We start from the raw sequence: 56,703 nt of genomic DNA, 5'->3' as shown, positions 1-56,703 counted from the left end.
AACTCGTCCGTCTCAATCCTGCTCTCATCGTTGCGCAGAATACGCTTGCTGCGCGGGCCGTGCAGCAAGCGACCAAGTCGATTCCTGTTGTCGTGCCAGTCATGGGCGACCCGGTCGAAGACGGACTCGTCGCCAGCATCGCCCGGCCAGGAGGCAACATCACCGGACTGACCTTCATCGGCCCGCAGCTTGTTCCCAAGCGGCTTGCGCAATTGAAGGAAGCATTGCCGATGGCGTCTCGGATAGCAGCGATCTGGCACCCGGCTGCATACGGCAAGACGACAACCCAAGGCATGATCAGCGGTGCAGAGTCAGCATCGAAAACCGTGGGCGTTCATTTGCAACTCATTGCCGTCCAGGATCCCGACGGGCTCGGCGAGGCGTTTTCCACGCTCGCGGGCGCGCGTGCCGATGCAGTCTTCCTGTTTCCCAGCCCGATGTTCTTCATTGCGCGCAAGCGCATCGCCGACCTCGCCGCAGAACATCGGCTGCCGCTATTTGCCATCGGCAAGGAGTTTGTTCAACTCGGTGCGCTCCTGTCCTACGGAGCGGACATCATCGACTTGAACCGGCTATCCACTGATTACGTCGATAAAATCCTCAAGGGCGCCAAGCCCGGCGATCTGCCGGTCGAGCAACCAACCAAGTATGAACTGTTCATCAATCTCAAGACTGCAAAGACACTCGGGATCGAAGTTCCTGCTGCATTGCTGGCCCACGCGGACGGGGTGATAGAATGATCGACTGATGCAAGTCGATGCATTCAAGGCAGTTGTCTGCTGCTGAATTTCCTTTGCGCTTGATCGTCACGCCGCCCCGGCTAAGCAAGCCGTCGCCGCTCGATCGAACAATCAATTCAGTTCGGCTGGTAAACGTCCGCTATTGGCCGCATTGCAGTTGAACTGCTGGGACCGGTGCGAGCAGGGAAACCCTTCATTTCGCAGGTGACGCGAGCGGCTTACCCTTTTCCACCACATAGGTCGCGATCACCCTTGCGCCGGCTGCCCCAGACTTCGCGTCGTGAAGCGTGTTTGGCGGCACCACGTAGGAATCACCCGCCTTCAGTTGCCGGGGCTGTTCACCCTCGATCAGCAGTTCAAAGCCACCCTCGAGCAAATAGCCCGACTCGGGACCGGGATGGGTATGGCGGCCAATTCCGACATTTGGCGCAATCTCCGCAATGCCGATGACAGTCTCATACGTAGTCCCCGGTACGTCGAAGCGTTGCAGCGGAGTACGTTTGATTTGCTGCGTCTGGTTCGTTGCGGCTGGTGCGCTTTGTTGCGCAGCAACTGGTCCCGACAAGGCCAGAGCGGCAAGCGCGGCGCAAACTGAGGATGCTATTCTGAGCATTTTCGCCTCCCTGAACAATCAGGATGAACATTCGAGGCTATCCAGCTCATTGTCTTGGACACGCGCGAACTCGCACTATGCCCAGGACGAAGTCCGGGTGACGCCGGGGTATGGACAAAACGCTCGCCGAGAGACAGACTTGTTGCGCCTCTCGGGTCCGGAATTTTCCGATGAAGACTGAGGAACGAAGCTTTGCTTCCTTGCGCTTTTCGACGGGAGAGCTTCCCGCGTCGAAGCGCCTGCCGGCATTGCGCGAGTTGTTCCATAGATCCATCCAGCTCCAGGTCGACGCCGAGCCAGGCCAGACCGTCGAAATGGAGATGCATCTTGCGCCGGGCCTGCGTCGCGCGAGAATGCTGACTTCATTCACCGCTCGCATTGTCCGCCCGGCATCGATGCTCGCCGATGGCGAGGACACGGTCTGCCTGATGATGAAGACGAACGGTCACATGGCACTGACGCAAGGACACCAGGAAGGTGTACCGGAGTCCGGTGATGGCGTCCTTCTCGTCTATCGCGAGCCTGCTCGCTTGCAATTCGTGGACGCAACATATGTATCTGTGCGCGTGCCATTCACTGCGATCTCGACTCTTTCTCCCGACGCCGCAGCGGCGGCCGGACGCCGCATTCCATGCGATACCGAGGCGTTATCGTTGCTGCGAAACTACGTGATGAATCTGCCCGACCGGATCAAGGACCCGCAACTTGGTCGCCTATCGGCCACTCACGTCTACGACCTGATCGCACTCGCTATCGGCGCGACGAACGACGGGCGGGAAATCGCCAAGCAACGAGGAGTTCGCGCCGCGCGACTCGAGGCCATCAAGGCCGACTTTATTCAGAACGTCACGATGGGCATCGAGCGGATCGCCAAGCGGCAGGGAATATCGTCGCGCTACGTTCAAATGTTGTTCGAGGAGAGCGGAACGACGTTTTCGGAGTTTGTGCTCGAACGTCGCCTTGATGTTGCTCGTAGAATGTTGACCAGCCCACGATACAAAACATGGTCGGTGACCGCGATCGCCTTGGAGGCGGGCTTCGCTGACATTTCGCATTTCAATCGAAGCTTCAAGCGACGTTATCTCATGACGCCATCGGACATGCGTGCGCACGACAACAGCAGCGGATTGCCCGATTAGCGCGAGCAAGTGGCGCTTTGGAGCACGATAAGCAGTTTACTCTGCGCGTTGCTTTCGGCGTCGGCGTCCGCCGGGGAACCGCGTTCCGCGGCGGCGCCGGAGCCCGCGAGCAGAACCAACGCATAGATGTATCGGCAGCTGTCGAGACGCTTGGACGAAGCATGCAAGTCAGATCGGATTGGTCTTTGCCCGAATGGCCATCGACCGCTTCAGGACCTGCTGGGCGTCGGCGTAGCGTCCCTGGTCCTTGTAGAGACCAGCGAGATTCTGCAGGACAAAGGCGAGGTCCGGATGGTCAGGACCAAGCGACTTCTCCATGGCCGCGACCGACCGCTTGTACAGGCGCTCGGCTTCGGCGTTACGCCCCTGGCGTCCGTACAGCGCAGCCAGATTGTTCTGTGCCTGCGCGATGTCGGGATGATCGGGGCCGAACGCCTTCTCGGTCACGACAATCGATCGCTTCAGCAGCCGCTCGGCATCGGCATAGCGACGTCGATTGATATAAGCGTCGGCCAAATTGTTCATCAGGACCGTGGCCTCGGGATCGTCGGGACCGAGCGCCTTCTGCAGCACGGCGAGGCCTCGCTTGAACAGCGGTATGGCCTGATCGTACCGGCCCTGATTGCTGTAGACCGCGCCGAGATTGCTCAACGCCAGCACGATCGACGCATCATTGGGGCCGACCGTCTTTTCGTTAATGGCGATCGAGCGCTTGAGGAGCGGCTCCGCTTCCGCGTAACGCTCTTCCGCGCGATAGAGATCGCCGAGATTGTTCAGTACCATTGCGACTTCGGAATGATCCGGACCGAGCGTCTTCTCGCGGATGGCCAGCGCGCGCTTGTACAAGGGTTCGGCAACGGCGTATTGGCCGAGATTGTAATGGATCGTGCCGAGGTCGTTCAGCGGCATTGCGACGTGGGCATCATCAGGGCCGAACTCCTTCTCGCGAAGGGCCAGCGACTTCTGGGCCAGAGGCAGCGCTTCCTTGTACTTCCCGGCCCGATAAAGCTGCTTCATCTGCCGGGTCAGCGTGCCCGCCTCGTCCTCTTCGGCATGGGACGGCGCGCCGAACGACAGGCTCAAGGCCAGCGCAGTGATTGCAGCGCAGATCGATGTTTTCAGGGTCCTCATCGCGCCTTCCCTCGTCGCGGCCAGCGGGATTTACGCGCCATTGGTGCTCCCGTTGGCCGGACAGGTTCAATGCAGCCGCGGCTTTCCGACGCGACCGACCGCGCCAGCGCGGCTATATGCCATTGGCAGGCGTCAGCAATTCGTCATTGCCCGAGCTGCTGCAGCACGGCAGACCACAACGCGAGCGGCTCCCGGAGCGCGCCCGGCTCCGACGGCTTCTGGCGAACGGCCGTGTGCACCATGACGAGCTTTGAGGCCGGATCGACCAGGATGACCTGACCGCGGATGCCGAGCAGGGCAAATCGGCGCTGCTCATCCGGAAGGAGCCACACCTGATAGCCGTAGCCGAAATAGCGCGTGGCCACGCGCGGAGCGAGATGGCCATCCGCCGGCCGCACGGTCGTGGCATCGAGCAGCCACTGCCGAGGGATCAATTGACGGCCGTCCCAGGCGCCGTCATGGGCGAGCAACCGGGCGAGGCGCGCATAATCGCGCAAGGTTGCGTTGAAGCAGCAATAGGCGATCTCCTGCCCGCTGCCGTCGATCACCCAGGAGGCATCCGTCTCGGTGCCGATGGGGTCCCAGATCCGGTCGTGGAGATAATCGGCCACCGGCGTGCCCGTGGCGGCGCGCAGGACCAGGCCCAGGATCTCGGTTTCAATGCTGGCATAGTGGAATTTGGTGCCTGGCGGCGCGGTCCGGGTGTTGAACTGCGCGACGACAGTGGCAGGATCTTTCGGCGGGCCGCTGAACAGGGCGCGCCCAAGCCGGGCGATGTCGTCGTTCCCGTCATAGACTTCCGAGAATTCGACGCCCGACGACATGTTCAACAAGGCGCGGATGGATGTGTTGCCATATTCCGTGCCTGCAAGGCCGCTGACATAGGTCGCGACGACGTCGTCGATCGACTTGATCCGTCCCTCCGAGACCGCGATCCCGACCAGCATGGCGACCAGCGTCTTCGCCATGGATTGCGAGACGAAGCGGTGGTGGTCGGTCCGCGCATATTGATAGTGCTCGTAGAGGATGGTGTCGTCCCTCGCGATCAGGAGGCCCGTGACCGGGTTGCGCTTGAGGTAGTCCGCGATGCCCAGCTTTTCGGTGCCGAAACTGTAGGTGACCTGCGGCTCCGGCGCGCGCTTGAATTGCCAAGGCACCGTCGCGCGACCGACCCGCCGCGAGGGATAGATCTCGCCGAAATGGCTGTAGCTCCCGACCAGCTTGTTGAGCTCCGGCGCGCCTCCCCGCGTGCCGACCGGATAGCCTTCAGCCGCGCCGTAAAGCTCGGCATCGGGGCCGCTATCGGAAAAGACGGGCCCCGGCGCGGCGGGCGGGCTTCGGACATCCTGCGCGCAGGCCAGCGGTGCCCAGAGCGCGGAGGCGAACATGACCGGCAGGAAGAGGCGGCGGCACCCGCGCCGCCCAAACAGCGCGCCCCATTTCATCGCACTTGCCTCCTCGCACGTTCGTGGGTGGACGGTTCACGAGAACAACATCGCAGGCCGGTGACGCGCGGCATGCTATCATTGCGGACGGGCCGTGTCAGCCTGCGGTGGCAACCCGCCTTGCTCTCGCCTTGCAGATAAGTCACCATTCCTCCCGCGCCCCGCCAACAAGACCAACAGCGCGAAGGAAACGCATGAGCAGGCCGTCACGCTTCGACTATGGCTGGGTCATTGTCGCCGCAGGTGCGCTGATGACCTGCGTCGGATTCGGCACGATGTTTTCGCTGGCGGTGTTCTTGCAGCCGATCTCGGAGGCGATGGGCTGGTCGCGCGCCGGCGTGTCGGCGGCCGCGACGCTGGATTTCCTCTGCATGGGATTGGCCGCATTCCTATGGGGCACGCTGTCGGACCGGTTCGGCACCCGCATCGTGGTGCTCTCGGGAAGCGTTCTGCTGGGATTGGGTCTGGTCACCGCGAGCCAGGCCGCAAGCCTGTGGCAATTCCAGCTTTGCTTCGGGGTTCTGATCGGCATCGCCGTGGGCAGCTTCTACGCACCAACGATGGCGCTCGCGAGCGCCTGGATCGAGAAGAACCGCAGCCTTGCCGTGGCGCTGGTCTCCGCGGGCATGGGCGTGTCGCCGGTGACGATCGCGCCAACCGCCAGCTGGCTGATCAGCGCCTATGGCTGGCGCCCCGCGATGCTGATGATCGGCATCGCTTCGTGGGCGCTCCTGATCCCCGCCTGCTTCCTGGTGCGTCCGGCGCCGGCAGCCGCGGGCTCCGCGACGACGGACGCGGCGCCGGAGGTCGAGATGGGTGCGGCGCAGGCGCTGCGCACGCCGCAATTCGTCGCGCTCGCAGCGGCGCATTTCGCCTGCTGCGCGGCGCATTCCGGCCCGATCTTCCACATGGTGTCCTATGCGATGGTGTGCGGCATCGCTCCGCTCACGGCGGTGACGGTCTATGGCGTCGCCGGCGTCTCGGGCCTCGGCGGGCGCCTGCTGCTGGGCGCGCTGGCCGATCGCATCGGCGCGAAACCGGTCCTCGTCGCCGGGCTGTTCGTGCAGGCGATGTGCATCGCGACCTATCTGGCGGTGGCGCAGCTCGGCGAGTTCTACGCGTTGTCGGTCGTGTTCGGCCTCGCCTATGGCGGGGTCATGCCGCTCTATGCGGTGCTGGTGCGCGAGTTCTTCGGCGCGCGCATCATGGGCACGGTGTTCGGCGCCGTGTCGGCCTTCGCCAGCCTCGGCATGGCGCTCGGGCCGTGGGCCGGCGGGATCGTGTTCGACACTTTCCAGCAATACACCTGGCTGCACGCCGGCTCCTTCGCGATCGGGCTTGCGGCGGTCGCGGTCGCACTGAGCTTCCCGACCCGACGGCGATCGCTCGATCTTGGCCGCGTGACGGCGTGACGGCGATTGCCGGATCTAACGTTCCAGCCGAACGCCTTGTGATCGGGCCGTTCCTGCATCGAGAGAGGCCAAATGAGGCGACGGACGTTTCTCGGCTTTCTGGCGAGTACGGCGATATCGGCGCGCGAGGCATCGGCGCAAAGGCGCGTTCCGGTCGTGGGATTCGTCGGATTTGCCACGCCGGAGATCGACAATGCGGTGCTCGTTCCGTTCCGGAAGGCGCTGGCCGAGCTGGGTTACGTGGAGGGCCGCACCATCGCCATCGAGGCCCACTCGACCTCCGGCGATGTGTCGCGGGGCCTTGCATTGATCGACGACCTCGTGGCCAGACAAGTGGACGTCCTGCTGTCGCCTGGCCCCGCCGCAGCACGCGCGATCGTCAGGAAAACCAACATTCCGGTCGTCGCCGTGGCGCTGCCTGCGGTGCAAAGCGACCCTGAATTGTTTCAGAGTCTTGCCCGGCCGGGCGGCAGTCTCACCGGCTTCGCGGCGTTCGGCGAGGAGATGTCGGCCAAGCGCATCGAGATGATCCGGGAGATCCTGCCTTCGCTGAAGCGGATCGGCGTGTTGAACAATGCGACGGACCCGACCTTCAGCGCCTGGGGCGCGCAGACCATCGAGGAAGCGCGACGCGCCGGGCTGGAGCCGGTGCGCCTCGGACTGACGAGCGCATCGCCGGCCGCGGTTGCCGAGCAATTCAACGTGCTTGCGGCCGCCGGCGGCAACGCCGTGATCGTCATTCGCGACTACATGACGGCCGCGATGCAGGACGCAATCTGCCGGATCGGCATCGACATGAAGATTGCCGTCATCGGTCAGCAGAGGGAATTCGCGCATGCCGGGGCGCTGATCAGCTATGGCGCCGACATCGGCGACCTGTTTCGCCGTGCTGCGGGCTATGTCGACCTGATCCTGAAGGGGCAAAAGCCGGCAAACATGCCCATCCAGCTGCCGACCAAATTCGAGCTGGCCGTCAATCTCAAGACCGCGCGTGCGCTCGGCGTGACGATCCCGTCCACCATTCTCGTGCTGACCGACGAGGTGATCGAGTGATCGGGTCGTTCCGAGCGCATTCGTAGTCCCGTTACAGCGGCCGGAGGCCAGGGAAGACGCCGCGATCGATCGCGGCGAGCGATATCGCCAGGGCGCTCATCAGGACGAGCCCTAGCAGAGTGAGCAGCGTCTGCGCCGCCAGGCCGCTCCAGCCCATGCTGAGGACGGCATGAACCGCAAAGGACAGCAGGACGCTGGCGCAGTAGACCGCCAGCGAATATTCGCCGCATCGTATCAGCGGCAGCAACCATCTCGCTTTCAGGATGTCGGCATTGCTCGGAAGCAGGCGCCAGCACAGCAGCGCCAGCGCGGCGAAATGCAACAGGCGCAGGACGTCGAGATTGGTCTTGTCGACCGGATAGATCAGCCGCGACAGCCATCCCGGCACGTAGTCTTCGATGGCGTGGATCTGCCAGCCCAGGGTGATGACGAAGGAGAACAGCACATAGGCCGCCGCCAGAACGGCAAGCGGCCGGGACTCGAGGATGGCCAATTGCCAGTCGCCGCGGTTTGCGCCCCACCAGATGCCGATCACGAACAGCAGTTGCCAGTTCAGCGGATTGAAATAGAGCTGTCCCCTGGGATAGGCCGGGATGTACCAGTCGAACAGATGGGCGAGAACATAGAGAGCGACGGATCCGGTCAGGGCCAGCGGCCAGGCGCCTATCGTCAACGGCACGACGACGATGAGCGCGAAATGCAGGATGACCATCAACAGCAGAGGATCGAGATTGACGGGTGAATACCGCAACGATGCCACCTGAAGCAGTGTTTCGGCGGGCCGTTGCAGCAGGATGGCCAGGTTGGCGTGGTCGAACACGCCGTGCTGCCAGGCCGCGATGTACGACACTTCCGCCAGCAGCAGCACGACCGTCAGAATCTGCGCGATGTAGATCTCGAACGAACGGCGCAGCATGCGCAAGCCCGCGACCGCAAAGCCGGACCGGCGCAACAGGTCGCCATAGACGATGCCGGACGCCAGGCCCGACAGGAAGACGAGAATCTCCGCCGCATCGCTGAAGCCGAAGTTCTTGGGCGTGAACCTGTTGAGATAGGTTTCCGGGATGTGATTGACGTAGATCCACCAGAGCGACAGGCCGCGAAAGAGGTCGATCCGAAGATCGCGCTTCGTCATCGCCGGCGGTGTGGTCGCAATCGATGTCACGCCTGCGCGCTGCCTCTCCCGATCCGAGCCTGCCGTCGGCCCCGCACCATGGTCGCGCCATCATGTTGCCCCCGACTTTGGCAGCCTTGTTGAGGCACATCAAAGACCCCGGGCAAGGCGAGAGAGGTGGGCCGAGGGAGCGGTGCGTTCCTGCATATCGAGGAAGCGATCGGTCACGCCACCAGCGCGGCGTCCTCGCCGCCGTCGATGCCGCGCTGGGCGGCCAGCAGGCTGACGATCTCCGCATGCGGGCGGGCCTTGCTGAACAGGAAGCCCTGGCCCTCATGGCAGCCTTCGGTGCGCAGACAGCTGAGCTCGGCTTCGGTCTCGACGCCCTCGGCGGTGATGGTGACTCCCAAGCCCTTGCCGAGGCTGACGATCGAGCGGATGATCGCCTGGGCCTCGCGGTTGGCGCCGAGATCGCGCACGAAGGACTGGTCGATCTTGATCTTGTCGAACGGAAAGCTGCGCAAATAGCTGAGGCTGGAATAGCCGGTGCCGAAATCGTCCATCGAGATGCGCACCCCGAGCGCGCGCAGCGCATGCAGGGTCGCCAGCACCTGCGCGCTCTTCTCCAGCAGCAGCGTCTCGGTGATCTCGAGCTCGAGCCGGCGCGGCGGCAGGCCGGAATGCTTCAGGGCGTCCGTCACCATCGAGAGCAGATTGCCGCTGCGGAATTGGAGCGGCGACAGGTTGACGGCGACGCGGACGTCGTCCGGCCAGGCCGCGGCATCGAGGCAGGCCCGGCGCAGCATCAGCCCGCCGAGCGGGTTGATCAGGCCGGTGTCCTCGGCGACCGGAATGAACTCGGCCGGCGACACCATGCCGCGCTCGGCATGCGGCCAGCGCACCAGCGCCTCGAAGCCGGTGATGCGGCCGCTATGGAGGTCGATCAGCGGCTGGTAGTAAGGGCGCAGCACGTCGTTCTGGATCGCGTCGCGCAGCTCGACCTCGATCTTGCGTCGGCTCTGCGCCTTCGCATCGAGCGCAGCCTCGAAGAAGGCGAAGCTGCCGCGTGCATCCAGCTTGGCGCGCGACAGCGCCATGTCGGCGCTCTTGAGCAGCTTTTCGGAATCGTCGCCGTCGCTAGGGGTCATCGCGATGCCGATCGAGGCGCCGATCACCACGGAATGGCCGTCGAGCAGATAGGGATCGGCAATGGCCGCCAGGAGCCGCTTGGCCAGCATCACGGCGTCCTCGGGACGCGCCAGCCCGCTTTGCACGATCGCGAATTCGTCGGAATTGAGCCGCGCCAGCGCGTCCTCTTCCCGCAAGGTGGAGCGCAGCCGCTTGGCGACGCCGCGCAGGAGCTTGTCGCCGACCGCGTGCCCCAGCGTGTCGTTGACCGCCTTGAAATTGTCGAGCCCCAGCATCAGCAGCGCGACCTTCTCGGCGCTGCGCCGCGTGTGCAGCAGCATCTCGTCCACCTGCTGCCGCAGCAGGCTGCGATTGGGCAGGCCGGTCAGGGTGTCGTGCTGGGCCATGAAGGCGAGCCGCGCCTCGGCGCGCTTGCGCTCGGTGATGTCCATCAGCGCGAGCAGCACGGCGGGCCGCTCGGCATAGGTCAGCTCGCGGGAATAGATCGCCAGGTCGATCAGCGCACCGTCGGCCTTGACGTGCTTCCAGGTGCGGCCGGCCTGCTCCTCGCCGGTTGCACCGACGGTCCAGGGCGGCTCGCTGTCGAAGGCCTGCAGGGAGCGGATCTTCAATCGCTCGAACTCGGCCCGGCTGTAGCCATAATGCGCGACCGCGGCATCGTTGACGCCGAGGATGCATTCGTCGTCCAGTGCGCAGACGATCATGGGCACGGGATTGCCGTCGAACAGCAGGCGGAACGAGGCCTCGCGCTGCTTGAGCTCGGTGATGTCGACGCGCAGGCCGACGACGCCGCCGTCGTCGGTCAAGCGCTCGTCGATCAGGATGACGCGGCCGTCCGACAGCTTCTGCTCGTGGCGCGCGCCGGGCTGATAGAGCTTTTGCAGGCGCTCGGCGATCCAGGCGTCCTCGTTGCCGACGGCCTCGGGATAGTCGCCGCGGGCGACGCCGATGCGCAGCGTGTCCTCGAGGCGTGCGCCTTCCTCGAACAGATCGGCAGTCTTGCTGTAGATCTCGGCGTATTTCTTGTTCCAGAGGACGTAGCGGCCTTCGGCATCGAGAAACACGATGCCCTGCGGCAGGATGTCGATCGCCTGGCGCAGGCGCTCATGCGACTTGCGCGCCTCCGCGATCGCAGCTTCCGCCTCGGCGCGGCTGCGCAGGACTTCATCGCGTTCGGAAAGATCGCCCGAGGCGCGCGCGAAACGCGGCTTGCGCGCCTTCCGGCCGGCACCGGCAAGCACGCTGTGCTTTCGCTTTCTTGCTTTTCGAGACCCCAAACTCAACTTCACTCGTCCCAGTCGCGGCCAGCGGCCGCAAGTCGTTGGTCGGGAAGTCTTGAGGCAAGTGTCTGAAAAAAAAGTAATCTTGCCCGGCCGCGGTCCGCGCGCGGCGGCGCTCGCTGCCCGTTTGGGCGGCGCTGCGAGCGCCATCAGGCTGCGTACGGAGCTGCAATCAATGAGCGATCTGGCGCAAAATTGCGCGCGCGCCTGAATCGGTTCCGAAATCGTGCGCAATAAGCATGCGGGCCGCGGAATTTCCCCGCGCCGCGCACGAATTTTGGTCAATGCAGGATACGGTTATTGCAGCGTTAAGAAACGGCGGGCCGAGAGGCGATTTGGGCGAGCCATGACGAGCCGGCGGCGCGCTGCTCGCCTCGTTCTTAACCCTGGTGCGGCCTTGGGCTATAAGAGCGTCTGCAATGAGTCGCCGCGGCATCACCCTCCTTCTGCTGTCGTTCGTCTGCCTGGGCGCCGGTGCCGCGCTGGCCCAGGACAAGGGCAGCATCACCCCGAAGCCGCTGCCGCCGCTCGCCAATCCCAACGACCCCGGTCTCGCCGCCAAGGAACTGTTCGCGCGAAAGCTGCTGCCGTCGAAGGGGCCGGCCCATGTCATCGGCTCCTACACCAAGGGCTGCCTCGGCGGCGCGGAGCAGATGCCTGTCAACGGCGATCATTGGCAGGTGATGCGGCTGTCGCGGAATCGCAGCTACGGTCATCCCGACATGATCGCGCTGATCAAGCGGCTCGCCACGAAAGCGCACAGGGACGCCGGCTGGCCCGGCCTCCTGGTCGGCGACATCGCCCAGCCGCGCGGCGGGCCGGCGCTGTCGGGCCATGCCAGCCACCAGATCGGTCTCGATGCCGACATCTGGCTGACGCCGATGCCGGACCGCCGGCTCTCGCGCGAGGAGCGCGAGGAGATGTCGGCGGTGATGATGGTACGCCAGGACCGGCTCGACATCGACCCCAAGGTGTTCACACCAGGCCACGTGCTGGTGCTGCGCGACGCGGCGCGGGAGCCCGCCGTGCAGCGCATCTTCGTCAACGCCGCGATCAAGAAGGCGCTGTGCCGCGAGGCCAAGGGCGATCGCGCATGGCTGTCGAAGATCCGACCCTGGTGGGGCCACGATTACCACTTCCACATTCGCATGCGCTGCCCGGCGGGGGCCGGCGACTGCGAGGGCCAGCCGTCACAGGCCGAGGACGAAGGCTGCAAGCCCGCCGATCTGGCCTACTGGTTCTCCGACGCGGTGCTGCACCCCAAGCCGCCGCCCGAGCCGCCCAAGCCGAAGCCGCCGATGACGCTGGCGCAGATGCCGGCAGCCTGCAAGGCGGTGCTGCATGCAGGCGACGCGAAGCCGTAAGGTTCGCTGCCTCGGAAGCCAGCGCCGTCGTCCCGGGGCGCGAAGCGAGCCCGGGATGACGAACTCGGCCACCCTTTGACCTGCGACCGCAGCCTGCTATGTTTGCACTGCGATATCCCCGCTGGCCGTAAGCCACCGTGGCGCCGTGGAACAGCGCGTCCGCCCGTCGCATCTGACCAACCCAACGCCAGATTTTGCGCGTGCACCTTGTGCGCGCGAGCCCGCACGGAGCGCATCCCAATGTTTCGTCTCTCAGGACTTTTCACCGCCTTCGTCATTCTCGCAAGCACGGCCCTCGCGCCCGCCGCGGCCGAGGACAAGACCATCACGGTGTTCGCCGCGGCCTCGATGAAGAACGCGCTGGACGAGATCGATGCCGCCTACACCGCCAGGACCGGCGTCAAGTTCAGCGTCAGCTATGCCGCAAGCTCGGTGCTGGCCAAGCAGATCGAGCAGGGCGCGCCGGCCGACGTGTTCGTCTCGGCCGACACCGACTGGATGGATTACGCGATCTCCAAGAAGACCATCAACGAATCGACCCGGGTCAATCTGCTCGGCAACAGCATCGTGCTGATCGCGCCGAAAGACGCCAAGATCGACAACGTCCACATCGCGCAAGGCTTCGACCTCGCCAAGCTCGCCGGCGACGGCAGGATCGCGGCTGGCGACGTCAAGTCCGTGCCAGCAGGCAAATATGCCAAGGCCGCGCTCGAGAAGCTCGGCGCCTGGCAGGCCGCGGAGCCGAAATTCGCCATGGCCGAGAGCGTGCGCGCGGCGCTGACGCTGGTCGCCCGCGGCGAGGCCGTGCTCGGCATCGTCTATTCCACCGACGCCAAGGTCGAGCCGGGCGTGAAGATCGTCGGCACCTTCCCGGCGGATTCGCATCCTGCGATCATCTATCCGGTCGCGGCGACCACAACCGCCAAGCCGGAGGCGAACGACTATCTCGCCTTCCTGCGCTCGACGGCGGCCAAGACCATTCTGGAAAAATACGGCTTCAAGTTCCTGATCAGTCCCACGACCTGATAGCCTCGAGCTGATGTCCGACATCTCTCCTGCCGAATGGACGGCGATCCTGCTCTCGCTCAGGGTCGCCATCATCGCAACGCTGGTGGCGACGCCATTCGGCATCGCGCTGGCGTGGCTGCTGGCGCGGCGTGACTTCTGGGGCAAGTCCCTGCTCGACGCCCTCGTTCACCTGCCGCTGGTTCTGCCGCCCGTCGTCACGGGCTATCTGCTGCTGCTCACGTTCGGCCGCCGCGGCCTCGTCGGCGGCTTCCTCGCCGACCATCTCGGCATTGTCTTTTCCTTTCGCTGGACCGGCGCGGCGCTGGCCTGCGGTGTGATGTCGTTTCCGCTGCTGGTCCGGCCGATACGGCTGTCGATCGAGGCGATCGACCGCCGGCTCGAGCAGGCCGCCGAGACGCTCGGCGCAGCGCCGTGGAAGGTGTTCTTCACGGTGACGCTGCCGCTGGCGCTGCCCGGCGTGCTCGCCGGCATGGTGCTCGGCTTTGCCAAGGCGATCGGCGAGTTCGGCGCCACCATCACCTTCGTCTCCAACATTCCAGGAGAGACCCAGACGATTTCGTCCGCGATCTATTCGCTGATCCAGACCCCGGACGGCGACGCCGCGGCAGGCCGGCTCGTGATCGTCTCGATCGCGCTCGCGATCGGCGCGCTGATCGCGGCCGAATGGTTCGCCCGCCGCGCCACGCAGCGGCTGCACGGGAATTGACCATGCTGCGCGTCGACGTCGAAAAACAGCTCGGCGAATTCTCGCTGTCCGCATCCTTCAGCAGCGAGGGGCGCGTCATCGGCCTGTTCGGCGCCTCGGGCGCCGGCAAGAGCTCGCTGGTCAACATGATCGCCGGCCTGCTGCGGCCCGATCGCGGCACCATCGCGATCGACGGCGAGACCGTCGACGACACCGCGGCCGGCATTCACGTGCCCACTTACCGCCGCCGCATCGGCTACGTGTTCCAGGATGCGCGGCTCTTTCCGCATCTCAGCGTGGCGCAGAACCTCGATTACGGGCGGCGGATGAACGGACTTGCGCCCGATCCGGCGCAGCACAAGCGCATCATCGATTTGCTCGACATCGGCGCGCTGGTTGATCGCCGCCCCGGGAAACTGTCCGGCGGCGAGCGCCAGCGCGTCGCGCTCGGCCGCGCGCTGCTGTCGAAGCCGCGCCTGCTGCTGCTCGACGAGCCGCTCGGCGCGCTCGACGAGGGCCGCAAGCTCGAGATCCTGCCCTACCTGGTGCGGCTGCGCGACGAGGCCAACGTGCCGATGGTCTATGTCAGCCACGACGTCGCCGAGCTGCGCCAGCTCGCGACGCAGATCGTGATGCTGAAGCAGGGGCGGGTGACGAGTCTCGGCGGGGTGAAGGTGCTGACGTGAGGGCAGGCTCTCTCTTAGTCATTGCGAGGAGCCCTTGCGACGAAGCAATCCAGACTGTCCCTGCTGCGGCAGCCTGGATTTCTTCGCTTCGCTCGCAATGACGAGGAGACACCTAAACTCCCGCCACCGACGTCCACATATCCGCGAGCTTCTTCCGCAGCGCCTGGGTGCGTGTCAGCGGCGGCGGGGTCTCGTCGTCTTCCGGAAGGCGCAGGCCGACGACGTTGACGCGGCCGCCGGAGATGCTGCGTGCGACCAGGACGATCTCGTCCAGCGGCAGCTCGGCGCCCTCTTTCGGCGCGTGGTCGAGATGGACGTCGAAATAGTCGGCCAGGGTCAGCTTGCTCGCTTCCTCGCTCACCCTCACGCCGTAGATCTCGGCGAGCTCGGCGAGCGTGTGCTCGCCGGAGACCATGAAGTCGCCGAGCAGATGCGGATCGGGCGCCGTGCTCGGCTGCATGTCGACGAAGAAGCGGTCGAGCGACTCGGCCTTTTCCGGCGGGGCCAGCAGATAGATGTAATCGCCCGGCGCAATCGGATCGGCTTCCGCCGGCGTCAGGATGTTCTCGTTGCGGATGACGAGCGTCGGCTTGGACCAGGACGGGATCAGGCCGCGGCGGAAATACAGGCTCTTGGGCCGCACCGGATAGCCGACCAGCTGCTGCTCGAGCTGGCCGGGCAGATCGAGCTCGACGCGGCGCGGGCCGCGCTCGGCGCGCGGCAGCGCCACGTGCAGCTTGCGCGCGGCCGGCGCCAGGGTCCAGCCCTGCAGCAGCAGCGAAATGATGACGACGACGAAGGCCACGTCGAAATAGAGGTAGGCCTTGGACAGGCCGACCAGCATCGGGATCGAGGCCAGGAAGATCGCGACCGCGCCGCGCAGGCCGGTCCAGGCGATGAAGATCTTCTCGCGCCAGTTGAAGCGGAACGGCGCGAGGCACACGAACACCGCGATCGGCCGCGCGATCAGCATCAGGACCAGCGCGACGGCGATCGCCGGCACTATGCTGGCACCGAGCCGGCTCGGCGACACCAGGAGGCCGAGCAGCACGAACATCACGATCTGCGCCAGCCAGGTCGCGGCGTCCAGGAAGGCCACCACCGAATTATGCGCACGCGTCGGCCGATTGCCGATGATGATGCCGGCGAGATAGACGGCGAGGAAGCCGGAGGCGTGCATGATCTGCGAGCCGCCGAAGATGACGAGCGCACCCGTGGTGACGAACGGCGCATGCAGGCCCTGCGGCAGCGCGACCTGGTTGAGCGCGAGGACGACCAGCCGGCCGCCGATGATTCCGACGACGGCACCCAGCACCGCCTCCTGGATGAACTCCATCAGCACATGGCCGGGCGAGCTCGATCCCAGCGAGATGTATTCGACCAGCATCAGGGTGAGGAAGATCGCGAACGGGTCGTTCGTGCCGGACTCCGCCTCCAGCGTCGCGCCGACACGCGGACGCAGGCGCAGGCCCTGGGTGTGCACCAGCAGGAACACCGCGGCGGCGTCGGTCGAGGCCACCACGGCGCCGACCAGCAGGGATTCCGACCAGTTGAGATCGAGCGCGTATTTGGCGAACGGCGCCGTGATCAGCGCCGTCAGCAGCACGCCGATCGTGGCGAGCACCACGGAGGGCGCGAGCACGGTGCGGATGCTGGCGAAGCGGGTCCTGAGGCCGCCGTCGAACAGGATCAGGGCAAGAGCGACCGAGCCGACCAGATAGGTGGTGCGGACGTCGTCGAACTGGAGCTGGCCGGGGCCGGAATCGCCGGCGAGCATGCCGATGACAAGAAAGACGAGCAGCAGCGGCGCGCCGAAGCGCAGCGCCAGCAGGCTGGAGAGGATGCCGGCCATGACGAGGACGGCGCCGAGCAATATGGCGAGACTGACGGAGTCGAGGGAGGCCATCCACCTTCCGGGTAAAAAATCGCTGGAATTTCATCCTTATCGTCGGTGGACTCGCGCGCCAACCCATTTTCGCACTTCGCGGCAATCTGCTCGCATTTTACGGCCTTAACGCGCATCATTTCACGGTGTATCGATGGCCCGGCCGCGCCCCTTGTGGGATTGTCCGGCGCCCCCGAATCAATTCCTCCCCGCTTGCCGACGAGACCCGATGGACATGGACCTCAAAGACTTCATGGAGTTCGTGCAGACCACCGCACGCAGCGTCGGGGCGGAATTCTCCTCACCCTGGTTCTACCTGCAGTTCGGCCTCATCCTGGCCGCCGCCGGCATCGCCTATGCCGCGGAGGCCGCCATTCGCAGCCGTGTCGACCTGACCTCGCTGGCGATGCGCTGGCCGCTGCCGCTCCGGCACTTCGTCCGGGTCATGGTCGCCAGCGCCTCGACGGCGGTGTTCACGCTGCTCGTGATCGTCTCGCGCGTGGTGATGTATCACGCGACCTGGCCGAGCCGCTCCTATCTCCTGATGGTCGCAGCCAAGCTGGGGTTCGCCTGGCTCGTGATCCGGCTCGTGACCTCGGTGCTGCGCAACGCCTTCATCGTCAGGCTGGTGTCGATCACGGCATGGTTCGTCGCCGCGCTCTCCATCGTCGGCCAGCTCGATGCGACGGTCGACCTGCTGGATTCCTTCGCGATCGTGTTCGGCGGCCTCAGGCTAACCCCGCTCCTGGCGATCAAGGCCGGCGCGCTGCTGCTGATTGCGCTCTGGCTCACCAACATCGCCAGCAATTTCGCCGAGAGCCGGATCAACTCGACCACCGACCTGACGCCCTCGGTGCAGGTGCTGCTGGTCAAGATCATCCGCATCGGGCTGCTGACGGTCGCGATCGTGATCGCGCTCGGCGCGGTCGGGATCGACCTGTCGGCGCTCGCGGTGTTCTCCGGCGCGGTCGGCGTCGGCATCGGTATCGGCCTGCAGAAGATCGTCGCCAATTTCATCTCGGGCATCATCCTGCTCGCCGACAAATCGGTGAAGCCCGGCGACCTCGTCACCATCGGCGACAATACCGGCCGCATCAGCGCGATGAAGACGCGCTATATTTCCGTCGCTGCCGGCGACGGGCGCGAATTCCTGGTGCCGAACGAGGATCTGGTGACGCAGAAGGTCGTCAACTGGACCTATACCGACAAGAACACGCTGGTGAAGATCGCCTTCGGCACCAATTACGACGCCGACCCGAAATTGGTCTGCACGCTCGCCGCCGAGACCGCCGCCGCCCATCCGCGCGCGCAGAAGGGCAAGCCGCCGACCTGTCTCCTGACCGAGTTCGCGGAAGCCGGGATGAAGTTCTCGCTGACCTTCTGGATCGCCGACCCCGACGGCATGGACAAGGTCAAGAGCGACGTGATGCTGGAGCTGTGGGACGCCTTCAAGCGCGAAGGCATCCGGGTTCCCTATCCCGTCCGCGAAATCCGCATCCGCGGCGGCGCCCTGCCGGTGGAAACCTCCGTAGAAGTCCCGAATTAGGGCGCTTTCGGGCGTAAAAGGCACGCTCGGCTTGCATGAAGGCTGCCAATCATTAAATTGGGACCTGAAATCAAGCCCTTCCTCCGACATCGAGATCAGCCCGGAAGACCGCACCAGCATGAGCTACGTCGACGCCACCGAGACCTCCCTGCGCAAGACCGGACAGATCAAGCTGCACGGGCCGGCCGCCTTTGCCGGCATGCGCAAGGCGGGCGCGCTGGTGGCCAGGTGCCTGGACGAGCTCACCGATATCGTCGGACCCGGCGTGCCGACCTCGAGAATCGACGAATTCGTCCGCGACTTCGCCTTCAGCCATGGTGCCTATCCGGCGACGCTGATGTATCGCGGCTACCGCTACTCGACCTGCACCTCGCTCAACCACGTGGTCTGCCACGGCATGCCCGGCGACCGCCCGCTGAAGGAGGGCGACATCGTCAACATCGACGTCACCTTCATCGTCGACGGCTGGTATGGCGATTCCAGCCGGATGTACGCGATCGGCCCGATCGCGCGCAAGGCGGAGCGGCTGATCGAGGTGACCTATGAAGCGATGATGCGCGGCATCGCCGCGGTGAAGCCCGGCGCCACCACCGGCGACATCGGCCACGCCATCCAGAGCTTCGTCGAGCCGCAGGGCATGAGCGTGGTGCGGGATTTCTGCGGCCATGGCCTGGGCCGAATGTTCCACGACGAGCCGAACATCATCCATATCGGCCGGCCCGGCGAGGGCGTGCAGCTCAAGCCCGGCATGTTCTTCACCATCGAGCCGATGATCAATCTCGGCAAGCCGCATGTGAAGATCCTCTCCGACGGCTGGACCGCCGTCACCCGCGACCGCTCGCTGTCGGCGCAGTTCGAGCACTCCGTCGGCGTCACCGCGACGGGGGTCGAGATCTTCACGCTGTCGGAGCGGCACGGCGAGAAGCAGATCGGGTGAGCTGGGGCGCCGTCATCGTCTGACGCCCGAGTGCTGCCGCAATTGACGGTTGCAAAAACGCCGGTCCCCGGCAATGCTGGCGGCCGATGCCCGCCAAGCCAGACCACGACAAGAGCAAGCTAGATGACGCGCCGCACTATCTCGGCCATCGCGAGCGGCTGCGCGAGCGCTTCTACAGTGCGGGCGCGGATGCGCTCAGCGATTACGAGCTACTCGAGATGGCGCTGTTTCCGGCGCTGCCGCGGCGGGACACCAAGCCGCTGGCGAAGACGCTGATCAGGACCTTCGGCTCGTTCGCCGAGGTCGTGCATGCGCCGGTGGCGCGCCTGCGCGAGGTCGAGGGGATCGGCGAATCCGCAGTCAACCAGCTCAAGCTGATCGCCGCGGCGGCGCATCGCGTCGCCAAGGGCGAGGTCAATAGCCGCAACGCGCTGTCGTCCTGGAACGAGGTGATCGCCTATTGCCGCACCAGCATGGCCTTTTCCGACAAGGAACAATTCCGCCTGCTGTTCCTCGACAAGCGCAACCAGCTGATCGCCGACGAGGTGCAGCAGACCGGCACGGTCGACCACACCCCGGTCTATCCGCGCGAGGTGATCAAGCGCGCGCTGGAATTATCGGCGACCGCGCTGATCCTGGTGCACAACCACCCCTCCGGCGATCCATCGCCCTCGCAGGCCGACATCCAGATGACGAAGGCGATCATCGACATCGCAAGACCGCTGGGGATTGCCGTGCACGACCACATCATCGTCGGCAAGAACGGGCATGCGAGCTTGCGCGGGATGCGATTGATCTAGACCAGATCAGAATGCCAGGTTCTTGGCGGCCTTCAGATGGTCTTCCGCGGCTGTGATGCCGGCGAATGCCTTGAGCGTCAGGGCGGTCGGTTGCGGCTTCCATGCAGCAACGAGCTTCTCGGCCTTCTGGAGCTCAGGCTTGGACAACATGGAAGCCATTTCGCTCACGTTCTTGGCCGGCGCCACCTTCGAGAGCTTGAAATAGGCATACGACAGGGACAAATCTCTCGGCGTTCCCTTTCCCGCCGAATAGGCGCGGGACAGGCCGAACAGGGCCTCGGGCAGCCCCTGATCGCCCGCCAGTTTCCACCATTTCAGCGCTTCTTCCGAATTGCCTTGCCGGTCGTACATGAGCGCGACATCGTGCTGGGCCCGCGCGTAACCGGCCCTGGCGGCAACGAGCTTGTATTTCAATGCCTGATCCGGATCCGTTGCGACGACGCCGGCGCCTTGCCCGTCATAATAGCAGCCGAGCTTGTAGGCTCCGAGCGGATCGTTGGCCGCGGCCGATTTCTGAAACCACGCGAATGCCTGGCTGCGATCCTGCTGTGTGCCGATGCCGTTGTTGTGCATCATGCCGACATGGTATTGCGCCTCCGCATCGCCGCGATGGGCCAATGCGACCATCGCATTGAAGGTGCGGGTGTCATTCGCGCTGGCGGGCATCGCGAACAGCAGAAGACACGAGATGGCCAGGGCAAACAGTTTCATGGCAAAGCCCGATCGAGTTTGAACGATTCCTGTCTTGGTCTCTCCAGACGGACGAAAAGTTCGAAATCTGACAAGTTCCGAATCAGCGATTTTGGCCTGTGCGAACGGGCGCAAGGCACCGCGCTGCGGCCGAAGGTGACGATTTAAGGAAGCAGGAGATCGGGCTCGGGATGGTTCTCCGGGAGCAGGTGCGCTCCCTCCCCCGCTTGCGGGGGAGGGCTGGGGAGAGGCTGTCTCCACAATCGAGAACCCCCAAGAGGAGAAAGCCCTCACCCGCGCCTTCGGCGCGACCTCTCCCGCAAGCGAGAGCTTTGCACAAGAGGAGGATTTGCGATTCTCTAGGGCCTGTGGTGGAGGCGGATTCGGATGGCATATCGAGAGGTTGGGCAACTGAGCTTCGCGGATGCGCTGGTATCGCGGCGGGGGAAGGGTAGCCCGGTGCTGAAGCGGATTGGCGAACTGGTCGACTGGGCGGCAGTGGAGAGAGTGCTGAATGGTCTTCCGGAGCCGGAGCGCGGCCCTCCGCCCTATCCGCGACTGGTGCTGTTCAAGGCGCTGCTGCTGCAGCAATGGTATGGGCTTTCCGATCCGGCGCTGGAGGAAGCGCTCGACGACCGGGCCTCGTTCCGCGCCTTCTGCGGCTTTGTGCTGAGCGACGAGACGCCTGATCACACGACGATCTGGCGATTCCGCGAGGCTTTGCAGCGAGCCGGTCTGGACGAGAAGCTGTTCGCCGAGATCCTGCATCAGATCGACGCACGCGGGCTGGTGCTGCGCCGGGGCACATTGATCGATGCGAGCCTGATCTCGGCAGCAGTAAAGCCGCCGAAGCCGCCAGAGGACCCGCAGCCGCCCGGCCCGGACGGCCGTGAACCGAGCAAGCTGGTCAACAGCAAGCGCGATCCAGATGCACGCTGGACCAAGAAGGGCGGCAAGCGGTACTTCGGCTACAAAGCCCATATCGGCATGGATCAGAGTTCGGCCATCGTCCGCCGCAGCAAGCTGACCGACGCTGCGGTCAACGACACGGTGCCCGCCGACGAGTTGGTCTGTGGTGATGAGAAGGCAGTCTATGCCGACCAAGCCTATGACAAGCACAAGCGCCGCAGCGGGCTCGCCGCGCGAGGAATCAAGCCGAGGCTGATGTTCCGGCCGAATAAGCATCATCCGCTCACCGAGCGGCAGAAGCGCTTCAACAATGCCGTGGGAAAGCGCCGCGCACCGGTCGAGCAGGTCTTCGCGCGCCTCAAGGGCAGCTACCGCTGGGCGCGCGCTCGCTATCTGGGTTTGGCGCGCAATCAGACGCATCTGCGCCTGATCTGCCTCGCCATGAACCTCAAACGATGGGCGGTGCTGTGCCCGATAGGAGCCGCAGCGTGACCACCACCCGCCGCTACCCCGCGGCCACGAAAAACAGACGCCCCACCCCTCTGGGGCTACGCGAGGCCGTTCAAAAAAAGACCCATATCGAACTTCACTCCAGCACAACTCATTACGCAAAGCTCTCGCAAGCGGGAGAGGTGACCGAGTTCGCAGCTACCTACTGGCGCAGCATGATCAGGGGATCGGCGGTATCGGGGACACGGCGCCACTGGGCGTGGTCGTCGGCCTCGAACTGCCAGGCTTCGCCTGATTTCGACATCAGGATGATCTGGCCGCGCTCGAGGCGCCATTGCGTCGGGTTGAACTGCGCGATCGCGGCCTCGCATCGCGGCTTGAGGAAGACCTGGAAATTGTCCGGGCCCGCTTCGGTGTTGGTCAGCGTCAGCCCGCAGATCGGCTGGCCCTTGCCGCGCACCATCGACCAGTCGCCGATCATCTGGTCCATCGACTTGGCCATCGATCGCGCGGCGGCGAGGTCCTGCAGGATGTAGACGCCCTCGCCCTGGCGCAGGCCCTCGAAGATGCCGGCCTCGACCTCGGTGAAGTCGATCACGGCTTCGCCGGTCGCATCCTGCAGGCGCACGATGTCGAGGCCCTTCACGCTCCAGGCGACGATGTCCTTGGTGAAGGGCAGCGCGGTCTTGCAGGCCGGCTCCAGCTCCAGCTTGAAGCCCTGGCCTGCGGCGTCAGTCTTGAGCGTGACGACGCAGGTCTTGCTGCGCTCGGTGGTCGAAAGCTCCCACTGTCCGGGCATCTGCTTCTTCAGGCTCGTCGCATCCTGCGCATGTGCGATGCCGACCGCGGCCAGCAAGGCCGCGACGGCGAATGCGAGAAGGCGACGAGCGACCATCAGCGCCCCTTGACCGGCGTTTCCGCAACCGGCGTCAGCGGCGCCTTGCCTGAGAACCAGGACTTGAGATTGTCGACCACGAGCTGGTCCATGGCGTTACGCGTCACCACCGAGGCCGAGCCGATATGCGGCAGCAGCACGACGTTCTGCATGGACTTGAGCTCGTCCGGCACGGTCGGCTCGGCGGCGAACACGTCGAGGCCGGCGGCGAGAATGGTGCCCGACTTCAGCGCCTGGATCAGCGCGGGCTCGTCGACCACCGAGCCGCGGGCGACGTTGACCAGCACGCCGCGCGGGCCGAGCGCCTTGAGCACCTCGGCATTGATCATCTTGTTGGTCGAGGCACCGCCGGGCACGATCACAACAAGCGTGTCGACCGCCTTCGCCATCTCGATCAGATCAGGATAGTGCTTGTAGGAGACGTCCTTGGAGGGGTTGCGCGAGTGGTAGACCACCGGCACAAGCGAGGCCTCGAGCCGGCGCGCGATGGCCTGGCCGATCCGGCCCATGCCGACGATGCCGACCTTGCGGTCGCGCAGCGAGCCGACGCTGAGCGGATAGTTCTGGGTCTGCCAGAGCCCGGAGCGGACATAGCGGTCGGCCTTGATGAACTCGCGCAAGGTCGAGATCAGAAGGCCCATCGCGACGTCGGCGACCTCCTCGGTCAGGACGTCGGGCGTGTTGGTGACGACAATGTCGTGCTCGGCGGCATATTTGGCGTCGATGTGGTCGTAGCCGACGCCGAAGCTCGCCACCATCTCCAGCTTCGGCAGCTGCGACAGCGAATCCTTGTCCGCGCGCACGGTGTGGTAGGTCACCGCGACGCCGCGGATCCTGTCACGGACCGCCGGCGTCAAGCGCTCGAGATCGCCGCGCGTCTCGGCCTTGTGCACGACGAAATGATCGGAAAAGCCGTTCTCGAGGATCGGCCGCACCGGCCCATAGATCAGAAGGTCGATCTTTTCGGACGAAATCGAACCGGCAGCCATCAGTTTTCCTTTCCAAGCGCGCTCTCATGCCAGCGCCGTAAAACGAGGTGGGAAACTAGCGCCAGCACCCCATAGATGACAATCCCGGCCAGCGACAACAGCAGCAGCGCCGCGAACATGCGGGGTATGTTCAAGCGATAGCCTGACTCGGCGATCCTGTAGGCGAGCCCGGAGCCGGCACCGGCCGTTCCGGCCGCGATCTCGGCCACGACCGCGCCGATCAGCGACAGGCCGCCCGCGATGCGCAGGCCGCCGAGGATATAGGGCAGCGCCGCCGGCAGCTTCAGGAAGCGCAGGGTTTGCGGCTTCGATGCGCCGTAGAGCTGGAACAGGCCGGCGAGATTGCGGTCCACCGAGTTCAGCCCGAGCGTGGTGTTCGACAGCACCGGGAAGAAGGCGACGATGAAGGCGCAGACGACCACCGCGGTCTGCTGCTCCAGATAGATCAGCAACAGCGGCGCGATCGCGATGACAGGCGTCACCTGGAGCACGATGGCATAGGGGAACAACGAATATTCCACCCATTTCGACTGGTTGAACAGCAGCGCCAGCGCGATGCCGCCGATGCTGGCCGCGACAAAGCCTTCAAGCGTGGTTGCCAGCGTGGTCGCCAGCGATTGCGACAGCACCGTCCAGTCCTTGATCAGCGTCAGCACGATGACGGAGGGCGCCGGCAGCACGTAGGGCGGGATCTCCCTGACGCGGACCACGAGTTCCCAGGCAAGGAGGCCGGTTGCGAAGACGATGACGGGCAGGACGAAGCGCATCGCGCGTTGCGCATGGGACGATCTTGCCGGCACGGGAGCTTGCGCGCTCATAGCGTCGACTGCTCCGAATAGGACGGCGCCAGCGCGGCCGACACGCGCCGGCAATAGTCGGAATAGGCCGCCGAGGTGCGAAACTCCTCGCCGCGCGGCTCGACCGTCTCGATGCGGATGTCTGCCTCGATGCGGCCGGGCCGTGCCGTCATGACCACGACGCGCTGCGACAGATAGACGGATTCGAACACCGAATGGGTGACGAAGATGACGGTCTTGCGTAAGCGTCGCCACAGCGCCAGCAGATCGTTGTTGAGGCGGAAGCGCGTAATCTCGTCGAGCGCGGCGAACGGCTCGTCCATGAGAAGGATATCCGGATTGGTGACGAGCGCGCGCGCCAGCGACACCCGCATCTTCATGCCGCCGGAGAGCTCGCGCGGAAAGGCATCGGCAAAATCGGCAAGGCCGACACTCGCCAGCGCCGCGTCGGCCCGCGCGCGCCCCTCCGCCTTCGGCACGCCGCCGAGCCTCAAGGGCAGCCGCACGTTCTCGCGGACGCTGGCCCAGGGCATCAGGGTGGGCTCCTGGAACACGAAGCCGATGCCGTGACCTGGCAGAACTTGGCCCGGCTGCGGCACGCCCTCGTGCCGTGCCACCCGCACGGTGCCTGATGACGGCGCGCTGAGCTCGGCGATCAGCCGCAACACCGTCGACTTGCCGCAGCCGGAGGGGCCCAGCAGCGAGATGAACTCGCCCTTGCGGACGGCAAGGTCGAACGGGCCGAGCGCCATCACGCCGTTGTCGTAAGTTTTCGTCACGCCGCGCAGGCTGACGGCGAGACCCGTGAGGCTGGCCTCGACGGTGGATGACGTTCTGCGCTCTACCATTGATCGCGGGCTGTCGTGGGGTTCGGTCGGGCCGCGTCCCTCACCTCTCCCCAACGGGGAGAGGTCGGCGCGCAGCGCCGGGTGAGGGGGAGCAGGTCCCACGAGAGAGCGTAACCCCTCACCCGCATCGCATCTATTGATGCGATGCGACCTCTCCCTTCGGGAGAGGTGGGTCCCAGCCGCGCAGGCGCGCCGAATAATCTCAGCATCCGTTACGGCTTGTTCGGGCGCAGCTCGACGCCGACGCCCTTGTTGACGAAGCGCAGCGTGTAGGATTTGCGGAAGTCGAGATCCGCCTTCACGACGCCGGCCTTGACCATCTTGTTGAAGAAGGAGGCGTAGCGCTCGTCGCTCATCGCGCCGATGCCGTTCTTCAAGCTGTCGCCGGAATCGACGATGCCGTGCTCCTTCATCTTGGCGACGGAATAGGCCAGGAGATCGTCGGTCATCTCCGGGTTGAGCTGCTTGATCAGGGCATTGCCGGCGGAATTGTCGCGGTAGAGGTAATTGTACCAGCCGATCATGGAGGCATCGACGAAGCGCTGCACCAGGTCAGGCTTCTTCTCGACGATCTCGCGGCGGGTTTCGATCAGCGTCGAATAGGTGTTGAAGCCGTAATCGGCGAGCAGCAGCACGTTGGGCTTGAAGCCGGCGGCCTTCTCGACCGCGAAGGGCTCGGAGGTGACGTAACCCTGCATGGCGCTCTTGGGATTGGCGATGAAGGGCTGCGGATTGAAATTGTAGGGGCGGACGTTCTTCTCGCTGAAGCCGTATTCGGACTTCAGCCACTGGAAATAGCTGGTCATGCCTTCCTTGGAGACGAACAGCGTCAGCGGCTTGAGGTCCTCGAGCTTGGCGACCTTGGCGTCAGGCTGCGTCAGCATCACCTGCGGATCCTTCTGGAACACCGCGGCGATGCTGATGACGGGAACGTTGTTGGCGACCGCGTCGAACGACATCAGCGTGTTCGCGGCCATGAAGAAATCGATCTTGCCGGCGATCAGCAGCATCCGGTTGTTCTCGTTCGGGCCGCCCGGGACGATGGTGACGTCGAGGCCGTATTTCTTGTAGGTGCCGTCGGCGACCGCCTGGAAGAAGCCGCCATGCTCGGCCTCGGCGACCCAGTTGGTGCCGAAGGTGACCTTGTCGAGCGTTTGGGCGCGCGCCGGCGCAAAGGAGGCGAGAGCGGCCAACAAGCCCGCAATTAACGTTCGCCGCAGATGAAAGGGGGGCATAATGGCACTCCGTCGATCGTGGCTGGCCCAATCGCGACTGGTCCGGGTGGAGGCAACGCGATAGAACCGCATGACACCGCATGACATCAGGGGATGCGAGCCGGCCGGGCCCGCATCCCCTCTTACCGCAAATTACGTGACAAATTCGGGCAAGGAAACCTCGATGACGCCCTCCCGCGACTGGATCGACATCGACTGGGCTGATGCGAGCCCGGACGAGATGTCGCGCTGGATCGCGGTGCTGCCGCTGGCGGCAACCGAGCAGCACGGCCCGCATCTGCCGCTGACGACGGACGTGCTGATCGCGGACGCCTACCTCGCACGTGTGCGCGAGCTGTTGCCCGCCAGCATTCCGGCGAGCTTCCTCCCGGTCGAGCGGGTCGGCATTTCCACCGAACATATCGACTATCCGGGCACGCAGACGCTGCCAACCGAAATTGCGCTGAGGAAATGGACCGGAATCGGCGAGGAGGTTGCACGGCGCGGCGTGAGGAAGCTCGTCATCGTCACCAGCCATGGCGGCAACAGCGCGGCCATGATGCTGGTCGCGCAGGACCTTCGTGCGCATCACAAGCTGTTCGTGGTGACGACGTCGTGGTCGCGGCTCTCGGGCGCAGACAAATTGTTCCCGGCCGATGAAGTGCGACACGGCATTCACGCCGGCGCGGTCGAGACCTCGATCATGCTGGCGCGCTATCCCGATCAGGTGCGCAAGGATGCGATCACTGATTTTCCTGCGAGCAGCATCGCGCTGGAGCAGCAATATCGCTGGCTGTCGACGCAGCGGCCGGCGCCGTTCGCCTGGCAGGCGCAGGATCTCAACGCCAGCGGCGCCGTCGGCAACGCGATGCTGGCTGACCCAGCGAAGGGCAAGCAACTGCTCGATCAGGGCGCGACGGCGTTCTGCGAGCTGCTGGGGGAGGTCGATAACTTCGACGTGAACAGGCTCGCCAAGGGACCCCTCGGCTAGGGCGCATCTTCCTGGATTCATTCAGGAAAGATCGAGTCTCCGCGAGCGCATTTGCGGTCTTCGAACCGGACGCGAGGAGGCTCCGTCCAACTGGGCACGCGGGCCACAACGGACCGCCTCAACCCGGATGGAGTTTCACATGTCGATCAAGACCAAGATTGCCGCCGCAGCTCTCGCTGCTCTCGCCGTAACCGGCAGCATTGCGTCCACCACCACCGCGGCCGAAGCCAAGCAGCCCGGCTGGGTCTGGGGCGTCGGTGCCGGCATCGCCACCGCCGCCGTCGTCGGTTCCGCGATCGCCGCCAGCAACGATCCCTATTTCCACGGCTATCACCGCTGCGGCTGGGTCGCCCAGTACAACGCCTTCGGCCAGTACGTCGGCCGCGTTCGCACCTGCTACTGATTTAGTTACCTGAGGCCGATCTCCACGTGGATCCCGCGTCCGACACGGGCGCCTCATCCACCCCGTGTCGTGCCCCCGACCCCGCCCGGCTGTCCCCCCGGGCGGGGTCATCCGTTTTAGGGACCGTGCAAGTTTGTTGCAGTCCCGTCACACAGTGATGCGAACCATGCGGAGCGGCCAAGTTCGATAGTTGCTATTGCGAATTATTAGCAATAAGAATTGCAGCGCTCGCAGGAACTTGGGGTGAAGTCGCGTCGGATCGGGACCATCCCGGCGATCCGGTGCAATCCAAGACCTGATGACAAGCTCGCTGCGAATCGGCAGGGATGCCGGTCGCGGCGGGTGGGACACATTTGCGTTGTGGGGGCGTGCGTTTGACTTTGAGAGGTCGCAATCAAAGGTGCTTGCGAACGGCCGCGGCGATTGCCACGGGCGTGCTGGCTTTTCCCGCCGCCGGCCGCGCGGCCGATCTGCCGCTGAAGGCCCCAGTCCTGAGAGCGGTCTATGACTGGACCGGGCTCTATATCGGCGCACATGCCGGCTACAGCCGCGGCTCGTCGCATTTCGCGCTGAACGACGGCACCGCGCTTGGCGACAGCGGCGTCTTCAGCGGCATGATCGGCGGCGTGCAGGCCGGCTACAATTACCGCCTCAACTCCGGCTGGCTGGTCGGTGTCGAAGGCGATTTTACGTTTCCCAACTACATCACCTCGAACTCGATCGTCTCGTTCCTGGCAACGCCCGCCAACACCGTCACCCAGCAATGGGACTACACCGCGAGCCTGCGTGGGCGCGTCGGCTACACCAGCGGACCGTGGCTCGTCTATGCCACCGGCGGCTTTGCCTGGATGGGCGAGCGCTATTTCGACGCGCCGGCCTCCGGCGCCGAAATCCCGAAGATCCTGAACACGCGGCCCGGCTGGGTCGCAGGCGCCGGCGTCGAATACGGCTTCGCGCCGCATTGGAACGCGCGGCTCGAATATCTCTACAGCCGCTTCGATAGCGCCAACGTCGCCTTCTCCACGGGCGCGCAATACACGTCCTCGTCGCTCGATTTCCAGCAGGTCAGGCTCGGCCTCAACCGCAAGGTCGATTGGCCGGGCACGCCGAGCTATGATCCGAAGAGCTCGCTGATCGACACGGAATCGGATCGCTGGGAGATCCACGGCCAGACCACCTATCTGCCGCAAGGCTATCCATCGTTCCCCGCGCTCTATACCGGACCGAATTCGCTGTCGCCGTCGCGGCAGGCCAAGGCGACGTGGAGCAACAGCCTGTTCCTGAACGCGCGGCTGTGGGACGGCGGCGAGGTCTATTACAATCCCGAATTGCTGCAGGGATTTGGGCTGAACGACACGGTCGGTGCGGCCGGCTTCCCGAACGGCGAGGCGCAGAAATCGAACTTCCCCTATCCGCACTACAACACCTCGCGCCTGTTCGTGCGCCAGACCTTCGGCTTCGGCGGCGAGCAGGAAGAGCTGGCGAGCGGACAATTGCAGCTTGGCCAGAAGGTCGACGTGTCGCGCCTCACGATTCAAGCCGGCAAGTTCCCGGTGGTCGACGTGTTCGACGGCAATGCCTACGCCAAGGACACGCGCCGGGATTTCATGAACTGGTCGATCTGGGCGCCCGGCGCCTTCGACTATTCCGCCGACAAGGTCGGCCTCACCTACGGCGTCACCGCCGAGCTCAACCAGAAGCAATGGGCGCTGCGCGGCGGCTATTTCCTGATGGTCTCGGAGTCCAACTCCAATCACTTCGACACCAGGGTCGGGGAGCGCGGTCAATATCTGCTCGAGCTCGAGACGCGCTTCTCGCTGCTCGGCCGGCCCGGCAAGCTCAGGACCATCGGCTGGATCGACAGCGCCAATATGGGCAGCTTCCGCGAGACGCTGGACAATCCCGCGCTCAATCTCGACATCGCGCAGACCCGGCGCGGCCGCCTGAAGTACGGCTATGTGCTCAACCTCGAGCAGGCGATCACCGACGATATCGGACTGTTCGGCCGCTGGAGCTGGAACGACGGCAAGACCGAGACGCTGGCCTTCACCGACATTCACCGCAGCCTGTCCGCGGGATTGTCGATCAAGGGCGCGCGATGGGGAAGGCCGGACGACGTGATCGGCGTCGGCGGCGCGATCAACGCGATTTCGCAGGATTATCGCGACTTCCTCGCCGCCGGCGGCCTCGGTGTCCTCGTCGGTGATGGCGCGCTGAACTACCGCAAGGAGCGCATCCTCGAAACCTATTACGCCTATGCGGTGAACAAGAACTTCACCCTCACCGCCGACTACCAGCTCATCGTCAACCCCGCCTACAACGCCGACCGCGGACCGGTGTCGGTGTTTTCAGGACGGCTGCACGGGGAGTTCTGAGCTGCGGCTCAGGCGCGACGGCCGTTCACCTCTCCCCGGTCTGAACCTGCGGGGAGAGGTGAAGCAAGCGCCCTCACACCTTCTTCGCTTCCACCGCAATCCGCACTGCGAGCCCGGCCAGCACGGTGCCCATCAGCCAGCGCTGCACCAGCATCCAGCTCGGCCGGTTCGCCAGGAACAGCGCGATCGAGCCGGCCGCGAGCGCGATCATCGCGTTGACGCTGACGCTGATCGCGATCTGGATCGCGCCGAGCAGCAGCGACTGCGTTAGCACGCTGCCGGCGGCGGGATCGATGAACTGCGGCAGCAGCGCCAGATACAGCATCGCGATCTTCGGGTTGAGCAGGTTGGTGACGAAGCCCATCGCGAACAATTTGCGCGGGCTGTCGATCGCGAGCTTCCTCACCTCGAACGGCGAACGTCCGCCCGGCTTCACCGCCTGCCAGGCGAGCCACAGCAAGTACGCGGCGCCGGCAAAGCGCAGCGCGTCATAAGCGAAGGGAATGGCGAGCAAGAGCGCCGTGATGCCGAACGCCGCGCACAGCATGTAGAACACGAAGCCGAGCGCCACGCCGCCGAGCGAGACGATGCCGGCCGCGCCGCCTTGCGTGATCGAGCGCGAGATCAGATAGATCATGTTCGGTCCCGGCGTGAGCACGAGGCCGAGGCTGACGAGGGCGAAGCCGAGCAGGGCGGAGGTGTGAGGCATGGGCGAACCGGTGCGGAAGATGCAACGGTTCTAATATGCGATGGGCAGCGGGACCATCGCGCAATTGCTCGGAGGACAATTGAGCGCTCGTGTCCCGGACGCGGCACAGCGTGAAGGGGTGCGCTGCGCAGCGTCCGGGGAAAGCAGCATCAATGCGCCTCGTCCCAATTGTTCGCCGCCCGCGCGTCGACATGCAGCGGCACCGAGAGCAGCACGGCCGGGAAGGGCGCGTCCTGCATCACCTTCTGCACGACGGGGAGCGTTGCCTCGACCTCGCCGTCCGGCACCTCGAAGATCAACTCGTCGTGCACCTGGAGCAGCATCTGCGCCGAGAGCTTCTTCTCGGCCAGCGCATCCTCCACGCGCGTCATGGCGCGGCGGATGATGTCGGCGGCGGTGCCCTGAAGCCGCGCGTTGATCGCGGCGCGCTCGTTGAAGGCGCGCACCGAGGCGTTCGAGGCCTTGATGTCGGGGTAATGGCATTTGCGGCCGAACAGCGTGGTGACGTAGCCGTGGTTGCGGCAGAAGTCGCGCGTCTCGTCCATGTAGGCGCGGATGCCGGGGAAGCGCTCGAAATATTTCTTGATGTAGGCGGAGGCCTCTTCCCGCGCGATGCCGAGCTGGTTGGCGAGGCCGAACGCGGAGATGCCGTAGATGATGCCGAAATTGATCGCCTTGGCGCGGCGGCGGATCTCGCTCGGCATGCCCTTGATCGGAACGCCGAACATTTCCGACGCCGTCATGGCGTGAATGTCGAGCCCGTCGCGGAACGCTTGCTTCAGCACGGGAATGTCGGCGATCTCGGCGAGCAGCCGCAGCTCGATCTGCGAATAGTCGGCCGAGACCAGCTTGTGTCCGGGCGTGGCGATGAAGGCGCGGCGGATCTTGCGGCCGTCCTCGGTGCGCACCGGAATGTTCTGCAGGTTCGGCTCGTTCGACGACAAGCGCCCCGTCGTGGTCGCAGCCAGCGCGTAGGTGGTGTGGACGCGATGGGTCTGCGGATTGACGTAGGTCGGCAGCGCGTCGGTGTAGGTCGATTTCAGCTTGGAGACCTGGCGCCACTCCAGAATCTTCTTCGGGAAGTCGTGGCCCTGCTCGGCGAGATCGTCCAGCACTTGCGCCGTGGTCGACCACGCGCCGGTCTTGGTCTTGGTGCCGCCTGATAATCCCATCTTGCCGAACAGGATGTCGCCGATCTGCTTGGGGCTGCCGACATTGACCGGCTCGCCCGCGATCTCCTGGATCTCGGCCTCGACGCGCGCCGCGGTCTGGGCGAAGTCGCCGGACAGACGCGACAGCACCTGGCGGTCGATCGAGATGCCGCGCCGCTCCATGCGCGCGAGCACGGAGACCAGCGGCCGCTCCAGCGTCTCGTAGACCGCGCTCATGTGCTCGGAAACGAGGCGCGGCTTCAGCACGCGCCAGACCCGCAAGGCGATGTCGACGCCTTCGGCCGATAGCGCTGCGGCCTTGTCGATCGGCACCTGGTCGAAGGTGATCCTGCCCTTGCCGCTGCCGAGCAGCTCGCTTTCCTTCAGCATGGCATGGCCGAACCAGCGCTCCGACAGTGATTCCAGCGCATGCGAGCCGCGGCCGGCGTCGAGCACGTAGGAGATCAGCAGCGCATCGTCGATGTTGCGAAGAGTGATGCCATGCTGCGCCAGCATCACGGAAGTGAACTTGACGTCGAAGCCGATCTTGAGAATGCCTGCCGATTCCAGCACCGGCCGCAGCGCTTCGATCGCATCGGTGTGCTTGACCTGATCGGGCGCGAGGCCCGCATCGAACAGGCCGGCGCCGCCGCCGGATTGCTTGTGAGCCAGCGGCACATAGCAGGCATCATTGGGCGCCAGCGCCAGCGCGATGCCGCAGAAATCGGCCTGCATCGGGTCGATCGAGTTCGCTCGCGTCTCGATCGCGACATGGCCGGCATCATGGATTCGCGCGATGAAGGCCTCGAGCTCCCTAGGGGTCTTGATAATCTGGTATTTGCCGCGGTCGACGGCAAGCTTGCGCAGCGCCTCTTCGCGTGCGGCGGCGAGCGAGATCGGCGCGCCTTTCGGGCTCGCAGCCTTGTCCTCCTTGCCCGCCGATCTGTTGGGCTGGTTCGGCCGGGCTGGCGCCGGAGTTCCCGCGCCTGGCGCGGGCACGACGTCGGAGGGCGGCAGCGTCGTGAACACGCTGGCGCCGCTGGCATAGCCGGGATCGGCATCGACATTGGCCGGGTCGATCTGCGCGTATTCGGCGACGCGCCGCGTCAGCGTCGTGAACTCCATCGCCTTGAGGAAGGCGACCAGCTTGCGCGCGTCGGGCTCGTGGACGGCGAGGTCGTCCAGCGGCACCTCCAACTCGACCTTGTCGTCGAGCAGCACGAGTTGCCGCGAGATCCGCGCCTTCTCGGCGTTCTCGAGCAGCGCCTCGCGCCGCTTGGGTTGCTTGATCTCGCCGGCGCGGAACAATAATTGGTCGAGATCGCCATATTCGTTGATCAGCTGCGCCGCGGTCTTGATGCCGATCCCGGGCACGCCGGGCACGTTGTCGGTGGAATCGCCGGCGAGCGCCTGCACCTCGACCACCTTGTTCGGCGGCACGCCGAACTTCTCGATCACCTCTGCTATGCCGATGCGGCGGTCCTTCATGGTGTCGTACATGGTGACGCAGTCGGTGACGAGCTGCATCAGGTCCTTGTCGGAGGACACGATGGTGGCGCTGGCGCCGCGCTCGCAGGCCTGTCGCACATAGGTCGCGATGAGATCGTCGGCCTCGAAGCCGGCCTGTTCCAGGCAGGGCAGGTCGAAGGCGCGCACGGCCTCGCGGATCAGCGCGAATTGCGGAATGAGATCGTCGGGGGCGGGCGGCCGGTGCGCCTTGTAGTCCGGATAGATCTTGTTGCGGAAGGTGATCTCCGACTTGTCGAAGATGATGGCCAGATGCGTCGGCCTGTTGTCCTCGGGCATCTCGCGGAGCAGCTTCCACAGCATGTTGCAGAAGCCGAGCACGGCGTTGACCTGGAGCCCGTCGGACTTGCGGTTCAGCGGCGGCAGCGCGTGATAGGCGCGGAAGATGTAGGAGGAACCGTCGACCAGGAAGACATGGTCGCCCTTGCCGGCCGCCTTCGCTGCGACCGGTTTGGCAGCAGCCGTCGCGGGTGTCGTCTTGGCAGCAGCGGGCTTGGTCTCGGCGGCTTTCGGCGCGGCCTTGGTGTCAGCTTTGGCGGTGGTCTTCGATGAGGTTTTGGGCATGGCCGCAATGTATGAATTTTTGCGGGCTTTGACAGCCTTCGGCGGCGGATTTTTACGCTGGCAGCGCGACTATCCCCCGCCTTCGCGGGGCATGACAGTCACTCCGCCGCCTGCAATACCGGCCCCGTCTTCCTCGGTGCGATCCAGAATGCCTCCGGTCGCTCGAACAGGAAACGCGCACCGAGCCGCAACGCAATCCGCCAGATCACCAGCGCACCGAGCACGCCGGCGACGGTGACGAGCAGCGACACCGTGCCGATATCGGCAATGACGCCCGTGCGCAGCAGCAGCATCCGCGTCGCCGCCATCGGCAGGAAGAAGGCGAGATAGATCACGATCGAATGCTCGCCGCAGAAGCGGAAGAAATTGAGCCAGTGCGCGCGCGCGAGCAGCGTGCCCGCCGCGATGATGGCGCAGGCGCCGGCGAAGCCGAGCGCGAGCGAGACGATCGCCCACTCGCTTATCCCCGACGCGACGAGGCCGGCATTGACCAGGGCCCAGGTTGCGAGCGCTGCAAGTGCCAGCGCCGGATGGTTGCGCGCACGATCCGACAGGGCGAACACGTAAGGCGCGAACAGATAGCCCGAATAGAAATAGACGAAGCGCGCGCAGAACTCGTCGATGACGGTCCAGCCGGTCGTGATGCGCGCGGTCTCCAGCGCGGCGGCGACGAGCCAGATCGCGAGTGGCGGAATTTTGCGTGTCAGTTTTGTGACGACGAAGAAGACCGGCAACAGGTAGATGAACCACAACGTGCCGAACGGCTCGACGAAGGATTCGAGATACAACAGGCCAACGTGATGCCAGCCGGCCTCGGCCGCGAAGGCCGGCGCCTTGAAGCCGAACTGGATTGTCACCCAGAGGACATAAAAATAGGCGAAATGGACCACCTTGCGGTCGAGATAGGTTCGCCAGTCCCGATCGATCACCAGAGACAGGAACAAGCCCGAAATCAGGAAGAAGTCCGGCATCCGGAACGGCTTTGCGAAGGCCACGACGGAATGCATGAAGCCGGTCTGCCCGGCGGCAAGCTCGACCCCCAGCACCGAATGCATCATCACGACCATGACGATGCAGATGCCTTTGGCGTAATCGACCCAGTCGATACGCGCGGCCGCAGCGGCCTTGGAAGGGCTGGCCGCTGCGATTGTGCCTGATCGTGCCATGGTGTCCCTTTTCGAGGCGCGTTCCGCCCGTCCCTGTTTGGCCGCGGGGCAGTTTGGAGCCCAGTGGTTTCCGGCTTCTTTACCGGTTCAAATCCCAGGCCGGTTTTTGCACGCGGACTGTTCCATGACCTCGGGAAAATGCTAAACCGCCCCCAATTGGGCTTTCGTTAACCAAGCGGAACAGGACTTTTCATGCGGATTGCGATGATCGGCACAGGCTATGTGGGACTGGTGTCCGGCGCCTGTTTTGCGGATTTCGGCCACGACGTCACCTGCGTCGACAAGGACGAGAAGAAGATCGCCGCGCTCCATCGCGGCGAGATCCCGATCTACGAGCCCGGACTGGACGACCTGGTCGCGAACAATGTGAAAGCCAAGCGGCTGGATTTCACCACCGATCTGACCAAGCCGGTTGCCGATGCCGATGCCGTGTTCATCGCGGTCGGCACCCCCTCGCGCCGCGGCGATGGCCACGCCGATCTGTCCTATGTCTACGCCGCGGCGAAGGAGATCGCCCAGTCGCTCACCGGCTTCACCGTCGTGGTGACGAAATCGACCGTGCCGGTCGGCACCGGCGATGAGGTCGAGCGCATCATCCGCGAAGCCAATCCATCGGCCGATGTGGTTGTCGCCTCCAATCCCGAATTCCTGCGCGAGGGCGCGGCGATCCGCGATTTCAAATTCCCCGACCGCGTCGTGGTCGGCACCTCCGACGAGCGCGGGCGCAAGGTGATGGGCGACATCTACCGGCCGCTGTCGCTGAACCAGGCGCCGATGATGTTCACCGCGCGCCGCACCGCCGAGATGATCAAATACGCTGCCAACGCGTTCCTGGCGACCAAGATCACCTTCATCAACGAGATCGCCGATCTTTCCGAGAAGGCGGGCGCCAACGTGCAGGAGGTCGCGCGCGGCATCGGCCTCGACAACCGCATCGGCACCAAATTCCTGCATGCCGGTCCCGGTTTCGGCGGCTCGTGCTTCCCGAAGGACACCAAGGCCTTGATCAAGATCGCGCAGGACTACGACGTCTCGTTGCGCATCGTCGAATCGGTGCTGGCGGTCAACGAGAACCGCAAGCGCGCGATGGCGCGCAAGGTGAGCCAGGCGCTCGGCGGCAATCTGCGCGGCAAGACCGTCGCGGTGCTCGGTCTCACCTTCAAGCCCGACACCGACGACATGCGCGATGCGCCGTCGATCCCGCTGGTGACGGGCCTGATCGACATGGGCGCGAAGGTGAAGGCGTTCGATCCCGTCGGCATGGAGCAGGCCAAGGGCGAATTGCCCGATATCACCTATTGCGAGGACGCCTATACCTGCGCGCAAGGCGCCGACGCGCTCGTCATCGTCACCGAATGGGTGCAGTTCCGCGCGCTCGATCTCGACCGGTTGAAGGCGACCATGGCGCAGCCGGTCGTCGTCGACCTCCGCAACATCTACCGCCCCGAGGACATGGAAGCCGCCGGCTTCACCTATGAGAGCGTCGGGCGGCCGCCGGTGCAGGGCTGATAAAGTTCATCGCGCATGATTCCGTCATGGCCGGGCTTGTCCCGGCCATCCACGTCTTGTTCACTCTCGCCTGAAAGAACGTGGATGCCCGGCACAAGGCCGGGCATGACGACCGGATGCTTCCTTGCCCCGCAGCTTCGACACGCCCCTCCCGATCGATGCCGTGCTCGACGATTTGTCGCGCACGCTGGAGGCTAACAACGCCGCCGTGCTGGTGGCGCCGCCGGGCGCCGGCAAGACCACGCGGGTGCCGCTGGCCCTGCTCGATGCGCCCTGGGCCAAGGGCAAGAAGATCATCGTGCTGGAGCCGCGCCGCATCGCCGCGCGCGCCAGTGCCGACCGCATGGCCAAATCGCTCGGTGAACGCGCTGGCGAAACCGTCGGCTATCGCGTCCGCTTCGGCTCGAAGATCTCGCGCGCCACGCGCATCGAGGTGGTGACCGAAGGCATCTTCACCCGCCAGATTCTCGACGATCCCGAACTTTCGGGCGTTGCCGCGATCCTGTTCGACGAATTCCACGAGCGCTCGCTCGACGCCGACATGGGCCTCGCGCTGGCGCGCGATGCGCAAACCGGCTTGCGCGAAGACCTGCGCATCCTGGTGATGTCGGCAACGCTCGATGGCGCGCGCGTCGCAAGGCTGCTCGGCGATGCCCCAGTCGTCGCGAGCGAGGGCCGCGCCTTTCCGGTCGAGACGCGCTATCTCGGCCGCAAGGCGGATGCGCCGATCGAGCGGCAGATGGCGGACGCGATCGCATCCGCGCTGCGTGCCGACAGCGGCTCGGTGCTCGCCTTCCTGCCGGGTGCCGCCGAGATCCGCCGTACGCAGAATTTTCTCGGCGAGCGCGTGCAGGACGCCTCCGTCGAGATCGTGCCGCTGTTCGGCGCGCTCGATGCCGCGGTGCAGGATCGCGCGATCGCACCCGCGCCCAAGGGCACGCGCAAGGTGGTGCTGGCGACCTCGATCGCCGAGACCTCGCTCACCATCGAGGGCGTGCGCATCGTCGTCGATTCCGGCCTTGCCCGCGTGCCGCGCTACGAGCCCGATATCGGCCTGACGCGGCTCGAAACCGTGCGCGCCTCGCGCGCGGCGGTGGACCAGCGCCGCGGCCGCGCCGGCCGCACCGAACCGGGTGTGTGCTATCGGCTCTGGGACGAGCCGCAGACAGCCTCGCTCGCGCCCTACACCCAGCCGGAAATCCTCAGCGCCGACCTGTCCTCGCTGGTGCTCGATCTCGCCCAATGGGGCGTCAGCGATCCCGCCGCACTCTCGTTCCTCGATCCGCCGCCGCAGCCGGCCTGGAAGGAAGCCAAGAGCCTGCTGACCGAGCTCAACGCGCTCGACGGCGACGGCCGCATCACCGCCGAAGGCAAGAGCCTGCGCGCGCTGGCGCTGCCGCCGCGGCTGGCGCGCATGATCGTGGATTCGCATCGCGCCGGGGAAGGCGAAGCCGCCGCCGAGATCGCGGCCATCATCACCGAGCGCGGCCTTGGCGGCGACAGCGTCGATCTCGAGCACCGTCGCGACCAGTTCCGCCGCGACCGCTCGCCGCGCGCGGCAAGCGCGCGCGATCTGGCGCGGCGCTGGGCCTCGCAGGTCGCGGCTTCGGAGAAAGCGGGGCCGCAGGAGGATCTCTCGACCGGCCTGATGCTCGCTTACGCGTTTCCGGACCGCGTCGCGCGCAATCGCGGCAATGGCAGCTTCGTGCTGGCCAACGGCCGCGGCGCGTCGGTCGAGCAGACCTCCTCGCTCGCCCGCGCGCCCTACATCGCGATCGGGGAGATGACGGGAACGGCGGCGAGCGGGCGTATCCTGCTCGCCGCGCAAATCACCGAGGACGAGATCGAGCAGCATTTCGCCGAGCATATCGAGACCACCGACGAGATCTCGTTCGATCGCGGCGCGATGGCGCTGCGCGCGCGGCGCAAGCGCGTTTTGCACGCGATCACGCTGTCCGAGGCGACGCGCTCGGTGTCGCCTTCGGAGGACACCGCGCGTATTTTCGCCGACGGCCTGATCGCCGCGGGCCTCGACCGGCTGCCCTGGTCGAAGGCCGCCAGGCAATGGCGCGACCGCGTGATGTTCCTGCGCAAGGCCGAAGGCGACAGCTGGCCCGATTTGTCGGACGACGGCCTGATCGCGCGGCGCGACGACTGGCTGGTGCCGGCGCTCCACGACAAGGTCGCATTGAAGGACATCTCCCCGGGCGATCTTTCCGATGCCCTGATGGCGCTGTTGCCGTGGCAGATGCGCGCGCGGCTCGACCGCGAGGCCCCGACCCATTTCGAGGCGCCTACGGGGAGCGTGCTCGCGATCGACTATGAGGCCGAGCAGGGGCCGACCATCGCGGTCCGGCTGCAGGAATTGTTCGGCCTCAACACCCATCCCTCGATTGCCGCCGGCAAGGTGCCGCTGGTGCTGGAATTGCTGTCGCCGGCGCAGCGCCCGGTGCAGGTGACGCGCGATCTGCCCGGCTTCTGGCGCGGCAGCTACGCCGCCGTCCGCTCCGACCTGCGCGGCCGCTATCCGCGTCACCCCTGGCCCGACGACCCCGCGAGCGCCGTGCCGACAAGGCGGGCGAAACCGCGCGGGACGTGAGAACTCGCAACCGGCATTAACCCTCCGCTCATCCTTTTCGTCAAAATGACAGGAACCCCGGCCTGCGCACGCTCGCAGTCGGCCTTGTCGCGTGATGAAATCGGGCTTTCCGGCCCGGATGTGGTGTGATGCGTAATATTATGATCATCGCGGCCATCATGATCGGCCTCGGCACCTTCATGGCGCAGATGGCGGACAAGATGAGCTCGGCTTCCGCCACGTCAGTGCCGCGCACGACCGTCGCGGTCGCGGCCACAGCGCCGGCCGGCGGCCGCAGCCTGGCCATTGCCCGTGACGCCCGCGGTCATTTCCAGACCGAGGGCCGGATCGACGGCCAGCGCATCGGCTTCATGATCGATACCGGCGCGTCCGTCGTTGCGCTCAACGAGACCTCGGCCGCCCGGTTTGGTCTCCGTCCTTCGCGCGGCGAATACAACGCCACCGTCTCCACCGCCAACGGCACCATCAAGGCCGCCCGCACCCGCATCGCCATGCTCGATGTCGGCGGCCTCATCGTGCGCGACGTCGATGCCATGGTGCTGCCGGATGAGGCGCTGTCGGAGAACCTGCTCGGCCTCTCCTTCCTGTCCCGCCTGAAGCGTTTCGAGTACGCGAACGGGCAGATGGTGCTGGAGCAGTAGAGGCGCTCCGCGCCACCGCGCGGTCGTCAATTTCAAGAAGACATTCTTGCTCTGGCCGCCCTCCCTGTAACGTTTCTTCGTTACCAAACTGCCGCAATTATCGGCCATAAGCCTTCATTCCCGCCTTTCGCTGTGGTTTGGCATTCGCTAAGCCTGCAGCAAATCCCGTCCCCTTTCCACGAGACCGACGCAATGTTCCCGAAGCCGAAATCCGTATTGTTGCCCAACACCTACGCCTTCGAATCCGAGCCGATGGTGAAGCCGACGGGCTTTCGCGAGTACGACGCGCGCTGGTTGTTCCAGAAGGAAATCAACCTGATGGGTGTGCAGGCGCTCGGCATGGGGCTGGGCGCGCTGATCGCGGAGCTCGGCGTCCGCCAGGAGATCGTCACCGGTCATGATTTCCGCGGCTATTCGGCCTCGATCAAATATGCCTTGATCTCCGGCCTGATGGCTGCGGGATGCAAGGTGCACGACATCGGCCTTGCGGTGACGCCGATGGCCTATTTCGCGCAGTTCGATCTCGACGTTCCCGCTGTCGCCATGGTCACGGCCTCGCACAACGACAATGGCTGGACCGGCGTGAAGATGGGCGCCAACCGCCCGCTGACCTTCGGCCCCGACGAGATGACGCGGCTGAAGGAGATCGTTCTCAACGCCGAGTTCAAGAACAAGGCCGGCGGCTCCTATCAATTCCACGAGAATTATCCGGCGCGCTACATCGCCGATCTCACCTCCCGTCCAAAGCTGAAGCGCAAGCTGAAGGTGGTGGCGGCCTGCGGCAACGGCACCGCCGGCGCCTTCGCGCCGCAGGTGCTGGAGGCGATCGGCTGCGAGGTGATCCCGCTCGACACCGAGCTCGACCACACCTTCCCGAAATACAATCCGAATCCGGAAGACATGGAGATGCTGCACGCGATCCGCGACGCGGTGCTGCAGCACAAGGCCGATGTCGGTCTCGGCTTCGACGGTGACGGCGACCGCTGCGGCGTGGTCGACAATACCGGCGAGGAGATCTTCGCCGACAAGGTCGGCGTGATGCTGGCGCGCGACATGTCGGCGATCCACAAGGACGCGCAGTTCATCGTCGACGTGAAATCGACCGGCCTGTTCATCACCGATCCCGTGCTGCAGAAGCAGGGTGCCAAGACCGCCTATTGGAAGACCGGCCACTCCTACATGAAGCGCCGCACCAACGAGACGGGTGCGCTCGCCGGATTCGAGAAGTCGGGCCACTTCTTCTTCAACAAGCCCTATGGCCGCGGCTACGACGACGGCCTGGTCTCGGCCCTTGCGATCTGCGACATGCTCGACCGCGCGCCCGGCAAGTCGATGGCCGATCTGAAGAACGCGCTGCCGAAGACCTGGTCCTCGCCAACGATGTCGCCGCACTGCGCCGACGAGGTCAAATACGGCGTCATCGACAAGGTGGTGAAGCACTTCGAGGGCCTGCAGGCGAAGGGCGCCAAGATCGGGGGGCAGGCGATTCGCGATCTCGTCACCGTCAACGGCGTGCGCGTCACGGTCGAGGACGGCAGCTGGGGCCTGGTGCGCGCATCCTCCAACAAGCCCGAGCTCGTCGTCGTGGTCGAGAGCCCGGTCTCCGAGCAGCGCATGCACGACATGTTCGAGATGGTGAACAGCGTGCTGCGCACCCATCCCGAAGTCGGCGAGTACAACCAGAAGATCTGAGCGCCGCGGCGCGCTCAGCCGCCCGGCGGTCCGAACAGGGCGCGGAGCTTTGCGGCTGCGCCCTGTGCCCGCCAGGCGTCGCCCAGCATCGCGATCCATTCGCCGAGTGCGATCCGGACCGGGTTGAAGGATTGCGTGCCGCCAACGAGCCCAAAGCGGAGAGGCTGGTCGGAGGGCCGTTCGGCAAAGGTCCCGAACAGGCGGTCGAACACGATCAGGATGCCGCCATAGTTCTTGTCGAGGCAGGCCTCGTTGCAGGCGTGATGCACGCGATGATGGCTCGGCGTGTTGAGCACCCATTCGAGCACGCCGAGCTTCGGCCCGAACTGGCTGTGGATGAAGAACTGATAGAGCAGGTTGATCCCGAGCATTGCCACGATCGCGAACGGATGAAATCCGATCAGCGCAAGCGGCAGGAAGAACAGGAAATTGCCCGAGATGTTGCCGGTCCAGCCGAGCCGGATCGCCGCCGTCAGGTTCAGCCGCGTCGTCGAGTGATGCACCGCATGCGTCGCCCACATCCAGCGGATGCGGTGCGAGGCGCGGTGCTGCCAATAGTACAGGAATTCGCTGCCGAGGAACAAACCCGCGAGCGCGGGCGGAGCGGTCTGGGCGAAGTCGAACAGCCGGTGTTCGTACAGGAACGCGAACGGCACGGCGACAAGGCCGGCCTCGATGGCGCGGAGCAGGTTCTGTCCCAACGCCACACCGAACGACGCTGCGCTTTCGCGCCAGTCGTGGGTGTCGTGACGCGCGAGCCGTCCGATACCGTATTCGAGCAGCATGAGGCCGAGCGCGGTCGCGAGGATCAGTTGCCTGAGCGTCGGGTCGAGCAAGAGTGGAGCGTAACCCACGGCATTCTCCTATTTCGGCGCCGCGCCGGCACTGACCGCATTGTCCCGCAGCGCTTGCGCGCGCGGCATGGCCTGGGCGCAGGACGGGGTGAGCTGGCCGGCATGGGATTGCAAGCAGGCCAGAATGCGTCCGCCGCCCGGCGCGACGTTGCTGCAAAGGCTTTCATAGTTGGTGCGGCAGGCCTGCATGACGGAGCGCGCTTCGCTGCGCATCTGCGGCGTGATCTGCGTTTGCAGCTGGCTCTGGGCGAGCGCGGAGGTCGAGGCGCCGAGGGCGACGATGGCCGCGGCTCGCGGCAGGACACGGAAGATCGATGGCACTGTGCTGTTCCTTTCTGATCCGAAGGGATGGACCGTCGCCGCCCGGGGCGGGTGCGGCGGCGGTCCGGCCCGCTCAGCGCGAGACCGTGCCGGTGCGGGTGTAGGTGTTGCCGGCCGGGCCGGTGCGAGTGACGTTGCGCGTGCAGCTGCCGTTGGCGCAGCTTCCCGTCGCGGTGACGTGAGAGGTGCCGCGCGGCCCGCTCGCCGTCGCCGACCGCGTCCAGGCATTGGCGTCGGCCGCCGCGGCGAGCGACAGGCCGCCGATGACGATGGAGGTGAGGAAGAGCTTGGTCATGGTCGTCGTCTCCTTGTTGGGGCTGCCGTGAGCGGGAGCCGCGGGAGGAGACTGGTCGGGCCGCATCTGCGGCGCATCGCCGGGACGAAACGATTGTTATGGGTTTGTCGGCCCCGTGTAACACTGTGTAACAAGAGCGCCCGCGCCCTTGCCTGTCGCGAGCCATTGCCCACAATGCGATCATGACGATGCAAGCAGCCACGATTCTGATGGTGGAGGACGATCCCGAGATCAGTCGCCTCGTTGCCGACTTCATGCGGCGCGAGGGGTTCGAGGTCGCCTGCGTCGCCGACGGCAAGGCGATGGATTCCATGCTCCAGCGCCTGCGCCCCGACCTCGTCATTCTCGATTTGATGCTGCCGGGCGAGGACGGGCTTTCGATCTGCCGTCGCTTGCGCGCCGACGATACCGTCCCGATCCTGATGCTCACCGCCAAGAGCGACGAGATCGACCGCGTGGTCGGCCTCGAGATGGGCGCGGACGATTATCTGACGAAGCCGTTCGGGCCGCGCGAGCTGCTGGCGCGCATTCGCGCCATCCTGCGCCGCGCCAACGGGGCGCCGTCAAAGCCGCTGGTCCGGCGTTTTGCGTTCGACCGCTTCGTGATCGATCTCGATGCGCGCAGTGTCGAGACGACCGAGGCCGAGGCGCCGGAGCTGCAATTGACCAGCGCCGAGTTCGACCTGCTCGGTTGCTTCGTGCAGCGGCCGCGAAGGGTGCTCACACGCGACCAGATCCTCGACTGGACCCGCGGACGTTCGGCGGAGCCGTTCGACCGGACCGTCGACATGCTGATCTCGCGGCTGCGCAAGAAGCTCGACGGAGCAAGTCCCGGCTCCAACCTGATCACGACGGTGCGCAACGGCGGCTATCTGTTCACCGCAGCCGTCAAGCAGGTGTCGTGATGCTGCGCGTGACGCTTGCCGCGCGGCTTGCCCTGATCGGACTGGTGGGGATTGCGCTGGTGACCACCGTGGTCGTCGCGATCTTCTACCGGACGACGCTCCGCGAGAACGAGCTGACCCGGCCTTCGCCCGCGCGTCTCGATGCGCTGGCGACGCTCCTTGAGCGGACGGAAGTGGGTTCGCGGCAGGCGGTGCTCGACGCGGTGTCTTCGCCGCAGTTCGCCGTGCGCATCGTGCCGTCGGGCGCGCCGGTCGGCGGCGAGACGACGCCGGAGCAGCAGGAACTGCGCGAGACCTATGCGGCCGGTCTTGCGGGCCGCCCCGTCGAGATCGTGCCGCCGTCGGATCATCGGGGCAGCCGGGCGTTTCCCCGCCTCGCGCGGCTGATGGCCAACGCGATCGAATTCCGCATCGGCCTGCGCAGCGGCGATCTGCTGATCATCGACGCCTATACCCGCCTGCCGGTCACCCCGTTCGGGCTGCCGGTCGGCTTCGGCGCGGGCCTGTTCGGCTCGATCGTGGCGTTGCTGGCCCTGCTGGTCATGCAGCGCGAGACGCGGCCTCTCGCCCGGCTTGCCGCCGCGGTCGATCGCGTCGACCTGTCGGCCGATCCGCCGCCGCTGCCGGATGCGCGACGCAGCGCGCCGGAAATCCGCGCCGTCATCGCCGCGTTCAACCGCCTTCAGGGCCGGCTTGCCGAGATGTTGCGCGCGCGCATGACGCTGGTTGGCGGCATCGCCCATGACGTCAGGACGTTCGCGACACGGCTGCGGCTGCGGGTCGAGCACATTCCCGATGATGCCGAGCGGCGACGGGCGGTTGCCGACATCGACGACATGATCCGGCTGCTCGACGACGCGTTGCTGTCGACGCGGGCGGGCGCCGGCGGGCTGTCGCAGGAAATGGTCGAGCTCGCCGCGCTGCTGGCTGTCGATGTCCACGACCGCCGGGTTCAGGGCGCGGCGGTCGATCTGGTCGCAGACGAGCGTGCGCGCGCTACCGTCGTTCTCGGTGACCGGCTCGCGCTACGGCGGGTCTTCGCCAATATCCTCGACAACGCGCTCGCCTATGGTCACGCCGCGCATGTGCATATGGACGTGACGGACGGTGCCATCGCCGTCTCGATCGACGACGAGGGGCCGGGCATTCCCGTAGATCAGCGCGAGACCGTGCTGGAGCCGTTCCACCGGCTGGAGAAGTCGCGCAATCGCGCGACCGGCGGCGCCGGTCTCGGCCTCGCCGTGGTCCGCAGCCTGGTCGAGGCCCATGGCGGGACCATCGAGATCGGCGCGGCCCCGGGCGGAGGCACGCGCGTCAGGGTCACCCTGCCGGTGTTCCAGCCGGCTTGACGCGTCTTCGGGCGAGTGGATGGGCGCTTCGCGTGAGGAAAGAGCGTCAGGCCGCCACCACCGCCGGGATCGGCAGCGCGGTGACCGACTTGATCTTCTCCATCGCGAAGCGCGAGGTGACGTTTTTCAGCGGCACGGCGCTGATCAGCTTCTTGTAGAACACGTCATAGGCCTGCATGTCCGCGACCACGACGCGCAGCATGTAATCGACGTCGCCGGCCATGCGATAGAACTCCATCACCTCCGGCATGGCGCTGACGGCCTCGGCGAACCGCTTCAGCCAGGCATCCGAATGGTCGGAGCTCTCGACCGACACGAACACGGAGATGCCGAGCCCGATCTTGTTCTGGTCGACGAGGGCGACGCGCTTGATGATCACGCCGTCGGCCTCCAGGCGCTGGATGCGCTTCCAGCAGGGGGTCGAGGACAGGCCGACCCGGTCGCCGATCTCGGCGACGGAGAGCGAGGCGTCTTCCTGGAGCACCATCAGGATCTTGCGGTCAATGGCGTCGAGGCGGCGGCTGGTCTCGGGGATCTGGACGGCGACATCAGTCATTTGAAGAACTTTGTTCCATTTCAGGGGCTAATTTCCCTCATATAGAGAAAATCTTTCCACGACAAGCCCATAATCTCGGCGTTGCCGTGGAATCGCTCTACGGGCGATCGCGCAAAAACTTCACGACTTCAAGGCGTTGCGGGGCGGCCAGGCCGCCGCCATGGCGGGTGCATTTCAGCGCTGCGGCGGCCGCGGCGAATCGCATCGCCTCTCTTACGTCCTTGCCCTCGGCGAGGCCGAGCGCGAACGCGCCATGGAAGACGTCGCCGGCGCCCAGCGTATCGATTGCCTGGACCGGGAAGGCCGGTGTTTCCTCCAGTGCGCCCGCCTGGTTCAGCCAGATCGTGCCGCGCGGCCCCCTTGTCGCCGCGAGGAAGGCCGGCGTCAGCTCCGCCAGGCGCTGCAAAGCCGCGCCGTCGTCGGCGATGCCAGCCGTCTCCTGCAGCTCGGCGCTGGCGAACAGCAGATGCGAGGCAGCCGTGAGCAGACCGTCCTGCAACGCCATCGCGCGGTCGACGCCGACGATGACGGGAATGCCGCGCCGGCGTGCCTCGGCGCAAAGCGAGGTCGCGAACGCCGCGCAGCGGCTTTCGACCAGCACCGCCTGGCAATCGGCGAGCAACGCGTCGGCCTCGGGCAGCTTCACGGTCCACAAGGCGGGATCGCGATAGATGGTGAGCGTCCGCTCGCCGGAGGGCTCGATCATGATCGCCGAGACCGGCGTGGTCACACCAGGCATGCGCACGATGTGTGTGGTGTCGATGCCTTCAGCCGCCATCCGTTCGAGGATGAAGCCGCTCGACGTCTCCCGCGCATCGCCCATCGGTCCCGCGAACGCGACGCGGCCGCCGAGCCGCGCGATGGCGATCGCCGCATTGAGCGCGTTGCCGCCGCAGATCTCGGCGAGATGGCTGGCGTTCGCCTTGTGGCCGCGTTCGGGCAGGGCCGCGAGGCGCAGGATGAGGTCGCGCACCGGCATGCCGATGCAGAGGATGCGCGGCGCGAGCGCGTCCATCGTCGGCCTCGGCTCAGGCGCCGGCCTTGTCGTGCACCCAGCGGCCGAGCAGATGATGGGCGATGGCGAACGGATGCGGGCCGGCGAGTCCGTCGGGATGCGTCCGTGTCAGCATCTTCGCGGCCTCCTCGCGCGTGAACCAGCGTGCATCCTCGAGTTCGGAATGATCGACCACGACATCCTCGCTCACTGCCCGCGCGCTGCAGCCGATCATCAGCGACGACGGATAGGGCCAGGGCTGGGTCATGTAATATTGCACGTCGGTGCAGCGAATGCCGGACTCTTCCAGGATCTCGCGGCGCACCGCGTCCTCGATGGTCTCGGCGGCCTCGACGAAGCCGGCGAGGCAGGAATACATCCCTGCCGGAAAATGCTTCTGGCGGCCGAGCAGGCATTTGTCGCCGGAGGCGACCAGCATGATCACGACCGGATCGGTGCGCGGAAAATGCTCGGCCTTGCAGCTCGGACAGTCGCGCTTCCAGCCGCCTTCCTTCATGCTGGTGCGAGCGCCGCAATTGGCGCAATAGCCGTGGCGCTGATGCCAGCCCACCATCGACTTCGCCATCGCGACGGCCGAGAGCTCCTCGGGCGGGATCGCGCCCTGCATCGCCATGCCGCGCAGCTCGGTGACGGTGTAGTCACTGCCGCCGACCAGCTTCTCCGCGGCCGCCTGCGACAGGCCCATGCCGAACACGGCCGCGCCGTCGCGAAGCCCGAGGAACACCGTGCCGGGATTGGCACCGCATTTCAGCGCTTCGTCGATTCCGAGCAGCGCGCGCACCTTGTCGCCCTCGCGCTTCACCAGCAGCGAGTCGCGATAGACCGCATAGGCGCGCGAGGACGGCTTCTGTTCCAGCGCAAACAGCTTCTCGTCGTCGCGGCGCAGATGCGCGGCGCGGTCGAGGACGTTGGTGACGAAGGCCGGCTGCCCCAGCGGAAATGCGTCGAATGCTGACATTATTGTTCTTTCAACCCAACCAGATCTTGCGGCGAATCGCGCTGATGAAATTCTGAACCTCCGCGGCGTCATGCGCCAGCGGCGGCATCACGCCCCACACCGGCCGCGGCCAGGCGGCGTCACTGGTGCGGCGTGCGATGATGTGGACGTGCAGCTGCGGCACGAGGTTGCCGAGCGCGGCGATGTTGAGCTTGTCGCATTTGGTGATCTCTTTCAGCGCGCGCGAGACGCGGGAGATCTCCGTCATCAGCTGCGCCTGCTGCACCTCGTCGAGATCGATGATCTCGACCGCATCCACCCGCCGCGGCACCAGCAGCAGCCAGGGATAATGCGCGTCCTTGATGACCAGCACCTTCGACAGCGGCAGATCGCCGATGTCGATGGTGTCCTCTTTCAAGCGGGAGTGCAGCGACCAGGTGGGTTCGGGCATGAAGGCTTCTCTGGATTGATTCTTACCGTCGCAGAGACCACGCCCCCAGACAACATCCGTATGCGCCGTGGTCCTTATGCGCCGGACCGGGTGGCGCACGCCGTTCGAGGGCGAAATGGTGCCGTTCGGGCCGGAAAGTCCCAAGTGCCGTCGGAACAGTCCCAGACCCCGCTTGCTTTCCGCTCCCTTTGGCCCCAAATAGGGACCGGGAGATTGGCGGTGGACGAGCCACTCGCCAACCGGGTCAGGTCCGGAAGGAAGCAGCCCTAACGAGGTCCGGATCGGGTCGCTCGTCAGTCTCCTACCTGTTTTTTCGAGCGAACCAGCGCCGGCGGCACCAGCCGCCAGCGCGCTCCTTTCCGCAAAAGCCGGCCAAGAGACATATCATTGCGGATCGATCGATGACCGACGCTGGCGCCCCTCCCGATCCCGATAGCGCCGGCCAGGCCGGCAACGCGCCCTACCGGGTGCTGGCGCGCAAGTACCGTCCTTCCTCATTCGACGATCTGATCGGCCAGGAGGCCGTGGTCCGCACCGTCTCCAACGCGTTCGAGACCGGGCGCATTCCGCAGGCCTGGATCCTCACCGGCGTCCGCGGCGTCGGCAAGACCACCACCGCGCGCATTCTCGCCCGTGCGCTCAACTACGAGATGTCTGATGGTTCGGTGAAAGGCCCGACCATCCACATGCCGATGCTTGGCGTGCATTGCCAGGCGATCATGGAAAGCCGGCACATGGACGTGCTGGAGATGGACGCGGCCTCGCATACCGGCGTCGACGACGTCCGCCAGATCAATGACAGCGTCCGCTATGCCCCCGCCAGCGCCCGCTACAAGGTCTACATCATCGACGAAGTCCACATGCTGTCGACGGCGGCGTTCAACGCCTTCCTGAAGACGCTGGAGGAGCCGCCGGAGCACGCCAAGTTCGTGTTCGCGACCACCGAGATCCGCAAGGTTCCGGTCACCGTGCTGTCGCGCTGCCAGCGCTTCGACCTGCGCCGCGTCGAGGCCGACGTGCTGATGAAGCATCTCGCCAACATCGCGACGAAGGAGAACGTCGAGATCGAGCCGGAGGCGCTCGGCATCATCGCGCGCGCCGCGGAGGGCTCGGTGCGCGATTCGCTGTCGCTGCTCGATCAGGCGATCGCGCATGCGGCCGGAGCCGTGAAGGCCGATGCCGTCAGGCAGATGCTGGGCCTTGCCGACCGCACCCGCGTCATCGACCTGTTCGAGTCGCTGGCGCGCGGCGACATCGCCTCCGCCTTCAAGGAGTTCCGCGACCAGTACGATGTCGGCGCCGACCCCATCGTCGTGCTCTCGGACCTCGCCGAGTTCGTCAACTTCGTCACCCGTGTGAAGGTCATTCCGGCGACCGCCGACAACGTCGCCTATGGCGAGACCGAGCGCGTGCGCGCCAAGGAGTTCGCCGCGAAGATCTCGATGCGCGTGCTGTCGCGGATGTGGCAGATGCTGCTCAAGGGCATCACCGAGGTGCAGGCTGCAACGCGCCCGGCCGCCGCGGCCGAAATGGTGCTGGTGCGCATCGCCTATGTCGCCGACCTGCCGACGCCCGACGAAGCGATCAAAATGCTGGAGCAGAATGGTGGGGGTTCGCCAGTCGTGAATGGCGGCGGTAGCGCACGCAGTGGCGCGCCGGCTGCGCCGATGGCCTCCGCCGCGCCGGTGTCCGCCGCGCCAATGCGCATGCCGGCATCATCGCCGTCCGCATTCGGCGGCGGTGCGCGGTCGCAGATGGCGGCGCCTGCGCCGGATCCGCAAGGCGCCGCGCCCCAGCTGCGTGTCACGAGCTTCACCCAGCTCGTCGCGCTGGCCGGGCAGAAGCGCGACATCATGACCAAGAGCGCGCTCGAAGGCGACATGCGCCTCGTCCGTTTCGAGGAGGGGCGACTGGAAGTCGCGCTCGAGCCCAACGCCTCCAAGACCATGATCTCGGAGCTTGCGAAGAAGTTCGAGCTGTGGACCGGCCGCCGCTGGACCGTGATCGTCTCGAACGAACAGGGACAGCCGACGCTGCGCTCGGTGAACCAGGCGGCCAAGCAGGAGCATGCCCGTACCGCGGAAGCCGATCCGCGCGTGCAGGAGGTGCTGTCGCGCTTCCCCGGCGCCAAGGTCGTCGAGGTCCGCAGGCTTGCCCCCGAGACGCCGGAGACCAATATTAACGCCGACTATGGCACCGATGATCCGCCCGACGGTTCCGACGGCGACGACGATCTCTGAGCCATTCTTTTCGAAGGACACGCACCGATGGCTGATTTTCTCGGCATGATGAAGCAGGCGGCGCAGCTGCAATCCAAGATGCAGGAGATGCAGGAATCCCTGGCCAACGTCGAGGTCGAGGGCATCTCCGGCGGCGGCCTCGTCGCCGTGCGCATGACCGCGAAGATGGACGTCAAGGGCGTCAGGATCGATCCTTCGCTGATGAAGGCCGAAGAGCGCGAGGTGCTGGAAGACCTGCTCGTCACCGCCTTCGCTGATGCCCGCCGCAAGGCCGAGACCGCCATGCAGGAGAAGATGCAGGCCCTCACCGGCGGGCTCGGCCTGCCGCCGGGGCTGTTCGGCCAATAAGATGGGCGCTGTTGCAGGTCCTGAGATCGAGCGGCTGGTCCAGCTGCTCGCGCGGCTTCCTGGCCTCGGCCCGCGCTCGGCGCGGCGCGCCGCGCTGCACCTGATCAAGAAGCGCGAAGCACTGATGATGCCGTTGTCGAGTGCCTTGCAGGTGGCGCTGGACAAGGTCCAGGTCTGCAAGACCTGCGGCAACATCGACACGCAAAATCCCTGCACCGTCTGCACCGATCCGAAGCGCGACCCCTCCATCATCGTCGTCGTCGCCGACGTCGCCGACCTCTGGGCGCTGGAGCGGGCCAATGCGACCCAGGGGCGCTATCATGTGCTCGGCGCGACATTGTCGCCGCTCGACGGTGTCGGCCCGCAGGACCTCACCATCGACGCACTGGTCGCGCGTGCCCATGCAGCGGAGGTGCATGAGATCATTCTGGCGCTGAATGCGACGGTGGACGGCCAGACCACGGCGCATTACATCACCGACCTGCTTCAGGATGCCAATGTGAAGGTGACGCGGCTCGCCCACGGGGTTCCCGTCGGCGGCGAGCTTGATTATCTCGACGAAGGTACGCTATCGGCTGCGATGCGGCAGCGCACCTTGTTCTAGCCATCCAGGCTTTCTAGCCATCCAGACTTCATGGAACGGACGACATGACGAAAATTTTCGCCACACGCTTCGCTTTGGTCGCGATGATGCTGATGCTGGTGACCCCGGCCATCTCGGCGCAGCAGGCCGACGAAGCGCCGCCGCCGTCCAGGCCCGGCAAGCCGATCAACACTGGCGACGTGCTGTCCGGCGAGCTCAACGCCATGAAGGTGCGCGACGTCAAGAACGGCAAGCGCGTCGCCACCTACCAGATCACCTCGGAACCGCGCCGCCTGCCGCCGCCGAACGGGCTGTGCAATCTCGAAACCGGCCCCGAGACGTTCCAGCTCGTCACCTCCAGCGAGGCGCAGGCCGCGCAGCTGAAATCCTTCGTCGGCAAGGCGATCTCCGTGAAAGTGGACGAGGTCGCCTGCGCCAGCGATCCCGGCCAGATGAGCGAAGCCGTGATCACCAAGTGGAGCATCATCAGGAAGCAGTAGGGGGCGCGACGCTCTCTCCTCCGTCATTGCGAGCGTAGCGAAGCAATCCAGAATCCCTCCGCAGAGACAGTCTGGATTGCTTCGTCGCAAGCGCTCCTCGCAATGACGAGGAGAGAGCGGATCACACCCGCACCGGCCCCAGCGCTTCGAAATGCCCGCGTTTCTGCAAGTAGGCCAGCAGCACCAGGCTCGGGATCGCCACCAGCACGCAGATCACGAAGAACATCGGCCAGCCGGTCGTCTCCGCGACGAAGCCTGCGCCTGACGAGAGATACGTTCGCCCGACCGCCGCGAGCGCGGTGAGCAGCGCATATTGCGTCGCCGTGTGCAGCGGGTTCTGGCACAGCGCGGAGAGGTAGGCGACGAAGATCACGGTGCCGATCGCGCTGGTGAAATTCTCGGCGCAGATCGCGAACGCCAGCGCCCATTGATTGGTGCCGACGATAGCGAGCCAGGAGAAGGAAAGGTTGGCCAGCGCCTGCACCACTCCGCCGATCCACAGGCTTGTCGCCAGCGGATAGCGCCGCGCGACAAAACCGCCGGCAAAGCCGCCGATCAGCGTCGCAGCGAGGCCGACGCCCTTCACGATCGCCGCATAGTCGTTGCGGGTGAAGCCGAGATCGATGACGAACGGCGCGGTCATGGTGCCGGAAAAGGCGTCGGTGAACTTGAACAGCACCACGAAGGCGAGCGCGACAAGCGCGTCCTTGCGCATCAAGAACTCCGAGAAGGCGCCGATCGCCGCATGCAGCACGCGTGTCAACGCCGTATCGGCCTTGGTCGCGGCCTCGGCGCGCGCCGATTGCTCGGGCTCGGTCGCGACCAGCGCCGTGACCGTGCCAATCAGCACCATCGCCGCCATCACCACATAACCCCACATCCAGGCCGAGGTGCGGGTGATGCCGGTGCTCTCGAAACCGGAGACGATGAACAGCGCGCCCGCGGTCGAGACCAGCATGCCGATGCGGTAGGCCGCGACGTAGGCGGCCATGCCCGCGGCCTGCTCGCTCTCCGGCAGGCTCTCGACGCGGAACGCATCGACCACGATGTCCTGGGTCGAGGACGTCGTTGCGACCAGCAGCGCACCGAGCGCGACATAGAACGGCGAGCGCGCGGGATCGGTCATTGCCAGCAGCAGGATCGCGATGATCAAGAGCAGCTGCGAGAACAGCAGCCAGCCGCGCCGCCGGCCGAATGCGCGAGTGAACAACGGCACATGCATTGCGTCCACCAGCGGCGCCCACAGGAATTTCAGCGTGTAGGGCGTGCCGACCAGTGCGAACAGCCCGATGGTCTTGAGATCGACCCCGGCCTCCCGCATCCACACCAGCAGCGTCGACCCCGACAGCGCCAGCGGCAGGCCGGAGGAGAAACCGAGAAACAGCACGATCAGCACCCGCGGCTGCAGGTAAACGGCAAGGCTGTCGCGCCAGGAGGTGGCGGGTGCGGAAGTCGCGGCGGGGGAGGTCGCGTCGGGTGCGGTCATGGGGGCGTGTTAGCAGATTCTGGGGGAAAAGACTCTTGCGAGCTCACTGGGGCGGATGCTCTCTCCACCCTCTCGATGTCATCGTGCGCGAAGGCGGACGATCCAGTACTCCGCGGCGTCTCGGCTCAATCACATGGACTGCGGCGTACTGGATGCTCCGCCTTCGCGGGGCAGACAGTGTGCCCTAATCTCACTCCCCCGCCTGGAGCTTGCGCGGAAACAGCTCCGCCGCTCCCGTCGCCACCAGCCGCGGTGCCTCCGGCGCATCGCTCTTGCTGAAATCGAGCTCCTCGATTCGCCCGGCGCGCTTCTCGATCTTGTCGGCGGAGATCAGGATCTGGCGGACGTCCTCGTTCGCGTCGGAAAAATGCTTCTGCAGCTTGACCACGCGGTCGCGCAGGCGCCCCAGATCGTCGCCGAGCTTGATCACCTCGGTCTGGATCTGGTCGGCGGCATCGCGCATGCGCGCGTCCTTCATGATCTGCTGCATCACCTGGATCGCCAGCATCAAGAGCGAGGGCGATACCAGCACGACGCGGGCGCGATAGGCCTTCTGGATCACGTCGTCGAAGCCGTCGTGGATCTCGGCATAGACCGATTCCGACGGCACGAACATCAGTGCCATCTCCTGGGTCTCGCCGGTGACGAGATATTTTTCGGCAATGTCGCTGACATGCTTCATCACGTCGCTGCGCAGGCGCTGCGTGGCAACGCGCCGCTCCTCGTCGGTGCGGGCGTCGTGCAGCGCCGTCATCGCCTCCAGCGGAAACTTCGCGTCGATGCAGAGCGGGCGCTGGTCAGGCAGGAACACGACACAGTCGGGACGCTTGCCTGTCGAAAGCGTGAACTGGAACTCGTAGGAGCCTTTGGGCAGACCGTCCTGGACGATCGCCTCCATTCGCGCCTGGCCGAAGGCGCCGCGCGACTGCTTGTTGGCGAGCACGTCGCGCAGGGTGGTCACCTGGGTGGTGAGGTCGGTCAGGTTCTTGTGTGCGTTGTCGATGATGCCGAGCCGTTCATGCAGCGCGCGCAGGCTCTCCATGGTGTTGCGGGTCGAATGTTCCATGGACTGGCCGACACGATGCGTCACCGAATCCAGCCGCTCATTGACCGCCCGCGCCATCTCGGCCTGGCGGCCCGCCAGCGCCTGGGTCATGGCGTCCACCCGGCCCGAGGCCTCGCTCTGGGCGTGCAGCACCTGGGCGAGGCGCTCCTCGAGCTCGTCGGCACGGATCGCGTGCGCCATGGCGAGTTCCGCGCCACGCCGCCCTGACCGCGCGATCACGATCGCAATCACAACCAGCAGGATGAGGACGAGCGCGCCGAAGCCGATCAGCGCATCGATCGTGCGCACCGGCCAGTCACCAGCCAAGAAAATGATCTCGTTCATGCCGCCTTGTAGCCGATTCGCTGCCTCTAGCGAACGAAGAGGGAACGTCTTGGGTTAACCGCCCCCTAATTTTTATGGTTAACGAAAGGCGAAGTTTTATGGTTAGCGGGGGGTTAACGGGTTCCGGGCCGCATTGACCGCATCCGGCGCGCGGCTTAAATCGCGGCCATGGCCCTCAGAGAAATCATCATCCTGCCCGACAAGCAGCTGCGTCTGGTCTCCAAGCCGATCGAGAAGGTCACGGCCGAGATCCGCAAGCTTGCCGACGACATGTTCGAGACCATGTACGACGCGCCCGGCATTGGCCTGGCGGCGATCCAGATCGCGCAGCCGGTGCGTCTGATCACCATGGACCTCGCCAAGCGCGACGAGAACGGCGAGACCAAGCCGCTGCCACGTGTCTTCATCAACCCCGAGATCATCGCCTCGTCCGAGGAACTGTCGGTGTACGAGGAAGGCTGCCTCTCGATTCCCGAATATTACGAGGAGGTCGAAAGACCTGCGAAGGTGCGCGTGCGCTTCACCGATCTCGACGGCAAGGTGCATGAGGAGGACGCCGAGGGCCTCTACGCCACCTGCATCCAGCACGAGATCGACCATCTCAACGGCGTCCTGTTCGTCGACTATCTGTCGAAGCTCAAGCGCGACCGCGTCATGAAGAAGTTCGAGAAAGCCGCCAAGCGCGCGGTGGAGTGAAACTCTCTGTCGTTCCAGGACGATGCGAAGCATCGAACCCGGAACCTCGAGATTCCGGGTTCGGCTCTTCGAGCCGCCCCGGAATGACGGTCACTGATTGCGTCCCTCCGCAGGTCTCATCACATGCCCCTCCGCCTCATCTTCATGGGCACGCCCGATTTCTCCGTGCCGACGCTGCTCGAGCTGGTCGCGCACGGCCACGAGATCGTCGCCGTCTACACCCGCGCGCCGAAGCCGGGCGGGCGGCGCGGCCTGCAATTGCAGCCGACCCCGGTCGAGGAAGCCGCGCGAAGGCTCGGCATTCCAGTGCTGACGCCGAAGACGCTGAAGACCGAGGAGGCCTTGGCGGAGTTCCGCGCCTTCGGGGCCGATGCGGCCGTCGTCGTCGCCTACGGCATGATCCTGCCGCAGGCGATCCTCGATGCGCCAAAACTCGGCTGCTACAATCTGCACGCCTCGCTGCTGCCGCGCTGGCGCGGCGCGGCGCCGATCAACCGCGCCATCATGGCCGGTGATGCCGAGAGCGGCGTGATGGTGATGAAGATGGATGTCGGCCTCGACACCGGCGACGTCGCCATGGCCGAGCGCATCGCGATCACCGACAACATGACCGCGCTCGACCTGCACGATCGGCTGTCCCGGCTTGGGGC

51 protein-coding genes and 1 other RNA gene (2 of these 52 cut by a window edge) are annotated in these 56,703 nt (G+C 65.5%); 28 read left to right on the top strand and 24 right to left on the bottom strand.

Annotated elements, in window-relative coordinates; translation table 11 throughout:
- Window positions 1-740 carry the 3' portion of an ABC transporter substrate-binding protein gene (locus BDOA9_RS03405; protein WP_025032549.1) on the top strand. Its footprint begins 250 nt before the window's first position, so 740 of the gene's 990 nt are visible here — the last part of the coding sequence; its start codon lies off the left edge, out of view; the stop codon is at window positions 738-740.
- A 193-nt stretch (window positions 741-933) separates the two neighbouring features.
- On the opposite strand, the gene BDOA9_RS03400 is transcribed toward BDOA9_RS03405, so the two are convergent.
- A complete protein-coding gene (locus BDOA9_RS03400; protein ID WP_025032548.1) occupies window positions 934-1,353 on the bottom strand; it encodes a cupin domain-containing protein in 420 nt (139 codons plus the stop codon).
- Between the two features lie 170 nt (window positions 1,354-1,523).
- Between BDOA9_RS03400 and BDOA9_RS03395 the strand changes: the two genes are divergently transcribed.
- Window positions 1,524-2,492: a helix-turn-helix transcriptional regulator gene (locus tag BDOA9_RS03395; RefSeq protein ID WP_025032547.1), complete on the top strand. Its 969-nt coding sequence runs from the start codon at window positions 1,524-1,526 to the stop codon at window positions 2,490-2,492.
- Window positions 2,493-2,660: 168 nt separating this feature from the next.
- Here BDOA9_RS03395 and BDOA9_RS03390 read toward each other — a convergent pair whose 3' ends face one another.
- Both BDOA9_RS03390 and BDOA9_RS03385 read right to left on the bottom strand, forming a co-directional pair.
- Window positions 2,661-3,623 (bottom strand): tetratricopeptide repeat-containing protein, encoded by a 963-nt coding sequence (locus tag BDOA9_RS03390; RefSeq protein ID WP_025032546.1) that lies wholly within the window; start codon window positions 3,621-3,623, stop codon window positions 2,661-2,663.
- A 143-nt stretch (window positions 3,624-3,766) separates the two neighbouring features.
- The gene (locus BDOA9_RS03385; protein ID WP_025032545.1) at window positions 3,767-5,068 is read right to left on the bottom strand and encodes a serine hydrolase domain-containing protein; all 1,302 of its coding nucleotides are present in this window, start codon (window positions 5,066-5,068) and stop codon (window positions 3,767-3,769) included.
- Between the two features lie 194 nt (window positions 5,069-5,262).
- Between BDOA9_RS03385 and BDOA9_RS03380 the strand changes: the two genes are divergently transcribed.
- Entirely contained in the window at window positions 5,263-6,480 is a 1,218-nt protein-coding gene (locus BDOA9_RS03380) for an MFS transporter (protein WP_025032544.1), read from the top strand.
- Window positions 6,481-6,552: 72 nt separating this feature from the next.
- Window positions 6,553-7,533 (top strand): ABC transporter substrate-binding protein, encoded by a 981-nt coding sequence (locus BDOA9_RS03375; protein ID WP_025032543.1) that lies wholly within the window; start codon window positions 6,553-6,555, stop codon window positions 7,531-7,533.
- Between the two features lie 31 nt (window positions 7,534-7,564).
- Here the strand turns inward: BDOA9_RS03375 and BDOA9_RS03370 are convergent, their stop codons facing one another.
- Together BDOA9_RS03370 and BDOA9_RS03365 are read right to left on the bottom strand one after the other, a co-directional pair.
- Complete coding sequence (locus tag BDOA9_RS03370; RefSeq protein ID WP_042335459.1) at window positions 7,565-8,698, bottom strand: OpgC family protein; 1,134 nt, start codon at window positions 8,696-8,698, stop codon at window positions 7,565-7,567.
- A gap of 173 nt (window positions 8,699-8,871) precedes the next feature.
- Window positions 8,872-11,037 carry an EAL domain-containing protein gene (locus BDOA9_RS03365; RefSeq protein ID WP_025032541.1) on the bottom strand — a complete coding sequence of 722 codons (2,166 nt, stop codon included), beginning with the start codon at window positions 11,035-11,037 and terminating at the stop codon, window positions 8,872-8,874.
- A gap of 458 nt (window positions 11,038-11,495) precedes the next feature.
- Here BDOA9_RS03365 and mepA point away from each other — a divergent pair, with 458 nt between their 5' ends.
- The 4 genes from mepA (at window position 11,496) to modC (ending at window position 14,840) form a co-directional block, all read left to right on the top strand.
- A complete protein-coding gene (gene mepA, locus BDOA9_RS03360) occupies window positions 11,496-12,440 on the top strand; it encodes a penicillin-insensitive murein endopeptidase (RefSeq protein WP_025032540.1) in 945 nt (314 codons plus the stop codon).
- Between the two features lie 240 nt (window positions 12,441-12,680).
- Window positions 12,681-13,466: a molybdate ABC transporter substrate-binding protein gene (gene modA / locus BDOA9_RS03355; RefSeq protein ID WP_025032539.1), complete on the top strand. Its 786-nt coding sequence runs from the start codon at window positions 12,681-12,683 to the stop codon at window positions 13,464-13,466.
- A 13-nt stretch (window positions 13,467-13,479) separates the two neighbouring features.
- Window positions 13,480-14,175, top strand: a complete 696-nt coding sequence (modB, locus tag BDOA9_RS03350; protein ID WP_025032538.1) for a molybdate ABC transporter permease subunit — start codon at window positions 13,480-13,482, stop codon at window positions 14,173-14,175.
- 2 nt (window positions 14,176-14,177) lie between these two features.
- Complete coding sequence (gene modC / locus BDOA9_RS03345) at window positions 14,178-14,840, top strand: molybdenum ABC transporter ATP-binding protein (RefSeq protein ID WP_025032537.1); 663 nt, start codon at window positions 14,178-14,180, stop codon at window positions 14,838-14,840.
- A gap of 112 nt (window positions 14,841-14,952) precedes the next feature.
- On the opposite strand, the gene BDOA9_RS03340 is transcribed toward modC, so the two are convergent.
- Window positions 14,953-16,746 (bottom strand): potassium/proton antiporter, encoded by a 1,794-nt coding sequence (locus tag BDOA9_RS03340; protein ID WP_025032536.1) that lies wholly within the window; start codon window positions 16,744-16,746, stop codon window positions 14,953-14,955.
- A 208-nt stretch (window positions 16,747-16,954) separates the two neighbouring features.
- Here BDOA9_RS03340 and BDOA9_RS03335 point away from each other — a divergent pair, with 208 nt between their 5' ends.
- From BDOA9_RS03335 to radC, 3 genes are all read left to right on the top strand, one after another.
- The gene (locus BDOA9_RS03335) at window positions 16,955-18,271 is read left to right on the top strand and encodes a mechanosensitive ion channel family protein (RefSeq protein WP_025032535.1); all 1,317 of its coding nucleotides are present in this window, start codon (window positions 16,955-16,957) and stop codon (window positions 18,269-18,271) included.
- A gap of 118 nt (window positions 18,272-18,389) precedes the next feature.
- Complete coding sequence (gene map, locus BDOA9_RS03330; protein WP_025032534.1) at window positions 18,390-19,208, top strand: type I methionyl aminopeptidase; 819 nt, start codon at window positions 18,390-18,392, stop codon at window positions 19,206-19,208.
- 86 nt (window positions 19,209-19,294) lie between these two features.
- On the top strand, window positions 19,295-20,008 hold the full coding sequence (radC, locus tag BDOA9_RS03325; RefSeq protein WP_025032533.1) for a RadC family protein: 714 nt from the start codon (window positions 19,295-19,297) through the stop codon (window positions 20,006-20,008).
- 6 nt (window positions 20,009-20,014) lie between these two features.
- Here radC and BDOA9_RS03320 read toward each other — a convergent pair whose 3' ends face one another.
- Window positions 20,015-20,833, bottom strand: a complete 819-nt coding sequence (locus tag BDOA9_RS03320; protein ID WP_152033104.1) for a tetratricopeptide repeat protein — start codon at window positions 20,831-20,833, stop codon at window positions 20,015-20,017.
- Between the two features lie 252 nt (window positions 20,834-21,085).
- On the opposite strand from BDOA9_RS03320, the gene BDOA9_RS03315 reads away from it, so the two are divergent.
- Complete coding sequence (locus BDOA9_RS03315; RefSeq protein ID WP_025032531.1) at window positions 21,086-22,099, top strand: IS5 family transposase; 1,014 nt, start codon at window positions 21,086-21,088, stop codon at window positions 22,097-22,099.
- Window positions 22,100-22,259: 160 nt separating this feature from the next.
- Here BDOA9_RS03315 and BDOA9_RS03310 read toward each other — a convergent pair whose 3' ends face one another.
- From BDOA9_RS03310 to BDOA9_RS03290, 5 genes are all read right to left on the bottom strand, one after another.
- Window positions 22,260-22,952: a protease inhibitor Inh/omp19 family protein gene (locus tag BDOA9_RS03310; RefSeq protein WP_025032530.1), complete on the bottom strand. Its 693-nt coding sequence runs from the start codon at window positions 22,950-22,952 to the stop codon at window positions 22,260-22,262.
- The gene (locus tag BDOA9_RS03305; protein WP_025032529.1) at window positions 22,952-23,941 is read right to left on the bottom strand and encodes a 2-hydroxyacid dehydrogenase; all 990 of its coding nucleotides are present in this window, start codon (window positions 23,939-23,941) and stop codon (window positions 22,952-22,954) included. The genes BDOA9_RS03310 and BDOA9_RS03305 overlap by 1 nt, the downstream gene beginning before the upstream one ends.
- Window positions 23,941-24,759: an ABC transporter permease gene (locus BDOA9_RS03300; protein WP_025032528.1), complete on the bottom strand. Its 819-nt coding sequence runs from the start codon at window positions 24,757-24,759 to the stop codon at window positions 23,941-23,943. Before BDOA9_RS03300 ends, BDOA9_RS03305 begins: the two co-directional genes overlap by 1 nt.
- Window positions 24,756-25,586 carry an ABC transporter ATP-binding protein gene (locus BDOA9_RS03295; RefSeq protein ID WP_025032527.1) on the bottom strand — a complete coding sequence of 277 codons (831 nt, stop codon included), beginning with the start codon at window positions 25,584-25,586 and terminating at the stop codon, window positions 24,756-24,758. The genes BDOA9_RS03300 and BDOA9_RS03295 overlap by 4 nt, the downstream gene beginning before the upstream one ends.
- 212 nt (window positions 25,587-25,798) lie before the next feature.
- A complete protein-coding gene (locus BDOA9_RS03290) occupies window positions 25,799-26,821 on the bottom strand; it encodes an ABC transporter substrate-binding protein (protein ID WP_025032526.1) in 1,023 nt (340 codons plus the stop codon).
- Window positions 26,822-26,984: 163 nt separating this feature from the next.
- Between BDOA9_RS03290 and BDOA9_RS03285 the strand changes: the two genes are divergently transcribed.
- The 3 genes from BDOA9_RS03285 (at window position 26,985) to BDOA9_RS03275 (ending at window position 30,569) form a co-directional block, all read left to right on the top strand.
- Window positions 26,985-27,791, top strand: coding sequence for a creatininase family protein (locus tag BDOA9_RS03285; protein ID WP_025032525.1), 807 nt, complete (start codon window positions 26,985-26,987; stop codon window positions 27,789-27,791).
- A 139-nt stretch (window positions 27,792-27,930) separates the two neighbouring features.
- On the top strand, window positions 27,931-28,194 hold the full coding sequence (locus BDOA9_RS03280; RefSeq protein WP_025032524.1) for a hypothetical protein: 264 nt from the start codon (window positions 27,931-27,933) through the stop codon (window positions 28,192-28,194).
- Between the two features lie 404 nt (window positions 28,195-28,598).
- Window positions 28,599-30,569 (top strand): carbohydrate porin, encoded by a 1,971-nt coding sequence (locus tag BDOA9_RS03275; RefSeq protein ID WP_025032523.1) that lies wholly within the window; start codon window positions 28,599-28,601, stop codon window positions 30,567-30,569.
- A gap of 73 nt (window positions 30,570-30,642) precedes the next feature.
- On the opposite strand, the gene BDOA9_RS03270 is transcribed toward BDOA9_RS03275, so the two are convergent.
- The 3 genes from BDOA9_RS03270 to BDOA9_RS03260 all read right to left on the bottom strand — a co-directional run bounded on the left by BDOA9_RS03270 (window position 30,643) and on the right by BDOA9_RS03260 (window position 35,686).
- Window positions 30,643-31,278 (bottom strand): LysE family translocator, encoded by a 636-nt coding sequence (locus tag BDOA9_RS03270; RefSeq protein WP_025032522.1) that lies wholly within the window; start codon window positions 31,276-31,278, stop codon window positions 30,643-30,645.
- A 149-nt stretch (window positions 31,279-31,427) separates the two neighbouring features.
- A complete protein-coding gene (gene polA / locus BDOA9_RS03265) occupies window positions 31,428-34,520 on the bottom strand; it encodes a DNA polymerase I (RefSeq protein WP_025032521.1) in 3,093 nt (1,030 codons plus the stop codon).
- 98 nt (window positions 34,521-34,618) lie between these two features.
- Window positions 34,619-35,686, bottom strand: coding sequence for an acyltransferase family protein (locus BDOA9_RS03260; RefSeq protein WP_025032520.1), 1,068 nt, complete (start codon window positions 35,684-35,686; stop codon window positions 34,619-34,621).
- Between the two features lie 192 nt (window positions 35,687-35,878).
- Here BDOA9_RS03260 and BDOA9_RS03255 point away from each other — a divergent pair, with 192 nt between their 5' ends.
- From BDOA9_RS03255 to BDOA9_RS03240, 4 genes are all read left to right on the top strand, one after another.
- Entirely contained in the window at window positions 35,879-37,195 is a 1,317-nt protein-coding gene (locus tag BDOA9_RS03255; protein ID WP_025032519.1) for a UDP-glucose dehydrogenase family protein, read from the top strand.
- Between the two features lie 124 nt (window positions 37,196-37,319).
- A complete protein-coding gene (gene hrpB / locus BDOA9_RS03250) occupies window positions 37,320-39,794 on the top strand; it encodes an ATP-dependent helicase HrpB (RefSeq protein ID WP_025032518.1) in 2,475 nt (824 codons plus the stop codon).
- Window positions 39,795-39,922: 128 nt separating this feature from the next.
- The gene (locus tag BDOA9_RS03245; protein WP_025032517.1) at window positions 39,923-40,435 is read left to right on the top strand and encodes a TIGR02281 family clan AA aspartic protease; all 513 of its coding nucleotides are present in this window, start codon (window positions 39,923-39,925) and stop codon (window positions 40,433-40,435) included.
- A 192-nt stretch (window positions 40,436-40,627) separates the two neighbouring features.
- The gene (locus BDOA9_RS03240) at window positions 40,628-42,127 is read left to right on the top strand and encodes a phosphomannomutase/phosphoglucomutase (protein WP_025032516.1); all 1,500 of its coding nucleotides are present in this window, start codon (window positions 40,628-40,630) and stop codon (window positions 42,125-42,127) included.
- Window positions 42,128-42,141: 14 nt separating this feature from the next.
- On the opposite strand, the gene BDOA9_RS03235 is transcribed toward BDOA9_RS03240, so the two are convergent.
- From BDOA9_RS03235 to BDOA9_RS03225, 3 genes are all read right to left on the bottom strand, one after another.
- The gene (locus BDOA9_RS03235; RefSeq protein WP_025032515.1) at window positions 42,142-42,981 is read right to left on the bottom strand and encodes a sterol desaturase family protein; all 840 of its coding nucleotides are present in this window, start codon (window positions 42,979-42,981) and stop codon (window positions 42,142-42,144) included.
- Between the two features lie 9 nt (window positions 42,982-42,990).
- Entirely contained in the window at window positions 42,991-43,302 is a 312-nt protein-coding gene (locus BDOA9_RS03230) for a cysteine rich repeat-containing protein (RefSeq protein WP_025032514.1), read from the bottom strand.
- Between the two features lie 73 nt (window positions 43,303-43,375).
- Complete coding sequence (locus tag BDOA9_RS03225; RefSeq protein ID WP_025032513.1) at window positions 43,376-43,597, bottom strand: hypothetical protein; 222 nt, start codon at window positions 43,595-43,597, stop codon at window positions 43,376-43,378.
- 182 nt (window positions 43,598-43,779) lie between these two features.
- Here BDOA9_RS03225 and BDOA9_RS03220 point away from each other — a divergent pair, with 182 nt between their 5' ends.
- Both BDOA9_RS03220 and BDOA9_RS03215 read left to right on the top strand, forming a co-directional pair.
- Entirely contained in the window at window positions 43,780-44,502 is a 723-nt protein-coding gene (locus tag BDOA9_RS03220; RefSeq protein WP_025032512.1) for a response regulator, read from the top strand.
- On the top strand, window positions 44,502-45,851 hold the full coding sequence (locus tag BDOA9_RS03215) for a sensor histidine kinase (protein WP_025032511.1): 1,350 nt from the start codon (window positions 44,502-44,504) through the stop codon (window positions 45,849-45,851). The genes BDOA9_RS03220 and BDOA9_RS03215 overlap by 1 nt, the downstream gene beginning before the upstream one ends.
- Window positions 45,852-45,897: 46 nt before the next feature.
- On the opposite strand, the gene BDOA9_RS03210 is transcribed toward BDOA9_RS03215, so the two are convergent.
- The 4 genes from BDOA9_RS03210 to BDOA9_RS03195 form a co-directional block, all read right to left on the bottom strand.
- Window positions 45,898-46,407: an Lrp/AsnC family transcriptional regulator gene (locus tag BDOA9_RS03210; RefSeq protein WP_025032510.1), complete on the bottom strand. Its 510-nt coding sequence runs from the start codon at window positions 46,405-46,407 to the stop codon at window positions 45,898-45,900.
- A 97-nt stretch (window positions 46,408-46,504) separates the two neighbouring features.
- Window positions 46,505-47,422, bottom strand: a complete 918-nt coding sequence (locus BDOA9_RS03205) for a sugar kinase (RefSeq protein WP_025032509.1) — start codon at window positions 47,420-47,422, stop codon at window positions 46,505-46,507.
- 13 nt (window positions 47,423-47,435) lie between these two features.
- Complete coding sequence (gene nudC / locus BDOA9_RS03200; protein WP_025032508.1) at window positions 47,436-48,380, bottom strand: NAD(+) diphosphatase; 945 nt, start codon at window positions 48,378-48,380, stop codon at window positions 47,436-47,438.
- Window positions 48,381-48,390: 10 nt separating this feature from the next.
- On the bottom strand, window positions 48,391-48,810 hold the full coding sequence (locus BDOA9_RS03195) for an HIT domain-containing protein (RefSeq protein WP_025032507.1): 420 nt from the start codon (window positions 48,808-48,810) through the stop codon (window positions 48,391-48,393).
- 208 nt (window positions 48,811-49,018) lie between these two features.
- Here BDOA9_RS03195 and ffs point away from each other — a divergent pair.
- From ffs to BDOA9_RS03170, 5 genes are all read left to right on the top strand, one after another.
- Window positions 49,019-49,115: signal recognition particle sRNA small type (ffs, locus tag BDOA9_RS03190), an RNA gene on the top strand.
- A gap of 96 nt (window positions 49,116-49,211) precedes the next feature.
- Window positions 49,212-51,050: a DNA polymerase III subunit gamma/tau gene (locus tag BDOA9_RS03185; protein WP_025032506.1), complete on the top strand. Its 1,839-nt coding sequence runs from the start codon at window positions 49,212-49,214 to the stop codon at window positions 51,048-51,050.
- A 27-nt stretch (window positions 51,051-51,077) separates the two neighbouring features.
- Window positions 51,078-51,398 (top strand): YbaB/EbfC family nucleoid-associated protein, encoded by a 321-nt coding sequence (locus tag BDOA9_RS03180; protein ID WP_025032505.1) that lies wholly within the window; start codon window positions 51,078-51,080, stop codon window positions 51,396-51,398.
- Between the two features lies 1 nt (window position 51,399).
- Window positions 51,400-52,002 carry a recombination mediator RecR gene (gene recR, locus BDOA9_RS03175; RefSeq protein WP_025032504.1) on the top strand — a complete coding sequence of 201 codons (603 nt, stop codon included), beginning with the start codon at window positions 51,400-51,402 and terminating at the stop codon, window positions 52,000-52,002.
- A gap of 44 nt (window positions 52,003-52,046) precedes the next feature.
- A complete protein-coding gene (locus tag BDOA9_RS03170) occupies window positions 52,047-52,481 on the top strand; it encodes a hypothetical protein (RefSeq protein WP_025032503.1) in 435 nt (144 codons plus the stop codon).
- A gap of 121 nt (window positions 52,482-52,602) precedes the next feature.
- Here BDOA9_RS03170 and BDOA9_RS03165 read toward each other — a convergent pair whose 3' ends face one another.
- Entirely contained in the window at window positions 52,603-53,967 is a 1,365-nt protein-coding gene (locus tag BDOA9_RS03165; RefSeq protein ID WP_025032502.1) for an AmpG family muropeptide MFS transporter, read from the bottom strand.
- Between the two features lie 190 nt (window positions 53,968-54,157).
- The gene (locus BDOA9_RS03160; RefSeq protein WP_025032501.1) at window positions 54,158-55,357 is read right to left on the bottom strand and encodes a DNA recombination protein RmuC; all 1,200 of its coding nucleotides are present in this window, start codon (window positions 55,355-55,357) and stop codon (window positions 54,158-54,160) included.
- Window positions 55,358-55,525: 168 nt separating this feature from the next.
- Between BDOA9_RS03160 and def the strand changes: the two genes are divergently transcribed.
- Entirely contained in the window at window positions 55,526-56,053 is a 528-nt protein-coding gene (gene def / locus BDOA9_RS03155; protein WP_025032500.1) for a peptide deformylase, read from the top strand.
- A gap of 123 nt (window positions 56,054-56,176) precedes the next feature.
- Window positions 56,177-56,703 carry the 5' portion of a methionyl-tRNA formyltransferase gene (gene fmt, locus BDOA9_RS03150; RefSeq protein WP_025032499.1) on the top strand. It continues 397 nt past the right edge of the window, so only the first 527 of its 924 coding nucleotides appear in the window; it begins with the start codon at window positions 56,177-56,179; its stop codon lies beyond the right edge, outside the window.

The organism is Bradyrhizobium sp. DOA9 (assembly GCF_000617845.2).
Lineage (GTDB): Bacteria > Pseudomonadota > Alphaproteobacteria > Rhizobiales > Xanthobacteraceae > Bradyrhizobium.
This window is presented reverse-complemented; position numbering and strand designations above follow the sequence as displayed.

Excerpts from the sequence above, each read along its gene's own strand:
- BDOA9_RS03290 (WP_025032526.1), bottom strand. The coding sequence starts at position 26,821 with ATGCCCCCCTTTCATCTGCGGCGAACGTTAATTGCGGGCTTGTTGGCC.
- BDOA9_RS03195 (WP_025032507.1), bottom strand. The coding sequence starts at position 48,810 with ATGCCCGAACCCACCTGGTCGCTGCACTCCCGCTTGAAAGAGGACACC.
- BDOA9_RS03315 (WP_025032531.1), top strand. The coding sequence starts at position 21,086 with ATGGCATATCGAGAGGTTGGGCAACTGAGCTTCGCGGATGCGCTGGTA.
- BDOA9_RS03285 (WP_025032525.1), top strand. The coding sequence starts at position 26,985 with ATGACGCCCTCCCGCGACTGGATCGACATCGACTGGGCTGATGCGAGC.
- modC (WP_025032537.1), top strand. The coding sequence starts at position 14,178 with ATGCTGCGCGTCGACGTCGAAAAACAGCTCGGCGAATTCTCGCTGTCC.
- BDOA9_RS03205 (WP_025032509.1), bottom strand. The coding sequence starts at position 47,422 with ATGGACGCGCTCGCGCCGCGCATCCTCTGCATCGGCATGCCGGTGCGC.
- mepA (WP_025032540.1), top strand. The coding sequence starts at position 11,496 with ATGAGTCGCCGCGGCATCACCCTCCTTCTGCTGTCGTTCGTCTGCCTG.
- modA (WP_025032539.1), top strand. The coding sequence starts at position 12,681 with ATGTTTCGTCTCTCAGGACTTTTCACCGCCTTCGTCATTCTCGCAAGC.
- BDOA9_RS03210 (WP_025032510.1), bottom strand. The coding sequence starts at position 46,407 with ATGACTGATGTCGCCGTCCAGATCCCCGAGACCAGCCGCCGCCTCGAC.
- BDOA9_RS03300 (WP_025032528.1), bottom strand. The coding sequence starts at position 24,759 with ATGAGCGCGCAAGCTCCCGTGCCGGCAAGATCGTCCCATGCGCAACGC.
- BDOA9_RS03400 (WP_025032548.1), bottom strand. The coding sequence starts at position 1,353 with ATGCTCAGAATAGCATCCTCAGTTTGCGCCGCGCTTGCCGCTCTGGCC.
- BDOA9_RS03280 (WP_025032524.1), top strand. The coding sequence starts at position 27,931 with ATGTCGATCAAGACCAAGATTGCCGCCGCAGCTCTCGCTGCTCTCGCC.
- BDOA9_RS03215 (WP_025032511.1), top strand. The coding sequence starts at position 44,502 with ATGCTGCGCGTGACGCTTGCCGCGCGGCTTGCCCTGATCGGACTGGTG.
- BDOA9_RS03260 (WP_025032520.1), bottom strand. The coding sequence starts at position 35,686 with ATGGCACGATCAGGCACAATCGCAGCGGCCAGCCCTTCCAAGGCCGCT.
- recR (WP_025032504.1), top strand. The coding sequence starts at position 51,400 with ATGGGCGCTGTTGCAGGTCCTGAGATCGAGCGGCTGGTCCAGCTGCTC.
- BDOA9_RS03385 (WP_025032545.1), bottom strand. The coding sequence starts at position 5,068 with ATGAAATGGGGCGCGCTGTTTGGGCGGCGCGGGTGCCGCCGCCTCTTC.
- BDOA9_RS03225 (WP_025032513.1), bottom strand. The coding sequence starts at position 43,597 with ATGACCAAGCTCTTCCTCACCTCCATCGTCATCGGCGGCCTGTCGCTC.
- BDOA9_RS03240 (WP_025032516.1), top strand. The coding sequence starts at position 40,628 with ATGTTCCCGAAGCCGAAATCCGTATTGTTGCCCAACACCTACGCCTTC.
- BDOA9_RS03180 (WP_025032505.1), top strand. The coding sequence starts at position 51,078 with ATGGCTGATTTTCTCGGCATGATGAAGCAGGCGGCGCAGCTGCAATCC.
- polA (WP_025032521.1), bottom strand. The coding sequence starts at position 34,520 with ATGCCCAAAACCTCATCGAAGACCACCGCCAAAGCTGACACCAAGGCC.
- BDOA9_RS03340 (WP_025032536.1), bottom strand. The coding sequence starts at position 16,746 with ATGGCCTCCCTCGACTCCGTCAGTCTCGCCATATTGCTCGGCGCCGTC.
- radC (WP_025032533.1), top strand. The coding sequence starts at position 19,295 with ATGCCCGCCAAGCCAGACCACGACAAGAGCAAGCTAGATGACGCGCCG.
- BDOA9_RS03335 (WP_025032535.1), top strand. The coding sequence starts at position 16,955 with ATGGACATGGACCTCAAAGACTTCATGGAGTTCGTGCAGACCACCGCA.
- nudC (WP_025032508.1), bottom strand. The coding sequence starts at position 48,380 with ATGTCAGCATTCGACGCATTTCCGCTGGGGCAGCCGGCCTTCGTCACC.
- BDOA9_RS03305 (WP_025032529.1), bottom strand. The coding sequence starts at position 23,941 with ATGGCTGCCGGTTCGATTTCGTCCGAAAAGATCGACCTTCTGATCTAT.
- map (WP_025032534.1), top strand. The coding sequence starts at position 18,390 with ATGAGCTACGTCGACGCCACCGAGACCTCCCTGCGCAAGACCGGACAG.
- BDOA9_RS03185 (WP_025032506.1), top strand. The coding sequence starts at position 49,212 with ATGACCGACGCTGGCGCCCCTCCCGATCCCGATAGCGCCGGCCAGGCC.
- BDOA9_RS03310 (WP_025032530.1), bottom strand. The coding sequence starts at position 22,952 with ATGGTCGCTCGTCGCCTTCTCGCATTCGCCGTCGCGGCCTTGCTGGCC.
- BDOA9_RS03255 (WP_025032519.1), top strand. The coding sequence starts at position 35,879 with ATGCGGATTGCGATGATCGGCACAGGCTATGTGGGACTGGTGTCCGGC.
- BDOA9_RS03220 (WP_025032512.1), top strand. The coding sequence starts at position 43,780 with ATGACGATGCAAGCAGCCACGATTCTGATGGTGGAGGACGATCCCGAG.
- BDOA9_RS03380 (WP_025032544.1), top strand. The coding sequence starts at position 5,263 with ATGAGCAGGCCGTCACGCTTCGACTATGGCTGGGTCATTGTCGCCGCA.
- BDOA9_RS03270 (WP_025032522.1), bottom strand. The coding sequence starts at position 31,278 with ATGCCTCACACCTCCGCCCTGCTCGGCTTCGCCCTCGTCAGCCTCGGC.
- BDOA9_RS03395 (WP_025032547.1), top strand. The coding sequence starts at position 1,524 with ATGAAGACTGAGGAACGAAGCTTTGCTTCCTTGCGCTTTTCGACGGGA.
- BDOA9_RS03245 (WP_025032517.1), top strand. The coding sequence starts at position 39,923 with ATGCGTAATATTATGATCATCGCGGCCATCATGATCGGCCTCGGCACC.
- BDOA9_RS03165 (WP_025032502.1), bottom strand. The coding sequence starts at position 53,967 with ATGACCGCACCCGACGCGACCTCCCCCGCCGCGACTTCCGCACCCGCC.
- modB (WP_025032538.1), top strand. The coding sequence starts at position 13,480 with ATGTCCGACATCTCTCCTGCCGAATGGACGGCGATCCTGCTCTCGCTC.
- BDOA9_RS03375 (WP_025032543.1), top strand. The coding sequence starts at position 6,553 with ATGAGGCGACGGACGTTTCTCGGCTTTCTGGCGAGTACGGCGATATCG.
- def (WP_025032500.1), top strand. The coding sequence starts at position 55,526 with ATGGCCCTCAGAGAAATCATCATCCTGCCCGACAAGCAGCTGCGTCTG.
- BDOA9_RS03390 (WP_025032546.1), bottom strand. The coding sequence starts at position 3,623 with ATGAGGACCCTGAAAACATCGATCTGCGCTGCAATCACTGCGCTGGCC.
- BDOA9_RS03170 (WP_025032503.1), top strand. The coding sequence starts at position 52,047 with ATGACGAAAATTTTCGCCACACGCTTCGCTTTGGTCGCGATGATGCTG.
- BDOA9_RS03295 (WP_025032527.1), bottom strand. The coding sequence starts at position 25,586 with ATGGTAGAGCGCAGAACGTCATCCACCGTCGAGGCCAGCCTCACGGGT.
- BDOA9_RS03160 (WP_025032501.1), bottom strand. The coding sequence starts at position 55,357 with ATGAACGAGATCATTTTCTTGGCTGGTGACTGGCCGGTGCGCACGATC.